The sequence below is a fragment of the Streptomyces sp. NPDC090994 genome, assembly GCF_044768905.1.
Classification (GTDB): Bacteria; Actinomycetota; Actinomycetes; order Streptomycetales; family Streptomycetaceae; genus Streptomyces.
Genome location: NZ_JBIVWS010000023.1, coordinates 54697 through 111373 on the forward strand (window position 1 = coordinate 54697; position 56677 = coordinate 111373).

The 56677-nt window shown below is 73.5% G+C and carries 49 protein-coding genes and 1 pseudogene (2 of these 50 running past the window's edge); 13 read left to right on the top strand and 37 right to left on the bottom strand.

Annotation, left to right across the window (positions count from 1 at the left end; all coding sequences use genetic code 11):
• The 3 genes in view from ACIQR3_RS31985 to ACIQR3_RS31995 are tightly spaced (each overlapping or abutting the next) and all read right to left on the bottom strand, a layout consistent with a single transcriptional unit that may run on beyond the window.
• Window positions 1-400, bottom strand: the beginning of a protein-coding gene (locus tag ACIQR3_RS31985; RefSeq protein WP_403544177.1) for an ABC transporter permease. Its footprint begins 620 nt before the window's first position; 400 of the gene's 1020 nt are visible here — the first part of the coding sequence; it begins with the start codon at window positions 398-400; its stop codon lies off the left edge, out of view.
• Window positions 397-1917, bottom strand: a complete 1521-nt coding sequence (locus ACIQR3_RS31990) for a sugar ABC transporter ATP-binding protein (protein WP_403544180.1) — start codon at window positions 1915-1917, stop codon at window positions 397-399. The genes ACIQR3_RS31985 and ACIQR3_RS31990 overlap by 4 nt, the downstream gene beginning before the upstream one ends.
• Window positions 1914-2477 (bottom strand): carboxymuconolactone decarboxylase family protein, encoded by a 564-nt coding sequence (locus ACIQR3_RS31995; protein WP_403544269.1) that lies wholly within the window; start codon window positions 2475-2477, stop codon window positions 1914-1916. The genes ACIQR3_RS31990 and ACIQR3_RS31995 overlap by 4 nt, the downstream gene beginning before the upstream one ends.
• A 255-nt stretch (window positions 2478-2732) precedes the next feature.
• Between ACIQR3_RS31995 and ACIQR3_RS32000 the strand changes: the two genes are divergently transcribed.
• From ACIQR3_RS32000 to ACIQR3_RS32010, 3 genes are all read left to right on the top strand, one after another.
• On the top strand, window positions 2733-3143 hold the full coding sequence (locus tag ACIQR3_RS32000) for a cupin domain-containing protein (RefSeq protein ID WP_403544182.1): 411 nt from the start codon (window positions 2733-2735) through the stop codon (window positions 3141-3143).
• Window positions 3144-3245: 102 nt separating this feature from the next.
• Window positions 3246-4223, top strand: a complete 978-nt coding sequence (locus tag ACIQR3_RS32005) for a bile acid:sodium symporter family protein (protein ID WP_403544184.1) — start codon at window positions 3246-3248, stop codon at window positions 4221-4223.
• Between the two features lie 101 nt (window positions 4224-4324).
• Complete coding sequence (locus tag ACIQR3_RS32010) at window positions 4325-4657, top strand: hypothetical protein (RefSeq protein ID WP_403544186.1); 333 nt, start codon at window positions 4325-4327, stop codon at window positions 4655-4657.
• 56 nt (window positions 4658-4713) lie between these two features.
• On the opposite strand, the gene ACIQR3_RS32015 is transcribed toward ACIQR3_RS32010, so the two are convergent.
• The 6 genes from ACIQR3_RS32015 to ACIQR3_RS32040 all read right to left on the bottom strand — a co-directional run bounded on the left by ACIQR3_RS32015 (window position 4714) and on the right by ACIQR3_RS32040 (window position 11022).
• Complete coding sequence (locus ACIQR3_RS32015) at window positions 4714-6042, bottom strand: MFS transporter (RefSeq protein WP_403544188.1); 1329 nt, start codon at window positions 6040-6042, stop codon at window positions 4714-4716.
• Between the two features lie 303 nt (window positions 6043-6345).
• Window positions 6346-7296, bottom strand: a complete 951-nt coding sequence (locus ACIQR3_RS32020) for a catechol 2,3-dioxygenase (protein WP_403544190.1) — start codon at window positions 7294-7296, stop codon at window positions 6346-6348.
• Window positions 7277-8374, bottom strand: coding sequence for a 4-oxalomesaconate tautomerase (locus tag ACIQR3_RS32025; RefSeq protein ID WP_403544271.1), 1098 nt, complete (start codon window positions 8372-8374; stop codon window positions 7277-7279). The genes ACIQR3_RS32020 and ACIQR3_RS32025 overlap by 20 nt, the downstream gene beginning before the upstream one ends.
• A 23-nt stretch (window positions 8375-8397) precedes the next feature.
• A complete protein-coding gene (locus ACIQR3_RS32030; RefSeq protein ID WP_403544192.1) occupies window positions 8398-9108 on the bottom strand; it encodes a 4-carboxy-4-hydroxy-2-oxoadipate aldolase/oxaloacetate decarboxylase in 711 nt (236 codons plus the stop codon).
• A gap of 123 nt (window positions 9109-9231) precedes the next feature.
• Window positions 9232-9882, bottom strand: coding sequence for a GntR family transcriptional regulator (locus tag ACIQR3_RS32035; RefSeq protein WP_215171270.1), 651 nt, complete (start codon window positions 9880-9882; stop codon window positions 9232-9234).
• Window positions 9883-10011: 129 nt separating this feature from the next.
• A complete protein-coding gene (locus ACIQR3_RS32040; RefSeq protein ID WP_403544194.1) occupies window positions 10012-11022 on the bottom strand; it encodes a LacI family DNA-binding transcriptional regulator in 1011 nt (336 codons plus the stop codon).
• Between the two features lie 121 nt (window positions 11023-11143).
• Between ACIQR3_RS32040 and ACIQR3_RS32045 the strand changes: the two genes are divergently transcribed.
• Both ACIQR3_RS32045 and ACIQR3_RS32050 read left to right on the top strand, forming a co-directional pair.
• Window positions 11144-12328: a Gfo/Idh/MocA family protein gene (locus ACIQR3_RS32045; protein ID WP_403544196.1), complete on the top strand. Its 1185-nt coding sequence runs from the start codon at window positions 11144-11146 to the stop codon at window positions 12326-12328.
• Between the two features lie 43 nt (window positions 12329-12371).
• The gene (locus ACIQR3_RS32050; protein WP_403544198.1) at window positions 12372-13376 is read left to right on the top strand and encodes a Gfo/Idh/MocA family oxidoreductase; all 1005 of its coding nucleotides are present in this window, start codon (window positions 12372-12374) and stop codon (window positions 13374-13376) included.
• A 9-nt stretch (window positions 13377-13385) separates the two neighbouring features.
• Here the strand turns inward: ACIQR3_RS32050 and ACIQR3_RS32055 are convergent, their stop codons facing one another.
• The 5 genes from ACIQR3_RS32055 to ACIQR3_RS32075 all read right to left on the bottom strand — a co-directional run bounded on the left by ACIQR3_RS32055 (window position 13386) and on the right by ACIQR3_RS32075 (window position 17735).
• Window positions 13386-13799: a VOC family protein gene (locus ACIQR3_RS32055; protein ID WP_403544199.1), complete on the bottom strand. Its 414-nt coding sequence runs from the start codon at window positions 13797-13799 to the stop codon at window positions 13386-13388.
• Between the two features lie 104 nt (window positions 13800-13903).
• On the bottom strand, window positions 13904-14806 hold the full coding sequence (locus ACIQR3_RS32060) for a sugar phosphate isomerase/epimerase family protein (RefSeq protein ID WP_403544201.1): 903 nt from the start codon (window positions 14804-14806) through the stop codon (window positions 13904-13906).
• A 1-nt stretch (window position 14807) separates the two neighbouring features.
• Entirely contained in the window at window positions 14808-15641 is an 834-nt protein-coding gene (locus ACIQR3_RS32065; protein ID WP_403544203.1) for an ATP-binding cassette domain-containing protein, read from the bottom strand.
• 4 nt (window positions 15642-15645) lie between these two features.
• On the bottom strand, window positions 15646-16698 hold the full coding sequence (locus ACIQR3_RS32070; protein WP_403544205.1) for an ABC transporter permease: 1053 nt from the start codon (window positions 16696-16698) through the stop codon (window positions 15646-15648).
• Window positions 16698-17735 carry a substrate-binding domain-containing protein gene (locus ACIQR3_RS32075; RefSeq protein WP_403544207.1) on the bottom strand — a complete coding sequence of 346 codons (1038 nt, stop codon included), beginning with the start codon at window positions 17733-17735 and terminating at the stop codon, window positions 16698-16700. The genes ACIQR3_RS32070 and ACIQR3_RS32075 overlap by 1 nt, the downstream gene beginning before the upstream one ends.
• Before the next feature lie 301 nt (window positions 17736-18036).
• Between ACIQR3_RS32075 and ACIQR3_RS32080 the strand changes: the two genes are divergently transcribed.
• Genes ACIQR3_RS32080 through iolD form a run of 3 tightly spaced genes read left to right on the top strand, consistent with a single transcriptional unit; the run spans window position 18037 to window position 21730 of the window.
• Entirely contained in the window at window positions 18037-18933 is an 897-nt protein-coding gene (locus tag ACIQR3_RS32080; RefSeq protein ID WP_403544208.1) for a deoxyribose-phosphate aldolase, read from the top strand.
• The gene (gene iolB / locus ACIQR3_RS32085; protein WP_403544210.1) at window positions 18930-19835 is read left to right on the top strand and encodes a 5-deoxy-glucuronate isomerase; all 906 of its coding nucleotides are present in this window, start codon (window positions 18930-18932) and stop codon (window positions 19833-19835) included. Before ACIQR3_RS32080 ends, iolB begins: the two co-directional genes overlap by 4 nt.
• On the top strand, window positions 19832-21730 hold the full coding sequence (iolD, locus tag ACIQR3_RS32090) for a 3D-(3,5/4)-trihydroxycyclohexane-1,2-dione acylhydrolase (decyclizing) (RefSeq protein WP_403544212.1): 1899 nt from the start codon (window positions 19832-19834) through the stop codon (window positions 21728-21730). Before iolB ends, iolD begins: the two co-directional genes overlap by 4 nt.
• A gap of 34 nt (window positions 21731-21764) precedes the next feature.
• On the opposite strand, the gene ACIQR3_RS32095 is transcribed toward iolD, so the two are convergent.
• Entirely contained in the window at window positions 21765-22586 is an 822-nt protein-coding gene (locus ACIQR3_RS32095; protein WP_403544214.1) for an IclR family transcriptional regulator, read from the bottom strand.
• 212 nt (window positions 22587-22798) lie between these two features.
• Between ACIQR3_RS32095 and ispH the strand changes: the two genes are divergently transcribed.
• The 4 genes from ispH to ACIQR3_RS32115 all read left to right on the top strand — a co-directional run bounded on the left by ispH (window position 22799) and on the right by ACIQR3_RS32115 (window position 27831).
• Window positions 22799-23797, top strand: a complete 999-nt coding sequence (ispH, locus tag ACIQR3_RS32100) for a 4-hydroxy-3-methylbut-2-enyl diphosphate reductase (RefSeq protein ID WP_403544216.1) — start codon at window positions 22799-22801, stop codon at window positions 23795-23797.
• A 12-nt stretch (window positions 23798-23809) separates the two neighbouring features.
• Window positions 23810-25624, top strand: a complete 1815-nt coding sequence (locus tag ACIQR3_RS32105) for a 1-deoxy-D-xylulose-5-phosphate synthase (protein ID WP_403544217.1) — start codon at window positions 23810-23812, stop codon at window positions 25622-25624.
• Window positions 25621-26772 (top strand): flavodoxin-dependent (E)-4-hydroxy-3-methylbut-2-enyl-diphosphate synthase, encoded by a 1152-nt coding sequence (gene ispG / locus ACIQR3_RS32110; protein ID WP_403544219.1) that lies wholly within the window; start codon window positions 25621-25623, stop codon window positions 26770-26772. Before ACIQR3_RS32105 ends, ispG begins: the two co-directional genes overlap by 4 nt.
• Before the next feature lie 417 nt (window positions 26773-27189).
• Window positions 27190-27831 carry a response regulator transcription factor gene (locus ACIQR3_RS32115; protein WP_251075853.1) on the top strand — a complete coding sequence of 214 codons (642 nt, stop codon included), beginning with the start codon at window positions 27190-27192 and terminating at the stop codon, window positions 27829-27831.
• On the opposite strand, the gene ACIQR3_RS32120 is transcribed toward ACIQR3_RS32115, so the two are convergent.
• From ACIQR3_RS32120 to ACIQR3_RS32165, 10 genes are all read right to left on the bottom strand, one after another.
• Complete coding sequence (locus ACIQR3_RS32120) at window positions 27824-28642, bottom strand: hypothetical protein (RefSeq protein WP_403544220.1); 819 nt, start codon at window positions 28640-28642, stop codon at window positions 27824-27826. The genes ACIQR3_RS32115 and ACIQR3_RS32120 overlap by 8 nt on opposite strands.
• Window positions 28643-28667: 25 nt before the next feature.
• Complete coding sequence (locus ACIQR3_RS32125; RefSeq protein ID WP_403544222.1) at window positions 28668-29861, bottom strand: hypothetical protein; 1194 nt, start codon at window positions 29859-29861, stop codon at window positions 28668-28670.
• 2 nt (window positions 29862-29863) lie between these two features.
• Window positions 29864-30253: a limonene-1,2-epoxide hydrolase family protein gene (locus ACIQR3_RS32130; RefSeq protein WP_403544224.1), complete on the bottom strand. Its 390-nt coding sequence runs from the start codon at window positions 30251-30253 to the stop codon at window positions 29864-29866.
• A gap of 2 nt (window positions 30254-30255) precedes the next feature.
• Window positions 30256-32046: an FAD-dependent monooxygenase gene (locus ACIQR3_RS32135; protein WP_403544225.1), complete on the bottom strand. Its 1791-nt coding sequence runs from the start codon at window positions 32044-32046 to the stop codon at window positions 30256-30258.
• Between the two features lie 39 nt (window positions 32047-32085).
• Window positions 32086-32295, bottom strand: a complete 210-nt coding sequence (locus tag ACIQR3_RS32140; protein ID WP_403544273.1) for a ferredoxin — start codon at window positions 32293-32295, stop codon at window positions 32086-32088.
• Between the two features lie 5 nt (window positions 32296-32300).
• The gene (locus tag ACIQR3_RS32145) at window positions 32301-33470 is read right to left on the bottom strand and encodes a cytochrome P450 (RefSeq protein WP_403544227.1); all 1170 of its coding nucleotides are present in this window, start codon (window positions 33468-33470) and stop codon (window positions 32301-32303) included.
• A gap of 107 nt (window positions 33471-33577) precedes the next feature.
• Window positions 33578-34603: a polyprenyl synthetase family protein gene (locus ACIQR3_RS32150; RefSeq protein WP_403544228.1), complete on the bottom strand. Its 1026-nt coding sequence runs from the start codon at window positions 34601-34603 to the stop codon at window positions 33578-33580.
• Window positions 34604-34751: 148 nt separating this feature from the next.
• Entirely contained in the window at window positions 34752-36761 is a 2010-nt protein-coding gene (locus tag ACIQR3_RS32155; protein WP_403544230.1) for a tryptophan 2,3-dioxygenase family protein, read from the bottom strand.
• 28 nt (window positions 36762-36789) lie between these two features.
• On the bottom strand, window positions 36790-37779 hold the full coding sequence (locus ACIQR3_RS32160) for a polyprenyl synthetase family protein (RefSeq protein ID WP_403544231.1): 990 nt from the start codon (window positions 37777-37779) through the stop codon (window positions 36790-36792).
• A 244-nt stretch (window positions 37780-38023) separates the two neighbouring features.
• Window positions 38024-40759, bottom strand: coding sequence for a LuxR C-terminal-related transcriptional regulator (locus tag ACIQR3_RS32165; protein ID WP_403544233.1), 2736 nt, complete (start codon window positions 40757-40759; stop codon window positions 38024-38026).
• 196 nt (window positions 40760-40955) lie between these two features.
• On the opposite strand from ACIQR3_RS32165, the gene ACIQR3_RS32170 reads away from it, so the two are divergent.
• Window positions 40956-43733, top strand: a complete 2778-nt coding sequence (locus tag ACIQR3_RS32170) for an AAA family ATPase (RefSeq protein WP_403544235.1) — start codon at window positions 40956-40958, stop codon at window positions 43731-43733.
• Window positions 43734-43775: 42 nt separating this feature from the next.
• Here the strand turns inward: ACIQR3_RS32170 and ACIQR3_RS32175 are convergent.
• The 12 genes and pseudogenes from ACIQR3_RS32175 to ACIQR3_RS32230 all read right to left on the bottom strand — a co-directional run.
• A pseudogene (locus tag ACIQR3_RS32175) lies at window positions 43776-43901 on the bottom strand (PPOX class F420-dependent oxidoreductase); the annotation flags it as partial.
• Window positions 43902-44450: 549 nt separating this feature from the next.
• Window positions 44451-45503, bottom strand: a complete 1053-nt coding sequence (locus ACIQR3_RS32180) for a 3-oxoacyl-ACP synthase III family protein (RefSeq protein WP_403544236.1) — start codon at window positions 45501-45503, stop codon at window positions 44451-44453.
• A 142-nt stretch (window positions 45504-45645) separates the two neighbouring features.
• Entirely contained in the window at window positions 45646-46821 is a 1176-nt protein-coding gene (locus ACIQR3_RS32185; RefSeq protein WP_403544238.1) for a hydroxymethylglutaryl-CoA synthase, read from the bottom strand.
• Window positions 46811-47887, bottom strand: a complete 1077-nt coding sequence (locus ACIQR3_RS32190) for a hydroxymethylglutaryl-CoA reductase (RefSeq protein WP_403544240.1) — start codon at window positions 47885-47887, stop codon at window positions 46811-46813. Before ACIQR3_RS32190 ends, ACIQR3_RS32185 begins: the two co-directional genes overlap by 11 nt.
• Complete coding sequence (gene fni, locus ACIQR3_RS32195) at window positions 47884-48963, bottom strand: type 2 isopentenyl-diphosphate Delta-isomerase (protein ID WP_403544242.1); 1080 nt, start codon at window positions 48961-48963, stop codon at window positions 47884-47886. Before fni ends, ACIQR3_RS32190 begins: the two co-directional genes overlap by 4 nt.
• Window positions 48960-50132, bottom strand: coding sequence for a phosphomevalonate kinase (locus ACIQR3_RS32200; RefSeq protein WP_403544244.1), 1173 nt, complete (start codon window positions 50130-50132; stop codon window positions 48960-48962). The genes fni and ACIQR3_RS32200 overlap by 4 nt, the downstream gene beginning before the upstream one ends.
• Complete coding sequence (gene mvaD / locus ACIQR3_RS32205; RefSeq protein ID WP_403544246.1) at window positions 50132-51133, bottom strand: diphosphomevalonate decarboxylase; 1002 nt, start codon at window positions 51131-51133, stop codon at window positions 50132-50134. Before mvaD ends, ACIQR3_RS32200 begins: the two co-directional genes overlap by 1 nt.
• Window positions 51120-52124: a mevalonate kinase gene (gene mvk, locus ACIQR3_RS32210; protein WP_403544248.1), complete on the bottom strand. Its 1005-nt coding sequence runs from the start codon at window positions 52122-52124 to the stop codon at window positions 51120-51122. Before mvk ends, mvaD begins: the two co-directional genes overlap by 14 nt.
• A gap of 121 nt (window positions 52125-52245) precedes the next feature.
• Entirely contained in the window at window positions 52246-53616 is a 1371-nt protein-coding gene (locus ACIQR3_RS32215; protein ID WP_403544250.1) for a protoporphyrinogen/coproporphyrinogen oxidase, read from the bottom strand.
• Entirely contained in the window at window positions 53613-55094 is a 1482-nt protein-coding gene (locus tag ACIQR3_RS32220; RefSeq protein ID WP_403544252.1) for a protoporphyrinogen/coproporphyrinogen oxidase, read from the bottom strand. The genes ACIQR3_RS32215 and ACIQR3_RS32220 overlap by 4 nt, the downstream gene beginning before the upstream one ends.
• Window positions 55091-56116, bottom strand: coding sequence for a terpene synthase family protein (locus ACIQR3_RS32225; RefSeq protein WP_403544253.1), 1026 nt, complete (start codon window positions 56114-56116; stop codon window positions 55091-55093). The genes ACIQR3_RS32220 and ACIQR3_RS32225 overlap by 4 nt, the downstream gene beginning before the upstream one ends.
• 238 nt (window positions 56117-56354) lie before the next feature.
• Window positions 56355-56677 carry the 3' portion of a polyprenyl synthetase family protein gene (locus tag ACIQR3_RS32230; protein ID WP_403544255.1) on the bottom strand. Its footprint extends 751 nt past the window's final position, so 323 of the gene's 1074 nt are visible here — the last part of the coding sequence; its start codon lies beyond the right edge, outside the window; its stop codon occupies window positions 56355-56357.

Sequence of the window (56677 nt, forward strand, 5' to 3'; positions counted from 1 at the left end):
CGAGGCCGTTGACCAGGCCGACGAGTGTGGCCAGGGCGAGACAGACGACGACCACGGCAGGGGTGGACCAGCCGCCGTCCAGCAGCTGGGCGCCCACGCACAGGGTGACGGCCGCGTTGGACCCCATGGAGAAGTCCATGCCGCCGGCCGTCATCAGCAGGGTCAGCCCGGCCGCGATGACGGCGTTGACGCTGACCTGGCGCAGCACGTTGAGCAGGTTCTGCGAGGAGGTGAAGGCGTCCGCCTGCGCGGCGGTGAAGACGCAGACCAGGATCAGTACGAGGATCAGGCCGCCGTGCGGGACGCGCAGCAGGTTCCGGGCGCCGGGGCGGGAGTCCGCCCGGCCGGGCGGGTCGTCGGCCGGCGCGTCCGGGGCGGCGGAGGGGGTCTTGAGGCTCACTGCGGTTGACCTCCGAGTGCGGTCGCGACCAGTTCGTCGCGGGTGATGGCGTGGACGTCGTGCTCGGCGACGGTGCGGCCGGCGCTCACCACGACGACCCGGTCGGCCAGGCGCATGACCTCCTCGGCGGAGGACGAGGCGAGCAGGACGGCCACACCGCGGGCGGCGAGGCCGTCGACGAGGGCGTGGATGTCGGCCATGGCGGCGACGTCCACGCCGTTGGTGGGGTCCTCCAGGAAGCAGGCGACCGGCTCGGTCTCCAGCCACTTGCCGAGCAGCACCTTCTGCTGGTTGCCGCCGGAGAGCGCGCCGACCGGCGGGTTGCCGGAGAGGGCGACGACACCGTAGGCGGTGCGCACGGGCGCGGCCCGGCGGGCGAGGTGGGCGGCGCGGTGCAGCCGGCGGCGGGCGAAGCGGTCGCCGGCCAGCATCAGGTTCTCGTCCACGGTCATGCCCTGGACCAGGCCGAGGGAGCGGCGGTCCCCGGTGACGCACCGCAGGCCGCTGGCGAGGGACGCCTTGACCTTGCCGAAGGGCACGGGGCGGCCGTCGACGCGGACCTCTCCGGCATCGGGGCGGCGACGGCCCGACAGCAGGTCGAACAGGCGGGACTGGGCGTCGCCGGCCGGGCCGAGGACGGCGACGATCTCGCCCTTGCGGACCTCGACGGTGAAGTCGCGCACGGCGCGGCCGTCGGTCAGTCCGCGCACGACCAGCCCGAGGTCGTGCGCGGGCTCCGGGCGCTCGGGGCGGGTGGAGACCACGTCCCGGCCGGCCATGGCCCGCACCAGCGAGGCGGGGTCCAGCTCCGCCGCCGGGGCGCTGCGCACCAGGGCGCCGTCGCGCAGCACGGTGACCCGGTCCGCGATCGACATGACCTCGTCGATGTAGTGCGAGATGTAGACGACGGCGACGCCCTCGTCCCGCAGCCGGCGCACCAGGGCGCGGACCTGCCCGGCGTCCCGGGCGCTGAGGCAGGCGGTCGGCTCGTCCAGGATCAGCACCCTGCCGCCGCGCCGGACCTCGCGGGCGACCTCGACCATGGTCTGCTCGGCGACGGTGAGGGTGCCCGCGACCCGGTCGACGTCGATGTCGATGCCGAGGCCGGTGAGCGCGGCCCGCGCCTGGGCCCGGACCGCCTTCCAGCGCACGGCGCCGGCCCGGGTGGGCAGGTCGCCCAGCATCACGTTCTCGGCGACGGTGAGCCCCATCGCCAGTTCGCGGCGCTGGGGCACCGAGGAGACGCCGAGCCCGCGGGCCTTGCGCACGGTGAGTCCGGCGTGCCGCTCGCCGCCCACCTCGACGGTGCCGCCGTCGGGCCGGTGGACGCCGCTGAGGACCTGGACCAGGGTGGACTTGCCGGCGCCGTTCATGCCCATCAGGGCGTGGATCTCGCCGGCGTACAGGTCGAGGTCGACGCCCTTGAGGGCGGCGGCCCCGCCGAAGCTCTTGGTGACGCCCCGTACCCGCAGCACGGCCCGCACACCGGTGCCCGTCGGGTCCAGTACGGCACTCACGGCCGGGCCCCGTCGCCGTCGGGGGCGACCCGGCCGTAGCCGCGGACGTCGGGGAAGGGCGGCTCCTTGTCGGGCTGGAGGTCCACCTGGAAGGTGTTGAGGCACATGCCGAGCATGGTGAAGTTGCCGAGCGCGCCGATGGTGTCCACCAGGCCTTTGCTGCCGAAGTGTGCCTGGGCCGCGGCGAAGGTGGCGTCGGTGACGAAGTGGTCCTCCAGGACCTCCTTGCAGAACCGGTAGAACGCCTGGTCGGCGTCGTTGCCGAAGACCGCCTCGCGCTTCTCGGCGATGGCCTTGACGGCCGCCTCCGGGACACCGGCCTCGATCGCCTGGTGGACGTGCGCGTTCCAGGAGTACTGCGCGTCCCAGTTGCGGGCCGCCATCAGCAGCGCCAGCTCCCGCAGGTGTTTCGGCAGGCCGCAGTCGAACCGGGCGAACGCGCCGAGCGACTCGGCCCGTTCGCACATCTCCGGGCTGTGCAGCCAGACCCGGAAGGGGCCGCGGACCGCGCCGCGGCGTCCGGCGATCCGCGCGGCCAGCTCCCGCTGCCGCTGGTCCATTTCCTCTTCGGTGAGAACGGGGAGCCTCATCCGGCCGACACCTGCCTTTTCTTTCCGGCTTCTTTCCGGCTTCTTTCCGGCGCGTTTCCCGGGCGGGTCGAAAGGCCCGCGGTGACAGGTGACGGTACAGCCGGGCCGTTGCGGCACACCCCTTGCGGAACGCAACGTAAAACTGCGCGCCCGAGGGCACCGGCAGGCGCCGGCGCGACCTAACGTCGTGCGACGCGAGACACCGGACGGAAGGACATCCCCGCAATGACCACGATCATCAAGGCCGCCTCGGTGCCCCTGCTCGACCGGGGCGGCGCGGTGGTGACCACGCCCTTGATCACCACCTCGTCGGCCGGCGGGGAGAACCGCGTCACCAGTGGCATGAGCGTGTACCCGGTGGGTTCCGGGGCGCCGCTGCACTCGCACAACTGCGACGAGCACGTGACCGTTCTCGACGGGGAGGCGGAGGTGTGGGTCGACGGCGAGGTGACGAAGCTGGAGCGGTTCGACACCACCTACATCCCCTCCCCCGTCCCCCACCTGTTCCGCAACGTCGGCGACACCCCGCTGCGCATCCTGTGGGTGTACTCCTCGGGCCATGTGACCCGTACGTTCACGGAGACCGGCAAGACGGTGGAGCACCTGTCGGACGAGGACCAGATGGGCAAGGACTGACCCACGGGCCGATGCCACCGATGCGGCCGATGCGGCCGATGTGACGAACCACATCGCGAGACACGCTTGCATCATGCACCTGACCAGGCGTTGTCTCGCACGGTGAGTACCGAACGAACCGAACACCACGACACCGCGGCGACCGCGACCACCGCGGCCACCGGTGACCGCTCCGCACGGCGTGCCGTCACCGTCTTCCCCGTGCTGGTCCTCCTCGCCGGCGCCCTCGGGCTGCTGCTCCCGGGCAGCTTCTCCGGCTGGAGCGAGGGGGTGCCCTATCTGCTGGGCGTCGTGATGTTCTGCATGGGCGTCACCATGACCCCGGAGGACTTCCGCGGGGTCGCCAAGCGGCCCTGGGCGGTGGCGCTCGGACTGGTCGCGCACTACGTCATCATGCCGGGACTCGGCTGGGCCATCGCGCACCTGCTCCACCTCTCCCCGCAGCTCGCCGCCGGAGTGATCCTGGTCGGCTGCGCCCCCAGCGGCACGGCCTCCAACGTGGTCACCTACCTGGCGCGCGGCGACGTGGCGCTGTCCGTCTCCGTCGCCACCGTCTCCACGGTGCTGGCGCCGCTGATCACCCCGCCGCTGACACTGCTGCTGGCCGGCGAGTACCTGCCGGTCGACGCCGGTTCGATGGTCACCGACATCCTCAAGACGGTGCTGCTGCCGGTCCTGGCGGGCATCGTGGTCCGGCTGGTCGCGAGCCGGTGGGTGACCCGGGCGCTGCCGGTGCTGCCGTGGCTCTCCGCGCTGACCATCGCCGTGATCGTGGCCGTGGTGGTGGCGGGCAGCGCGGACGCCATCAAGTCGGCCGCCCTGCTGGTGTTCGTCGCCGTGGTGCTGCACAACGGCCTGGGCCTGGCGCTGGGGTACGGCGCGGGCCGGCTGGGCCGGCTCGGCGAAGGCGGCAGCCGCGCCATGGCCTTCGAGGTCGGCATGCAGAACTCCGGGCTCGCCGCCTCGCTGGCCACCGCCCACTTCAGCCCGCTGGCCGCGCTGCCGGCCGCGGTCTTCTCCGTCTGGCACAACATCTCCGGCGCGCTGGCCGCCGCCTGGTTGTCCCGCCGTCCCCGCTGAGGTCACCCCCCTGTACGTCACCGCCCCGGTTCACAGCATGATGTGGGCCGGGGCGGTGTCGTCGTTCCGGCGGCACCGGAAGCCTTGCGAAGGGGGAAGCGTTGACCGTGCCGAACGCCGGCCGGCGCGTCGTCGCCGTCTGGGCCGGGCTGTGTCTGGCCGGCCTCACGGCCACCTGCGTCCTCTCCTCGGACCCGTACGCGGACGGCCCGGAGTTCCCCGCGGAGGAGCCGACGCCGGCCCCCACGGGGAGTCATTCCTACGACTGCGAGGAGATCGCCGACGAGATCGCGCGGGAGCGTGCGGAGACGGCCCGGGAGCAGGCGCTGCCGCCCTCCCCCGGGGCCGTCCCCGTCCAGACGCTGAGGGCGTACGCGGTGCCCGAGGACTGCCGTGACGAGCTGGACGCCCCGCTGGGTGTCAACTCGCCGTGAGGAAACGCCGGCCCCCCGCGTCGTCGCGGGGGGCCGGCGTCGCGCAGCGGTGCCGCTCAGTGGGCCGCGCCCACGAGCTTCTGCCCGGCGCCGTCCCCGGCCGTGCGCTTGCCGGTACGGGCGGCGGCGATGCCGATGAAGACCATGGACGCCACACCGGCCAGCGCGAACGCGGTGAAGCCCCAGTCGCCCTTGTTCGCGGCGAGCAGCTGACCGCCCAGCCACGGGCCGAAGACCGCGCCGAAGCGGCCCATGCCCGAGGTCCAGCCGACGGCCGTGGCGCGGCTGTCGGGCGTGGAGCCGATGGACACCGTCGCGTAGATCATGACCTGGGCGCTGTTGAGGAAGACACCGGTGAGGAAGACGACCACGAAGGTCAGCGCCAGCGGCATGTGGACGCTGAGCAGGAAGACGCCGGCGGCGGTCAGCGCGAACCAGAGGGCGGAGATGCGCGGGGCGCCGAAGCGGTCGGAGGCGCGGCCGGCGATCAGCATGCCGACGATGCCGCCGAGGTTGAACAGGACCACGAAGGTCAGCGCGGAGCCCAGCTCGTAGCCCTCGCTGCGCATCAGGGTGGGCAGCCAGGTGGCGACGCCGTAGACGAGCAGCAGTCCGCCGAAGGAGGCCAGCCAGTACAGCAGCGTCTGGATCCACTCGCGGCCCTGGAAGAGGGCGGCGAGGTTGCCCCAGCGGGCGCCGGCGGCCGTGCCCGTCTTGGGGGCCGGGACGTCGACGTCGTAGCGGGCGGCCAGTTCGGCGGCCTCGTCGCGGCGGCCCTGGGCGACCAGGAAACTCAGCGACTCGGGCAGCCACTTGAGCAGCACCGGGACGAAGAGCAGCGGAACCACGCAGACCCAGAACGCGGCGCGCCAGCCGAGCGGCTCGACGATCCACAGGGCGACGTAGGCGGAGAGGATGCCGCCGGCGTGGTGGGCGGTCATCAGCAGGCCGATGGTGAGGGCCGCGCGGCCCTTGGGGGCGTAGTCGGACACCATGCTGATCGCGGTGGGCAGCAGACCGCCGAGGCCGACGCCGGCCAGGGTCCGGCCCAGGCCGAAGACGGCGACGCTGTCGGCGACGGCGCACAGGCCGGAGGCCAGCGAGAAGAGCGTGACGCAGGACAGCATCAGTTTCTTGCGGCCGATCCGGTCGGCGATCGTACCCGCGGTCAGTGCGCCGACCAGCATGCCGAAGGTGGCGTAGCTGCCCAGGTCTCCCGCCTGGCCGGAGGTGATCCCGAGGGCCTTCTCCTCCAGCATGTGGGGCAGCACCGAGCCGTAGATGAACATGTCCAGGCCGTCGAAGAGCACGGCGACCCAGCACAGGACGACGACCAGCAGGGCCAGTCTGCTGCCCCTTGAGGACAGGGCGGGGGAGGAGGACATCGTTGTTTTCCTCTCGACCAGGACGAGTTCCCTGGAGGGGATCGATGAAGCGGGTCCGCGCGGCTCGTGCGGCTCGACCCGTGGTGTGCGCTAGACGCTAAAGTTCCGGCCATTGAGTGTCAACGGTTTTGTTAACAATCTCAGCAACGATCTGATAGCGCCCGGCCCCTCCCCCTGCGCCACGGGGGTGGGGGGGGGGGCCCCCCGGGGGGGGCCCCCCCCCCCCCCCCCGCCCCCCCCGGGGGGGGGGCCCCCCCCCCCGGGGGGCCCCCCCCCCACCCCCGTGGCCCGTGGCACGGATCGTCAGGCGACCGGCGGGGTGCCGTGGGTGTGGAAGGACTCGATGGTCTTCAGCCCCCAGGCCTGCCCCTTCTTCCGCTCCTCCTCGGTCCAGGTGATCAGCGGCCAGTCCGGCGCCAGCACCAGGCGGGTGAGCGGGTTGCACAGCTCGATGCGGTTGCCGCCGGGCTCGTAGACGTACAGGAAGAACGTCTGCTGGATGGCGTGCTTGTGCGGGCCGGTCTCGATGAACACGCCGGTGTCGATGGCGAGGTCGGCGGCGCGCAGGATGTCCTCGCGGTTCTCGGTCGCAAAGGCGATGTGGTGCAGCCGCCCCTCGGAGCCGGTCCAGTCCTCGGTGTAGACGACGTCGTAGGACTTGTTGGTGAAGGTCAGCCAACGGGCCGCGATCCTGCCGGAGTCCAGCTGGATCTGCTCGGTGGGCCGGGCGCCCAGGAGGTGTTCCTGGAACTCGGCGTTGGCGAGCACGTCGGCGGCGAGGAAGTTGATGTGGTCGAGGCGGCGGACGCCGACTCCCCGGTTGGGCTTGGCCTGCGGCTGGTTCTTCAGCGCGGGCTTCAGCTCGTCGGGGGCCCGGTAGTGCTCGCTCTCCCAGTACAGGGCGTGCTCGTGGCCGTCGGGGTCGGTGGTGAGGTAGAGCCGGCCGATGCCGGGCTCGTCCTCGACCCACGTCCCGCCGCGGCCGGCCTCCTCCAGGGCCTTCACCCGGCGCCGGAGGGCGTCCTCGCTGGAGGTGCGCAGCGCGAGCCGGCCGAGGCCGGGGGTCTCGCGGGCGGTGAGGACCAGGCTGTGGTGCTCGTAGTCGTCGTAGGTGCGCAGGTAGACCGTGTCACCGTCCTGGCCGTTGACCGTCAGGCCCAGGAAGTCGGTGAAGAAGCCGACACTGGCGTCGAGGTCGGGCGTGAACAGCTGGGTGTGACCGATGTGGGCGATGTCACCGAGCGGCGGAGTCATCGTTGCCTCCAGAGGATGGTGCGGGGGTCGGGGCCGTCCCGGCCGACCGGGGGAACACGGTGCCGTCGAAGATCTTCCGTGCGGTGCGCACGACGGCGGTACGGCGGACCACCGGGGGTGTGCCGTCGGCCCCGGGGTCGACGGCGGTCTCGACGTCCAGGAAGCCGGTGGGGTGTTCGACGCGGGTGCGGTCGCCGTCGGACAGCTCGGCGATGCCCTCCCCCACCCCGCCGGGCAGGCGGAGTCCGGCGGCCACGCTCGCGGCGCCCAGGACGCCGATGGAGGTGTGGCAGCGCACGGGGATGAAGGTGCGGGTGGTGACCGCGCCCCCGTCCCGGGGCGGCGCGAGCAGGCTGAGCTTGGGCACGGTGGTGGACCCGACGTCCCCGAGCCCCATCAGCCGGCCCGCCGCCAGCCGGATCTCCCGCAGGCGGCCGGCCAGGGCCGTGTCCTCCTCCAGGTCCCGCGGCTCCTCGTAGCCGGTGACCTTCAGGGCGCCCGCCGGGATCAGCACGACCGGCATGCCGTTGTCGACGCAGGTCACCTCGGTCCCGGCGACGGTGTCGCGGACGTTGCCGGTGGGCAGCAGCGGGGAGCTGCCCTGCGGGAACTCGATGACGACCGCGGCGGCGGTGCCCGGTACGCCCGAGATCTCGGCGTCCCCGGTGTAGTCGACGCGCCCGCCGGGGGTGGGGAAGGTGGCGACCGCCAGTTCCCCGGTGTTGCGCATCCGGACGCGTACGGAGGTCTCGCCGTCCTGGGCAGGGACCAGTCCGCGCTCCACGGCGAACGGGCCCACCCCGGCGAGGATGTTGCCGCAGTTCTGCCGGTCGGTGACCTCGGGGGTGTCCACGTCGACCTGGAGGAACAGGTAGTCGACGTCGGCCTCGGGATCGTCCGACGCCGAGACGACGGCGACCTTGCTGGTCAGCGGGTGGGCGCCGCCCAGCCCGTCGATCTGGCGCGGGTCGGGGCTGCCCATGACCCGCAGCAGCAGGCCGTCGCGGGCGGCGGTGTCGGCGGGGAGGTCCTCGGCCAGGAAGTAGGCGCCCTTGGAGGTGCCGCCGCGCATCAGCATGCAGCGGACCTCGTCGGGTGCGCTCACGAGGCGTCCCCGCCGCGCGTGTACTCCTCGTAGGACTGGTAGGTCACGCCGAGCTGGACCAGTTTCTCGCGCAGCCCGTAGCGGTCCAGGCCCAGCTGGCCCTCCAGGAAGGCGGCGCGGGTCGCGGCCTCCTTCTCCTCGCGGGCCCGGGACGCCTCGGCGGTCTGCCGGGCCTTCTCGCGCGGGACGACGACCACGCCGTCGTCGTCGGCGACGATCACGTCACCGGGGTGGATCACCTGGCCGCCGATGACGACCGGCACGTTGACGCTGCCGCCGGTCGCCTTGACGGTGCCCTGCGCGGACACCGCGGCGGACCAGGCCGGGAAGCCCATCTCGCGCAGCTCGGAGGTGTCCCGGACACCCGTGTTGATGATCAGCCCGCGCACCCCGCGCTGCCGCAGCGCCGTCGCGAACAGCTCGCCGAACAGGCCGTCGGTGGAGGGCGAGGTGGTGGTGACGACCAGGATGTCGCCCTCGCCGCACTGCTCCACGGCGGCGTGGATCATGAGGTTGTCGCCGGGCCAGGACAGCACGGTCACCGCGGTGCCGGCGATCCGGGTGTCCTGCTGGATCGGGCGCAGGTGCGGGCCGAGGAGGCCGGTGCGGCCCATCGCCTCGGACACGGTGGCCACGCCGTACCCGGACAGGGCTTCGACGTCCTTGGCCTCCGCCTTCGGCGGGTCGGTGACGATGACGCCGCTCATGCCTGCTCCTTCGGGGTGTGCGGGTACGCGTACACGGGTTCTCTTCCTCTTCGGGCCGGGGCGCCGGCACGCCCTCGCTCCTCGCTCACCGGGGTGAGCGGATGCGCGTCCGCCCGGTGCGGGTCAGTCGCGCAACGCCTCGATCACGCTGGTGAGGTGGGCGCGGACGGCCGCCTCGGCCGCCTGTGGGTCTCTGGCCTCGATCGCCTCGATCATGGCCAGGTGCTCGTTCAGGGATTGCTGGGGCCGTCCCGGGCGCAGCGCCAACTGGAAGCGATGGCGCACCAGTTGGGCGTTGAGCCGCTCCAGCAGCTCCAGCGCCGTCAACTGCCCGGAGAACTCCCGGATCCTGGTGTGCAGTCGGTGGTTGAGTTCCGAGTAGGTCAGCGGTTCGCCGTCGGCCACGGCCTTGCGCATCGCCGTACCGAGGTCGGTCAGCTCGACGACCTGTTCGTCGGTGACGGCTGCCGCCGCCTTCGCCGCGCAGAGCCCTTCGAGCACCAGCCGGCACTCGGTGATGGCGACCGCTTCCTCCACGGTCACCACCCGCACCCGCGACCCCCGGTTGCGGATGCGCTCAACCAGTCCCTGCGACTCCAGGTCGATCAGTGCGGCCCGGATGCTGGCCCGTGTCACACCGAACTGTTCGGCGAGTTCGTTCTCCACCAGCCGCTGGGCCGGTGCCATGTCGCCGCGCAGAATCGCCTCCCGCAGCTGTCCGAGCGCAAGCTGTTTCGCCTGCTCCCCGGTGCTCGGACCGGCTTGTTTCGGCATGTGCCCTCCCTGAGTGAGTGCTCGTCGAACGTAAATCTATCCAAACAAGATTGTCAACAATTTTGTTCGCCGAATTACGGGGTGTTGTGCGGCGTCTTCGCGGTGCTCATCGGCGGGGCGCGACCGTCGTCATCCCTGGGGCGCGGCCGTGGTCCCCCGGATCTCCAGCGAGGGAGCCGCGAGGTGCAGGCCGCCCGGTCCGCCGGGGGCGCGCAGCCGGTCGAGCAGCAGGCGGGCGGCGCGGCGGCCGACCTCGTGGCCGGCGTTGTCGACCGTGGTGAGCCAGAGGTGGCGCAGCCGGGAGATGCTCGTGTTGTCGTATCCGGCCACGGACAGGTCGTGCGGCACCCGCAGTCCCAGTTCCTCCGCCGCCGACAGGGCGCCGACGCAGGCGACGTCGTTCACGGCGAAGACGGCGGTGGGCCGGTCGGGTCCGCGTCCGCCGAGCAGCCGGACGGTGGCGCGGTAGCCGCCCTCCTCGGTCATGTCGCAGGGCTCGACGGTGGCCCGGCCGGCGAGGCCGTGGTCCCGCATCGCCGACGCGAAGCTGCGCCGCCGCAGCTCGCCGACGGCCCCGTAGCCCGCCAGGTGCGCCACCGCGCGGTGGCCGAGGCCGATGAGGTGCTCGGTGACCAGCCGCGCCCCGCGCTCGTCGTCGCCGGCCACCACGTCCACGCCGGGCGGCACCGGCTCCCGGGCGCCCGCGACCACCACGGGGACGCGCGCGGCGACGTCCTCCAGGGCGGCCGGGCCGGGCAGGGTGCCGACCACGACCAGGCCGTCGACACCGAGGTCGCGCAGGGGGCCCGCGGCGTCGCCGGGTCCCCAGCGGCGGTTGAGGCGGGCGTCGGAGAGCAGCACGTGCAGGTCGTTGTCGCGCAGCACGGCGTTCAGCCCGTCGAGCAGGTCCACGAACCAGGGGTTGCGCAGGTCGTCGAGGAGGACGCCCACGGTGCGGGTGCGCCGCTCGCTCAGGCTGCGGGCCGCCGCGTTGGGCCGGTAGCCGAGTTCCCGCGCGGCCCGCAGCACGGCTTCCCGCCGCTCGGGCCGCACCCCGTCGGCGCCGCGCAGCACCAGGGAGACCAGCGACTTGGAGACCCCGGCCCGCTCGGCCACGTCACGGATGGTCGGCTGCTTCATGGCTGGACCGTTCCACGGGGTGCATCACCTGTCAAAGCCTTGACACCACGGGCCAGGAGTCCTCAGGGTGACAGGGACAGGTGCTGGACCGGTCCAAAGAGGGGCTCGCATGGTTCACCCGGTGGTTCGCCCGACGGTTCGCCCGGAGGGGACGCTCGGCGTCGCCGTCGTCGGTTTCGGCTGGATGGGCCGGGTGCACACCCAGGCCTACGCCCGCGTCCGCCACCACTATCCGCGGCTCGCCGTCCGTCCGGAGCTGGTCGTGGTCGCCGAGGAGGTGCCGGGCCGGGGCGAGGAGGCCGCCGACCGGTTCGGGTTCGCCTCGGCCGTCCGCGACTGGCGCGAGGTGGCCGCCGACCCCCGGGTCCGGGCGGTCAGCGTCACCGCCCCCAACTTCCTGCACCGCGAGATCGGCGTCGCGATGGCCGAGGCGGGCAAGCACCTGTGGATCGAGAAGCCGGTCGGGCTGAACGCCGGGGACGCCCGCGCGGTGGCCGCCGCCGTCGCGAAGGCCGGGGTGCAGGGCGCGGTCGGCTTCAACTACCGCGGCGCGCCCGCCGTCGAGGCGGCCCGCGACCTGATCGCCGCCGGGGACATCGGCGCCGTCACCCATGTCCGCGTCCGGCTGTTCAGCGACTACGCCGCCCATCCCGAGTCGGCCCTGACCTGGCGCTACGAGCGGGAGCGCGGCGGCAGCGGGGTGCTGGGCGACCTGGCCTCGCACGGCGCGGACCTGGCCCGGTTCCTGTGCGGCGACATCGCCTCCGTGACCGCCGACACCGCCGTCTTCGTCCCCGAGCGGGCCCGCCCGGCCGCCGCCACCGCCGGTCACACCCGGGCGACGGGCGGGGAGCCGGGCCCGGTGGAGAACGAGGACTACGTCGGCTGCCTGCTGCGCTTCGCCTCGGGCGCCCGCGGCGTGCTGGAGGCGTGCCGGGTCTCGGTCGGTGAGCAGAACGCCTACGGCTTCGAGGTGCACGGCACGAGGGGCGCGGTGTTCTGGGACTTCCGGCGGATGAACGAGCTGGGCGTCAGCCGCGGCACCGCGTACCAGGACCAGCCGGTCAGCACGGTGTACGTCGGTCCGGGCGACGGCGAGTTCGCCGCGTTCCAGCCGGGCGCGGCCAACGCCATGGGCTATGACGACCTGAAGGTGATCGAGGCGTACCGCTTCCTGCGCTCGGTCGCGGAGGGCACCCCGTACGGCGCCACGCTGACGGACGCGGTGCGCGGCGCGGCCGTGCTGGAGGCGATGGAGCGTTCGGCCGCGAGCGGCGCCTGGGTCACCGTGGACCCGTCGGTGTGACCCCCGCCCCTTCCCTCTCTCAGGATCTCCCAGGAGCACCCCCATGCGTATCGGCATCCTCGGTCTCGGCCGCATCGGCGCCTTCCACGCCGCGACCCTCGCCGGGCTCGGCGCCGTGGAGTCCCTGGTCGTGTGCGATCCGGCGGCCGGCGCCGCGCGGGCCGCCGCCGAGCGGTTCGGCGCGCTGGTCGCGGACTCCCCCGCCGAGCTGCTGGCCGGCGGGGTGGACGGGCTCGTCGTCGCGGCGGCGACCGACGCCCATCCGGCGCTGATCCGGGCCGGGGTGGACGCCGGGGTGCCGGTCTTCTGCGAGAAGCCGGTGGCCCGCACCATGGCCGAGGGCACGGAGGTGCTGAAGGCCGTCGCGGGGCGTGAGGTGCCGGTGCAGATCGGTTTCAACCGGCGGTTCGACGCCGGGTTCGCCGCGGCGCGGGCGGCGGTGCGCTCCGGCGAGCTGGGCCCCCTGCACACCGTACGGTCGACGACGCTGGACCCGGCGCCGCCGCCGGCCGCGTACGTCGCCGCCTCCGGGGGCATCTTCCGGGACTGCGCGGTGCACGACTTCGACATGATCCGCTGGGTGACGGGCCGCGAGGTGACCGAGGTGTACGCGGTCGGCGGCAACCGGGGTGCCGCGTACATCCGGGAGGCGGGCGACGCCGACACCACCGGGGCGGTGCTCACCCTGGACGACGGCACGGTCGCGGTGGTGTCCAACAGCCGGCACAACGGACGCGGTCACGACGTCCGCATGGAGCTGCACGGGTTCGCCGACTCCCTCGCGGTCGGCCTGGAGGACCGGCTGCCGCTGCGCTCGGCGGAGCCGGGCGTGACCTTCCCCTCCGGGACCCCGCACGACTTCTTCATGGACCGGTTCGCCGCCGCCTACCGCGCCGAGCTGACCGCCTTCACGGAGGTGGTCGCCGGGGCGCGGCCGTCGCCGTGCGGGATCGAGGACGCGCTGGAGGCGGGCTGGATCGCAGAGGCGTGCACGCTGTCGCTGCGCGAGCACCGTCCGGTGACGGTGGAGGAGGTACGGCGGGCGTGAGCGGTCCGATCAGGCGGCCGGCTCGCTGATGTTCACCATCCAGGAGACGCCGAACCGGTCCCGGCACATGCCGAAGACGTCGCCCCACATCTGCTTCTCCAGCGCCACGTCGACGGTGCCGCCCGCGGACAGCTTGGTCCAGTAGCCGCGCAGCTCGGTGTCGTCGTCGCCGCTGAGGCTGATCGAGAAGGCGTTGCCGGGGGTGTGCTCGGTGCCGGGCGGGGCGTCGGCGCCCATCAGGGTGAGGCCGCTCGGTGTCTCCAGCATGCCGTGCATGATCTTGTCGGCGTCCGGGCCGGGCGACCCGCCGAAGGACGCGTAGGTGTTCAGCGTCAGCGTGCCGCCGAACACCTCCTCGTAGAACTCCATCGCCTGGCGGGCGTCGCCGTCGAAGCTGAGGTACGGATTGAGCCGCGTGGTCATGACTGCCTCCCGGAACGGGACGAAGGGCCATCGTCATCGACGCTAGCGCGCACCACTGACGACGGCTCCCCGAGCCGGTCCGGGAAGCCCTCTGGAGGCCCTCCTCAGGCCCCGCAGGAGCGCAGGAAGCGGCGGGTGCGGACGGCGATGGGCAGCGGCCGGTCCGGCTCGCAGGGGTACATGTCCTGCTCGACGATGGCGAAGAGGTCCACGCCGAGCCGCTGGGCCGCCGCCAGCACCGGCTCCAGCTCGGGCACACCGCCGGGCGGCTCGCACATCACCCCGCGCCGCACGGCCGGCCCGAACGGCAGCCCGTCCGCCCGCACCCCGGCGAGGATCTCCGGGTCGACCTGCTTGAGGTGCAGGTAGCCGACGCGCTCGCCGTAGGTCTCGATGAGCTTGACGCTGTCGCCGCCGCAGTAGGCGTAGTGGCCGGTGTCCAGGCAGAGGCTGACCAGGCCGGGGTCGGTGGCGTCGAGGAAGCGTTCGACGTGCTCCTCGGTGTCGAGGTGGGTGTCGGCGTGCGGGTGGACGACGATGTCCAGGCCGTAGCTGTCCCGCACCTCGCGGCCGAGGCGTTCCATGCCCCGGGTCAGGTGGGACCACTGCTCGCGGGTCAGCTCCGGGGGTTCCAGGATCTCGGCGGTCTTGTCGTCGCGCCAGAAGGACGGGATGACGACGAGGTGCCCGGCGCCCATCGCCCGGGTGAGGGCGGCGACGCGGCGCACCTGCTCCCAGGTCGCGTCCCACTCGGAGGGGCCGCGGTGCAGGCCGCAGAAGACGGTGCCGGCGGAGACCTTCAGGCCGCGCCGGTCCACCTCGTCGGTGAGGCGGGCCGGGTCGGTGGGGAGGTAGCCGTAGGGGCCCAGTTCGATCCAGGAGTAGCCGGCCTCGGCGACCTCGTCCAGGAAGCGCCGCCAGGGCACCTGGTGGGGGTCGTCGGGGAACCAGACGCCCCAGGAGTCGGGGGCGGAGCCGACCCGGATGCGGTCGAGGACGGGAGCCATGTCAGGTGTTTCCTTCCCTCGGGGCCGCGTCGGGCGGCGCGGCCGTGCCGGCCCCGCCGACCTGCGCCAACTCATGTCTGAGTGCGGCGAGTTCGGCGCCCCCGGCCATGTGGTCGGTCAGCTTCTCCAGGGTGATCTCGTCCCGGGCGGCGGACAGTTCCACGGTGCCCAGGCGCAGCACGGTGAAGTGGTCGCCGACCAGGTAGGCGTGGTGGGGGTTGTGGGTGATGAGGATGACGCCGAGGCCGCGGTCGCGGGCGGCGGCGACGTACTTCAGCACCACGCCGGACTGCTTCACGCCGAGCGCGGCGGTGGGCTCGTCCAGGATGAGGACGCGGGCGCCGAAGTGGACGGCGCGGGCGATGGCGACGCACTGGCGCTGCCCGCCGGAGAGGGTGCCGACGGGCTGCTCCAGGTCGTCCAGGGCGATGCCCATGGCGCGCAGCTCCTCGTCGGCGGTCCGCTTCATGCGGGCGATGTCGAGGCGGCGGACGGGCCAGGGGCCCTTGGTGAGTTCGGAGCCGAGGAAGAAGTTGCGCCACACCGGCATCAGCGGGACGGTGGCCAGGTCCTGGTAGACGGCGGCGATGCCCCGGTCCAGGGCCTCGCGCGGGGTGGTGAAGCGGACGGGTGCGCCGTCGACGAGGAACCGGCCCTCGGTGTGCTGGTGCAGCCCGGAGACGATCTTGATGAGGGTGGACTTGCCGGCGCCGTTGTCGCCGAGCACACAGGTCACCCGGCCGGGGTGGACGGCGAGGTCGACGCCGTGCAGGGCGCGGACGGTGCCGTAGGACTTGCCGGCGCCGCGCAGTTCGACGAGGGGGGTGTCGGTCATGTGCTCACCTCCGGGTCGCCGTGCGGCGGACCCACAGATTGACGAGGACGGCGCCGAGCAGCATCACACCGAGGAACGCCTTGAACCAGTCGGGGTTCCATCCGGCGTACACGATGCCCTGGTTCACCATGCCGAACATGAAGGCGCCGAAGACCGGGCCGATCGCGGAGCCGTGGCCGCCGGTCAGCAGGCAGCCGCCGATGACGGCGGCGGCGATGTAGATCAGCTCCTGGCCGACGCCCTCCCCGGACTGCACGGTGTTGAAGGAGAACAGCTGGTGCATGCCGGTGAACCAGGCGCCGAAGCCGACCAGCATGAACAGGGAGACCTTGGTGAAGGTCACGGGCACGCCGACCGCGCGGGCGCTGTCCTGGTCGCCGCCGACGGCGAAGACCCAGTTGCCGTACTTGGTGCGCAGCAGCACCCAGGTGGCCAGGGCGGCGAAGACCAGCCACCACACCACCGTGATCTTCACCTGGACGCCGCCGATGCCGAAGGAGGAGGCGAAGAGTGCCTCGGCCTGGCCGAAGCCGTCCATGTCGCTGATGTCGTCGGTGGCGACGTTGCCGGTGACGAGTTTGGTGACGGCGAGGTTGACGCCCTGGAGGATCAGGAAGGTGCCGAGGGTGACGAGGAAGCTGGGCAGCCGGGTCCTCACCAGCATCCAGCCGTTGAACGCGCCGACGGCGAGGGAGACCACCAGGGCGACGAGCACGCCGGTCCAGACGTTGACGGTCAGCTGGTAACTGAGCATGCTCGCGGTCAGCGCCGAGGTGACCACGGCGACCCCGGCCGACAGGTCGAACTCGCCGCCGATCATCAGCAGGGCGACCGGCAGCGCCATGATGCCGATGGTGGAGGACTGGTAGAGGACGGTCGCCAGCGAGCCGCCCTGCCGGACCGAGGGCGCCGCGATCAGGAAGAAGACGAGGACGGCGACGGCCCCGAGGAACACCCCGACCTCGGGCCGGGCCAGCAGCCGCAGCACCAGGGGGCGTCCGGTCCGCCGCGTCCCGGCGGCCGGCCGCCCGGTCACCGCCTGTGGGGCGCCGCTCATCACCGGGTGCCCTTCGCGGCGTACTCGGCGACCTGGTCGACGTTGGACTCGTCGACGAAGGCCGGCCCGGTCAGCACCGGCTGCTCACCGCCACCGCTGTAGTTGCCGTTGTTCTCGTAGAGCCACAGTCCGTCGACCGCCAAGTACCCCTGGAGGTAGGGCTGCTGGTCCACGGCGAACTCGATGTCGCCGTTCTGGATCGCGCCGGTCAGCTCCTTGTCGAGGTCGAAGGTGGCCACCTTCGCCCCGCCCCCGCTCTCCGCCGCCGACCGCACCGCGGTCATGGCGAAGGGCGCGCCGAGGGTGACGACGTGGTCGATGGAGCTGTCCTGCTTGAGCTTGGCGGTGATCGTCGACTGCACGGACGGCATGTCGGTGCCGTTGACGTACAGGTTCTCCACCGAGCCCTCGAAGGTCTTCTCGACTCCGTCGCAGCGCTGGGTGAGGCCGACGTTGCCCTGTTCGTGCAGGACGCAGACGGCCTTCTCGGCCCCCACCTCGTTGAGCTTCCTGCCGAACGCCTCGCCGGCCACGCTCTCGTCCTGCCCGAAGAACTCGGTCAGCCCCATCTGCTTCCAGTCGCTCAGCCCGGAGTTGAGTCCGACGACGGGGATGCCGGCCTGCCGGGCCTTGCTCACCACGCTCTTGAGGGCGTCCGGCTTGGCGAGGGTGACCGCGATGCCGTCGACCTTCTGGTCGATGGCGTTCTGCACCAGGTTGGCCTGGTTGCCGGCGTTGGGGTCGTGGGAGTAGACGAGCTTGATGTTGTCCTTGGCGGCGGCGGCCTCGGCGCCCTTGCGGACGATGTCCCAGAAGGTGTCGCCGGCCGCCTGGTGGGTGACCAGGGCGACCGTCATCCGGGGAGTGCCGGCCTTGCCCGCCAAGGCTCCGGACGTCCCTTCCTCGTCGGCCTCCTTGCCCCCGGAGCCGCTGGAGCAGCCGGCGAGGGTCAGGGCCGCCGCCGCGGCGAGCGCCAGGGCGGGGGCGAACCGCCGGGGGCGGTGGCGGGTGGGGCGGGCTGGAGCGGAGCGGTCCATCTTTCCTGCACCTCACTGTAGCGACGGGAGCCGAGAGCCGTAGTGCCGTAGTGCTTGAGTGCCGTAGGGAGAAGGCTTGCGCTGGGACCGGATACAAGACCGGATACAAGTGCGTCGCGCCGCCGATGTCAATGCTTTGTCAAGACATCGCTTCAGCAAGAAGTCCGAATGTCCGTACAAAGTATTGACAGGACGGTATCCGGCGCCCTACACCGGAAAGGGCGTCCCGCATCGGAAAGGGCGACCGATCTCTACCCCCGGCGGCCGGACCTACCCCTGACCCCCCGAACGGAGTCCCGTCGTGCCCCTCACCCTCGCCGACCTCACCACGGTCAGAGCACGGCGCCCCGAGGCGATCGCCGAGGCGGCGGCCCGCCGGGTGCGCCGCCCGCTGATCGGGGAGAGCGGGCGGCTGATGATCGTGGCCGCCGACCATCCGGCGCGCGGCGCCCTCGCCGTCGGGGACCGCCCGCTCGCCATGGCCAACCGGGCGGACCTGCTGGGACGGCTGTGCGCCGCGCTGTCCCGGCCGGGCGTCGACGGCGTGCTGGCCACCGCCGACATCCTGGAGGACCTGCTGCTGCTCGGCGCGCTGGACGGCAAGATAGCGGTGGGCTCGATGAACCGCGGGGGCCTGGCGGGCGCCGCCTTCGAGCTGGACGACCGGTTCACCGGGCACCGCGCCGACGACCTCGCCCGGCTCCGGTTCGACGCGGGCAAGCTGCTGCTGCGCATCGACCTCGACGACCCGGGGTCGCTGGCCACCCTGGAGTCCGCCGCCCGTGCCGTGGACGCGATGGCCGGGCACCGGCTGCCGCTGTTCGTCGAGCCGTTCCTGTGCCGCCGGACCGGGGGGCGGGTCCGTACCGACCTGTCCGCCGGGGCCGTCGTCCGGTCCATCGCCATCGCCTCGGGGCTGGGCGGCACCTCCGCCTACACCTGGCTGAAACTGCCCGTCACCCACGACCCGGACGACATGGCCGAGGTCCTGGCGACCTCCACCCTGCCGGTGGTGCTGCTCGGCGGCGACGCGGGGAACGATCAGGAGGCGGCGTACGCGCGCTGGCGCAAGGCGCTGCGGCTGCCCACCGTCCAGGGCCTGGTGGCGGGCCGCTCGCTGCTCTACCCCGCCGAGGGCAGTGTGGAGCGGGCGGTGGACACGGCGGTCGGGCTGTTGGGAGAGGGAGGCATGCGATGACGTACCACCTGCCCGCGGGCAAGGCCGGCAGCGGCCCCTACGCGGTCGACGTGACCCCGGAGACGGCCGGATGGGGGTACAGCGGCCTGCGGGTCCTCACCCTCCCGCCGGGCGGCTCGCACACCTTCGACGCCGGGGACAGCGAGTGGATCGTGCTGCCGCTGGCCGGCGGCTGCACGGTCACCGCCGACGACACCGCCTTCGCACTGCACGGCCGCCCCGACGTGTTCAGCGCCGTCAGCGACTTCGCCTACGTCCCGCGCGACGCCCGCGCCACCGTCTCGTCCGCCGCCGGCGGCCGGTTCGCACTCGCCGGCGCCCGCTGCGCCCGCCGCCTGCCCGCCCGCTACGGACCGGCCTCCGCCGTCCCGGTGGAACTGCGCGGCACGGGCACCTGCTCGCGCCAGGTCAACAACTTCGGCGCGGCGGCCCGCGCCGGAGGCGCTGATGAACAGGGTTTCGCGTGCGACAAGCTGATCGCCGTCGAGGTGCTCACCCCCGGCGGCAACTGGTCCTCCTTCCCGCCCCACAAGCACGACGAACACCGCCCCGGCCAGGAAGCCGAACTGGAGGAGATCTACTACTTCGAGTTCGCCGCCCACGACGGCGTCCCCGGCCTCGGCTACCACCGGGTCTCGCCCTCCGGCCGGGGCCGCGGCACGGACGTGCTGGCCGAGGTGCGCGACGGCGACGTCGTCCTCGTCCCCGACGGCTGGCACGGACCGTCGATGGCCGTGCCGGGCCACCACATGTACTACCTCAACGTCATGGCGGGCCCCGCCGACGAACGCGCCTGGCTGATCAGCGACCATCCCGGCCACGCCTGGGTCCGCGACACCTGGCCCGAGCAGCCGGCCGACCCCCGGCTCCCCCTGTACACCGCCCCGGAGGGGACCACATGAGCGCGCTCCGGCTGACCACCGCCCAGGCCCTGGTGCGGTTCCTGGCCGCCCAGTACACCGAACGGGACGGCGTACGGCACCGGCTGATCGCCGGGATGTGGGGGATCTTCGGCCACGGCAACGTCGCCGGGATCGGCCAGGCCCTCGTCGAGTACGCCGGCGTGTCCCGTGGGGGGACACCCCCCGCGCGCCCCGTGATGCCGTACCACCAGGGCCGCAACGAACAGGCCATGGTGCACGCGGCGGTGGGCCACGCCCGGCAGCTCAACCGCCTCTCCGCGCAAGCCGTGACGACGTCGATCGGCCCCGGCGCCACCAACCTGGTCACCGGCGCCGCCCTGGCCACCGTCAACCGCCTGCCGGTGCTGCTGCTCCCCGGCGACTACTTCGCCGCCCACCCCGCCGACCCGCTGCTCCAGCAGCTCGAACACCCGTCGGCGGCCGACGTGTCGGTCAACGACACCCTGCGCCCCGTCTCCCGCTTCTTCGACCGGATCACCCGCCCCGAGGCGCTGATCCCCTCCGCGCTGAACGCGATGCGGGTCCTCGCGGACCCCGCCGAGACCGGTGCCGTGACCCTGGCGCTGCCGCAGGACGTGCAGGCGGAGGCGGCCGACTGGCCCGAGGAGTTCTTCGCCGACCGCGTCTGGCGGGTACGGCGCCCCGCGCCCGACCCGGCGGAACTGGCCGACGCCGCGGCGGCGATCCGCTCCGCCGCCCGTCCGCTGATCGTCGCGGGCGGCGGCGTCCACCACAGCGAGGCGGAGGAGGCGTTGCGCGAACTGGCCGACGCCACCGGCATCCCCGTCGCCTCCACCCAGGCCGGCAAGGGTTCACTGCGCCACGACCACCCGGCCGACGTCGGCGGCATCGGACACACCGGCACCGCGGTCGCCGACGCCCTGGCCCGCACCGCCGACCTGGTGATCGGCGTCGGCACCCGCCACAGCGACTTCACCACCGCCTCCGGCACCCTCTTTCAGCACCCGGACGTCCGCTTCGTCAACCTCAACATCACCGCCTTCGACGCCCACAAGCTGGCCGCCCGCACCCTGGTCTGCGACGCGCGCGCCGGCCTGCGGGCGCTCACCGCGGCCCTCGCCGGCCACCGCGTGGACGACGCCTACGCGGCGGAGTACCGCGCCGGCAAGGAACGCTGGGAGCGGGTCGTCGAGGGCGCGCTGCGCGCCGGGGACGACAGCGCGGTGCCGACCCAGACGCAGGTCGTCGGCGCGCTCGACGAGGTCGTCGGCGACACGGACGTGGTGATCAACGCGGCCGGCTCGCTCCCCGGCGACCTGCACAGGCTGTGGCGGGCCCGGTCCCCGCGCCAGTACCACCTGGAGTACGGCTACTCCTGCATGGGCTACGAGATCCCGGCCGCCCTCGGCGTCCAGCAGGCCGCGCCGGGCACCCCGGTGTGGGCGCTGGTCGGCGACGGCACGTACCTGATGAACCCGACGGAGATCGTCACGGCCGTGCAGGAGGACCTGCCCGTCAAGCTGGTGCTGCTGCAGAACCACGGCTACGCCTCCATCGGCGGCCTCTCCGAGTCGGTGGGGGCGGAGCGGTTCGGCACGGCGTACCGCCACCGGGCCGCCGACGGTTCGTTCACCGGCGATCCGCTGCCCGTGGACCTCGCCGCCAACGCGGCCAGCCTCGGGATGGACGTCCTGCGCCCCAAGACCGTGGGCGAGCTGCGCGCGGCCCTGGCCACGGCCCGCGCCGCGTCCCGGCCGACCTGCGTGTACGTCGAGACCGACCCGGCGCCGACCGCTCCCGGGGCGGAGGCGTGGTGGGACGTGCCGGTGGCCGAGGTGTCCGCGCGCCCGGCCGCGGTGGCCGCCCGGGCGGCCTACGACCGGGCGCGCGCGGACCGCCGCCACCACCTGTGACCGCCGTGGCCCGCACCGCGGCGGCAGCAGCGGATCAGCCCCCGTCGGCCAGCTGCTGCTCGATGGCGTCGGCGGTGTCGAGCAGGGTGCGCGCGACGCTGCGCAGGTCCCTGGTGTTCACCGTGTCGCCCAGCACCACCGCGGCGACCGGTCCGGCCTTGCCGAGCCGGACCGGGGCGGCCAGTTCGACCAGGTCGGGGATGGTCTCGCTGCGGGCGTAGGACAGCCCGGTGCGCCGGATGCGCTCGAACTCGCGGCGCATCGCCTCCGTCCGGGCCCGGGTCGTGCCGGTGCCGGCCGTCGCCGTGCCGAAGAGGTCGGCCGGGTTCCGCCGCTCCATCGCGAGCAGGAGCTTGCCCGCCGCCGAGCCGTACGCCGGGACCGGCTGGCGCAGCGCCATCGCGAGCCGGACGTGTTCCTGCCCGTAGAGGGTCCCGACGTGCTGGACCTTCGTCCCCGACAGGGTGCCGAGGCTGACGATCCGGTTGGTGAGCTGGAACAGTTCGAGCAGGAAGGGGGTGACCGGGTAACTGAGGCGTTGCACCCCGGCGGGGCCGCCCGTCGCCGCCAGCCGGGACAGGTAGGTGCCGATCTCGTAGGACTTGGACTCCCGGCGGACGGCGAGACCGATGTCGGTGAGCGCCTGCATCATGCGGTGCAGCGTCGACTTCGGCAGGTTCACCAGCCGGGACAGTTCCGACAGGGTCAGCGGCCGGGACGCCTCGGCCAGTGCCTCCAGTACGGTGAGCGCCTTGCGCAGCGGGCCTCCCACGGAGGCGGGCGCGGCCGTCCGCAGCTCCGTGCCGACGGCCGCCGCCGGGCACGACGCCTGATACGGATGCCGTTCACCGTCCACCCGGATGCTCCCCTCGCCGAGGCACGCACGAACCGGTGTCCATGCCTACCCGCGCGCCGAGGGCGGGCTCAAGGCCGGCCGGGGTTGCTGTCCCCAGGGTGCTCGGGATCGGGCCCTTTTGTCGGCCGGTGGCCCGGCGCGGGAGCAACCACCGTTCCGGAAACTGGAAACGGCCGTAGAACCGCTGCCGTGCCGTCCTTACTGTCCCGATCATGGCTGATGTGAGCTCGTACGAGTACGCGGGGGACGGCGTCGCCCGCCGAGTCCTGCTGGCCGGCCCCCGTTCCTTCTGCGCGGGTGTCGAGAGGGCCATCGAGATCGTGGAGCGGGCTCTGGAGCAGCGGGGCGCCCCGGTCTACGTCCGCAAACAGATCGTGCACAACGTCACCGTCGTCGACGACCTCGCGCGGCGCGGCGCGGTCTTCGTCGAGGAGCTGGACGAGGTGCCCGACGAGGCGACGGTGGTGTTCTCCGCGCACGGGGTCTCCCCCGCCGTGCGCCGGGAGGCGGACCGGCGCGGCCTCGACGTCATCGACGGAACCTGCCCCCTGGTCGCCAAGGTGCACGCCGAGGCGCGCCGGTTCGCGGCCCGCGGCGACACGGTCGTGCTGGTCGGCCATGCCGGGCACGAGGAGGTCGAGGGCACGCTCGGTGAGGCACCGGAGTCGATGGTGCTGGTCTCGACGCCCGACGAGGTCCAGGACCTGCCGCCCGACGTCGGGCAGCTCTCCTACCTGACCCAGACCACGCTCGCGGTCGACGAGACCGCCGAGGTGGTCGGCGCGCTGAAGGACAGGTTCCCGCAGTTGCAGGAACCTCCCACGGACGACATCTGTTACGCCACCACCAACCGGCAGGCCGCGCTCAAGGCGATCGTCGCGGAGTCCGACCTCGTCCTGGTCGTCGGTTCGGAGAACTCCTCCAACTCGGTGCGGCTGGTGGAACTCGCGCGCCGCGAGGGCACCCGCGCCGAGCTGATCGACCGGGCCGACGACATCCGGCCGCAGTGGCTGACGGACGTGCGCACCGTCGGGCTCACGGCCGGCGCCTCGGCGCCGCCCGCCCTGGTCACCGAGGTCGTGGACCGGCTGGGCACCTTCGGTCCGGTCCAGGTCGAGGAGCGCGAGATCGCCCGCGAGACGGTGAGTTTCGACCTGCCCTCGCCGGTCCGCCGCACCACGCGGCGGACGGCGGACGGGCGTTCCAGCTGAGCGAGGAGAGACGTGTCATCGAGTGTGCTCGGCCGGATCACCGGTCCGCGGGAACTGAAGGAACTGCCTCCCGAGCAGTTGCCCGAACTGGCGCGTGAGATCAGGGAGTTCCTGGTCGACAAGGTCTGCGCCACCGGAGGACACCTCGGTCCCAACCTCGGCGTGGTGGAGCTGACCATCGCGCTGCACCGGGTCTTCGACTCGCCGGCGGACCGCATCGTCTTCGACACCGGCCACCAGTCCTACGTCCACAAGATCCTGACCGGCCGGCAGGCCGCCTTCGACACGCTCCGCGCGACGGGCGGACTGTCCGGCTATCCGCTGCGCGCGGAGTCCCCGCACGACCTGGTGGAGAACTCGCACGCCTCCACGGCCCTGTCCTACGCCGACGGCCTGGCCAAGGCGCAGCGGCTGCGCGGCGAGGAGCACCGCCGGGTGGTCGCGGTCATCGGGGACGGCGCGCTGACCGGCGGCATGGCCTGGGAGGCCATGAACAACCTCGGCAGCGGCAAGCGGCCGGTGGTGGTGGTCCTCAACGACAACGGCCGCTCCTACGACCCCACGGTCGGCGGACTGGCCGAGCACCTGGCGGAGCTGCGCGGCGGCAGGCCCCCGAGCCCGACCCTGTTCGAGACGCTCGGCTTCGCCTATCTCGGCCCGGTGGACGGGCACGACATCGGCGCCCTCGAACTGGCCTGCCGGCTGGCCAAGAACCTGGACCAGCCCGTCGTCGTGCACTGCGTCACCGACAAGGGCCGCGGTTACGCCCCGGCCGAGAACGACGAGGCCGACCGCATGCACGGCATCGGTGTCCTCGACCCGGCCACGGGCCGGCCGCGGGGCGGTTCGTCGCCCAGCTGGACCGGCGCGTTCGGCGCGGAGCTGGAGCGGATCGCCGCCGAGCGGCCCGACGTCGTCGCGCTGACGGCCGCGATGCTGCGCCCGGTCGGTCTGCACGGGTTCGCCCGGCGGTTCCCGGACCGGGTGTTCGACGTGGGCATCGCCGAGCAGCACGCGGTCACCAGCGCCGCGGGGCTGGCGATGGGCGGCCTGCACCCGGTGGTCTGCCTCTACGCCACCTTCCTCAACCGCGCCCTCGACCAGATCATGATGGACGTGGCCCTGCACCGCCTGCCGGTGACGTTCGTGCTGGACCGGGCGGGGGTCACCGGCCCCGACGGGCCGAGCCACCACGGCATGTGGGACCTCGCCCTGCTGGGCGCGGTGCCGGGGATGCGGGTGGCGGCGCCGCGGGACACCGTCCGGCTCGCCGAACTGCTGGGCGAGGCGCTGGCCGTCGACGACGGCCCCACCGCGCTGCGGTTCCCCAAGGGCGGTGCCGGTCCGGAGATCCCCGCGCTGACCCGGATGGAGGGCGTGGACATCCTGCACCGCACCCGGTCCCGGCCGCTCGACGTCCTGCTGGTCTCCACCGGCGTCCTCGCCGCCCCCGCGCTGGAGGCGGCGGAGCTGCTGGCCGAGGAGGGCGTCGGGGTGACCGTCGTCGACCCGCGCTGGGTGCTGCCGGCCAATCCCGCCCTGACCCATCTGGTGTCCCGGCACCGGATCGCGCTCTGTGTCGAGGACGGGGTGCGCGCCGGCGGCGTGGGCGCCGCGCTGGCCCAGGCCTGCGCCGACGCCCGGGTCGGCACCCCGGTGCACGCCCTGGGACTGCCCCGGGAGTTCCTCGACCACGGTGAACGGCCGGCCGTCCTCGCCGCACACGGCCTCACCGCGCGCTCCGTCGCCGAGACGGCGCTCGCCCTGCACGGCGCCGTCGCGGCGACGCACCCCTCAGCACCCCTTTCGGAAAGGACACCGCGGTGACCCAGGTCGCGCTCGGTATGCCCGCTCTGCCGCCTGCCACCCTCGCCGACCGCAGGCCCACCCGTCAGCTGCGGGTGGGCTCGGTCGGGGTGGGCAGTGACCACCCCATCTCCGTGCAGTCGATGACCACGACCGTGACGGCCGACGTCAACGCCACCCTCCAGCAGATCGCCGAACTCACCGCCGCCGGCTGCGACATCGTCCGCGTCGCCTGCCCGAGCGCCGACGACGCCGAGGCGCTGCCCGCGATCGCCGCCAAGTCCAAGATCCCGGTCATCGCCGACATCCACTTCCAGCCGAAGTACGTCTTCGCGGCCATCGAGGCCGGGTGCGCCGCGGTGCGGGTGAACCCGGGCAACATCAAGAAGTTCGACGACAAGGTGGGCGAGATCGCCCGCGCGGCCCGGGACCACGGCACCCCGATCCGGATCGGGGTGAACGCGGGGTCGCTGGACGCGCGCCTGATGCGCAAGTACGGCAAGGCCACGCCGGAGGCGCTGGCCGAGTCGGCGCTGTGGGAGGCCTCGCTCTTCGCCGAGCACGGCTTCCACGACCTGAAGATCTCGGTCAAGCACAACGACCCCGTGATCATGATCCGCGCCTACGAGATCCTCGCCGAGAGCTGCGACTACCCGCTGCACCTGGGGGTCACCGAGGCGGGACCGGCGTTCCAGGGCACCATCAAGTCCGCCGTGGCGTTCGGCGCGCTGCTGCGCCAGGGCATCGGCGACACCATCCGGGTGTCCCTGTCCGCCCCGCCGGTGGAGGAGGCGAAGGTCGGCGGGCAGATCCTGCAGTCGCTGAACCTGCGGCCCCGCAAACTGGAGATCGTCTCCTGCCCGTCCTGCGGCCGGGCCCAGGTGGACGTCTACAAGCTGGCCGAGGAGGTCACCGCGGGGCTGGAGGGCATGGAGGTGCCGTTGCGGGTCGCCGTGATGGGGTGCGTGGTCAACGGCCCCGGGGAGGCGCGCGAGGCCGACCTCGGTGTGGCGTCCGGCAACGGCAAGGGGCAGATCTTCGTCAAGGGGAAGGTCATCAAGACCGTGCCCGAGCACCGGATCGTGGAGACCCTCATCGAGGAGGCCCTGGTCCTCGCCGAGACGATGGAACCGGTCGACGGGGGCTCGGTCTCGGTCGTCGCCGGCTGAATGAGGGATTCCCCCTGAAGGAACAGGAACACCGCGCCCCACCGGCTCCCCGAGGTCGGCCTCAGTATCGTTCTTGACATCGTTTTCCGACTGTCTCGGACCACATCAGGCCACTCTCGGGGAGCTTTGACGTGTTGGCACAGTACGGCCCCAAGCCGGACACGCACGAAACACCGGCTGTGCGGCGAATACCGGCGATTCAGCGCCAGGACCTCGTCCACGACCCAGGGATGCGCAGCAGGACCACCTGCCCGGACCCGTCCCGCGGCCGGCTCACCCGGTCGCGTCGGCCTTTCCGGACGTGTTGAGCGGACGACACCGCGAACAACGCGAAACGGCTCAGGAAGTACCACTTCGACGCCTGGCATTCCGACCGGATGTCCCGGCGAACACGCTGCCTTTCCTGGAGGATCCACCATGACCGCCAACACCACGGTACGTTCGATAAAAGCCCTGGTGCGTGCTCCGGACCCGCTCACGCAATCGGCGGTGAGCGGTCATCTCGATTCCGCGCCGAACATCGAGGTGGTGTCGCCGGAACGCCCCGATCCGGTGGATGTCGCCGTGATCGTCGCCGAGCGGATGACCGTGGAGGTGACGTCGCTGCTGCGCAAGATCAAGGACACCCTCCGCGTGCCGGTGGTGCTGATCCCGTCCGAGATCGACCGGACCGACCTGTTCACCGCGGTGGAGTGCAACGTGGTGGCGGTACTGCCGCGGGTCGCCGCCACCAGCAACCGCATCCAGGAGACGGTGCTGACCGCGGCGGCCGGCGGCGGCGTCTACCCCACCCAGTTGCTCGGGGAACTGCTGCGGCAGATCGAGCGGATGCAGCGCGAGGTGCTGTCACCGCACGGCCTGCACACCTCCGGACTGACCCCCCGGGAGATCGATGTGCTGCGGCTGATGTCGGAGGGCCTGGACACCGCCGAGATCGCCGACCGGATGTGTCTGTCGGAACGGGCTGTCAAACGCGTCGTCTTCGGGGTCACCCGGCGCCTGAACCTGCGCAACCGGCCGCACGCGGTGGCCTACGCGCTGCGCAGCGGCGTCATCTGACCGGGCTGCGGTGCTCCTGGGCGCGCCCGGCACCGGCTTCCGCCGCGTCGGCACCGGCTTCGGCCGGGCCGGCGCCGGCGGAGGCGCCGGGGACGGCCGCGGGCGCGCGCCACGCCCACAGCGGCCGTCCCTCCCTGCGCATCGTCCGGCGCAGCAGCACCACGTAGGCGATGTCGAGGGCGACGTAGGTGGGCACCAGCACCTGGAGCAGGTGGTGGGACGGGTAGACGACGAAGGCGGTCAGGCCGGCGAAGAGGGAGCCCACGAGTTTGGCGACGGCGAGCTGCATGGACTGCCCCGTGCTGGACCCGCGCCGCTTGAGCAGCAGCAGGAACGAGGCGCTCAGCGGCACCTGGATGATCATCCCGGTGTACATGCCGTCCCGGTCGTGGAACTCGTTGGCCCCCACGACGACCATCACCGCCGCCCACAGCAGCACCCCGGCGAAGCTCCACCGGAAAAGCCGCGGGGTGAGCCCGGGGTAGTCGCGCGGTCCGTACCGCAGCGCCTGGTAGAGCAGGACGGCGTTGAACATCACCCACAGGACGTTGATCTGGCGCTGGGTGGGGGTCTGTTCCAGCACGAAGGTCAGGCTGAACTCCCAGGCGAAGTTCACCGCCACCAGGTAGGCGGGGATGCCCACCCGCCGGTCCGTGAACGCCTGCCGGATGGCCAGGACGTAGGTCAGCAGCCAGCCGGCCGCGGTCGGCCCGGCGAGGGCCCAGAAGAGCGCGTCCGGTACGTCGGCCGGCCCCTGGGTGACCGGTGCGACCTGCGACATCGGGATGAGGACGGGAGGCAACCAGACCATGGTGATCCTTGGGTCGATGGGTGAGTCAGAGACTGGGCACGACGAGGTCCAGGCCGAAGAACGAACCGCCGTACAGTTCCCGCCCGATGCGGGGGTTGAGCAGGGCGTGGCGGGCCGCGGTGTTGGCGTCGCGCCAGTACTGCTGCAGCGGGTTGGACTCGGCGAAGGCGGCGGCGCCGTGGGCCCACATCAGCTCGTCGAGGGCGAGGGTGACGAGGTTGACCGCCTGGCCGACGTCCCCGCGGATGCGCCGCAGTTCGCTCTCCGGGAGGTCCACGGCCGCGCGGGCGGCGTCGTCGATGACGTCGGCGGCCCGGTTGACGTGCAGTTCGGCGGCGTCGATCGTCAGGGCGGTCTGGCCGAGCGCGGAGACGAAGGTCTGGGAACCGGGCTGGCTGGTGTACGTGCTGGGCGCGATGGACCGGCCGGGCGCCCGGTCGACGACGAGGGCGAGCGCGGCCTGGCCGACGCCGACCACCACGGAGGCGCAGACGACGCCCATGGCCGCGATCGCGGCCGTCCGGAACAGCGGGGGCAGGGTGGTGTCGGTGGCGTTCTCCCGTCCCCGCTGCCGCTCGGCCGGGATCACCCGGTGCTCGGGCACGAACGCGTCCCGGAGCACGACGGTGTGGCTGCCGGTGCCGCGCATGCCGACGGTGTGCCAGGTGTCCTCGATCGTCAGGTCGGCGGCGGGCACCAGCAGGGAGAGCCCGCCCACCGGCCGGCCGTCCCCGTCGACCTCCTTGGCGACCAGGATCGCCCAGTCGTCGTGCAGGATGCCGGTGGCGTACGGCCAGTTCCCGGTGAGCAGGAAGCCCCCGTCGGTGCGGACCGCGGTGCCCGTGGCCGCGAAGACCGAGGCCAGCTTGGCGCCGGGGTCGCTCCCGAACACCTCGTCGCGGGCGGCCCGCGGGAACTTCGCGGCGAGCAGGTTCGACCCGTTGATGTTGTTGACCACCCACGAGGTGGACGGGCAGTGGTGGGAGAGGGCCTTGGCGACCTCGCTCATGGTGCGGACGTCGGTCTCCAGGCCGCCGTAGGCGCGCGCGGTCCACAGCCGGCTCACCTGTGACTCGTCGATCGCGCGCACCGTGGCCTCGGGCAGCCGCCGCTCCCGCTCCCCCTCGGCGACGCCCTCCGCGAAGACCGGGCCGAACTTGTGGACCCGGCTCACCAGGTCGGCCCGGAGGTTCAGCAGTTCCGTTCGGTCGTTCGTCATGGTCACCAGTCCGGGCGCTCGGAGATGAGGTGGGTGTGGTCGTAGTAGTCCCGCCAGGCGCTGATCCGGCCGTCGCGCAGCTCGAACGCGGCCATCACCCTCAGGTTCAGCGCGATCGGGGTGCCGTCGGTGCGGAGCATGTTCTCGATCCGCTCGGCCAGGACGGTGTGCCCGGTGGTGGCCAGGTGCCGGAACCGGACCTCCAGCCGGGCGAAGTCGGCCGGCAGCAGTGCGAGGATCTCCGCCTTGCCCCGGCACACCGGGGCCCCCGGGTTCTCCCACACGCAGTCGTCGGTCAGGAAACCGTCCATGGTCTTCCTGACGTCGTCCGGGGTCGGCCCCATCCGGGTCAGGAAGTCCTGGACGACGCGTTCGGCGTCGGTGACGGGCATGGTCAGCTCCCGGTGCCGGTCGCGTCGGCACGCCCGAGGATCCGGCGGAGCGCGGCGCCGAGTTCCTGGTCGACGCGCGGGCCCGCCTGCGCGCTGCGCCAGGCTATGTGCTGGTCCGGCCGGACCAGGACGGCGCCGTCGTCGCCGGTCCCGCGCACCGCGGTCCAGGTGCCGTCGGCGTCCCAGTAGTCGGCCGCGCCGGCCCGGCCCCCGACGGAGACCACGGTGAGCGGCACCCCGAGGGTGTCCTCGGCCTTCTTCGCCGCGACCGCCCAGCACTCGCTCAGCGGTCCGGTGATCAGTACGAAGCCGGCCCGGCCGTCGACCAGGTCGTGGGTCGACACCCGGGTGTCGCCGTGCCGCAGCCACGCGTGCGGCAGCCGGTGCCCCGGCCGGGTCACCGGGTGGTACGTCGCGCCCGTGGGGTCCCGGGGCGGCGGCGGGGTGCCGTCGGGGACGACCGCGCCGGCCGGGTAGGAGTGGCCGAGTTCGATGTCGTGCGCCTGGTACTCGATGCGCTGCGTGCCGAACACCTCGCGCACCACGGTCCGCCGGGTCTGCCCCAGGGGGGTGTCGGCGAGGAGTTCGGCGAAGTTGGCCCGGGTGGCCTCGGGCCGGCCGTGGACCACGCCGAGGCTCGCGAAGAGCACACCGTAGTTGAGCAGGCAGTTCATCGCCCAGCCCACGTTGCGCCGGGCGACGGGCAGCCGTTCCGCCTCGTAGGAGTCGAGGAGCGCCTCGCCGGCGCGGCCGTCGAGCACGGCCCCGAGCTTCCAGGCGAGGTTGTGCGCGTCCTGGACGGCGGTGTTCAGGCCGCCCCCGGCGGCGGGCGGCTGCCGGTGCGCGGCGTCCCCGGCGAGGAAGACCCGGCCGGCCCGGAAGGAGCGGGCCACCACGGCCTCCGGCCGGTACTCGCTGACGTGGTGGACCCGTACGTCCAAGTCGCCCGGCAGCTTGAGCAGTTCACGCACCCGTACGGCGATCGCCGCCGTGCCGAGGTCCGCCTCGGCGCCCGGCGGCACCCGGAAGTGCAGCGCCCACTCGTCGGAGGCCAGGCCCCAGCGGGGCCCGGTCGCCACCACCACGGAGACCTCGCCCTCGGGGCTGATGATGTGGGTCATCAGCACCTTGTCGCCGGGCCACCAGCGCGACAGGTCGGCGCTGAAGTGGACGGAGATGATGGTGAAGCCGCCTCCGGCGCCGTCCATGGCCACGTCGAGCGCCTTGCCGACGCTCCGGCCGCCGTCGGCGCCCAGCAGGTAGCGGGCGCGTACGGTGCTCACCTCGCCGGTGGTCCGGTCGGTCACCCGCGCCGTGACGCCGTGCTCGTCCTGGGTGAAGCCGGTCATCTCGTGGTGGAAGAGCAGGCTGTCCGGGGCCCGTCGTTCCGCGTGCCGGCGCAGCAGCGGTTCGAGCCGGTGCTGCGGCAGGTTGGTCGACGGGCCCGTGCTGTCGACCGCGTACGCTCCGGTCGGGCTGCCGCCGCCGAAGGACTCCATCCGGTGCAGCTCCCGGGCGTCCACCGGGCCGTCGCCGGCCAGCGAGGTGCTCCAGACGACCTCGCTCATGTTCTCCGGCGGGCAGCTGATCCCGTAGACGTCGTCGGCGATGCCGTACTGCCGGAAGATCTCCATGGTGCGCTGGTTCAGGTAGTGCGCCCGGGGCAGTACGGATGTCGACTCGCGCCGCTCCACCAGCAGGTGGCGCACGCCCGCTTCGGACAGGAAGACCGACGCGGCGAGTCCGCAGCCGCCGCCACCGACGACGAGAACGGGCACCTCTGTGTCACGCATTGCTTTCCCCTGGTCTCTTTCCCCTGGGTCGTGGGTCGTTCATGGCCGGCCGGTGGGTGTGCGCAGGGTGATGACGGCGGCCGGGCACCGCTCGGCCGCCTCCCGCACCGAGGCGTGCGCGTGCTCGGGCGGGGCCGCGTCCAGCAGAACGACCGTGCCGTCCTCGTCGCTCTGGTCGAAGACCTCCGGTGCGAGCAGGGCGCAGTTGCCGACCGCGAAGCACCGGCTCTCGTCGGTCTCGACGCGCAGGCCGCTCACCAGGCGACCGGCAGGCTGTTCACCCCGAAGACCAGGGCGTTGGTGCGGTAGTCCAGCTCCTCCTGCGGGACCGCCAGCCGCAGGGTGGGGAACCGGGTGAGCAGCGCCGGCAGGGCGACCCGCAGCTCCATGCGCGCCAGTTGCTGGCCCAGGCACTGGTGCGGGCCGAAGCCGAAGGTGAGGTGGCGCTGCACGGGACGGCGTACGTCCAGCCGGTCCAGGTCCTGGTCGGCCGTGCCGAGGTCCCGGTTGGCGGCCAGGACGGACGCCACGACCCGCTCGCCCTCCTCGATCCGCTGGTCGCGCACGCAGATGGGGCCGGCCGCCTGGCGCGGCAGGATCGTGGCCGGGGCGCAGTACCGCAGCAGTTCCTCGACCGCCCCGTCGACCGCCTCGGGGTCGTCGCGGACCACCGCGAGCTGGTCGGGGTGCTGGAGCAGCAGGGCGACGGACGCCGACAGGGTGTTGGCGATCGTCTCGTGCCCGGCGATGAGCAGCATGTTGCCGATGCCGGCCAGTTCGCTGTCGGTGAGCTGGTCGCCGTACTCGCGCACCACCCGGCCCAGGACGTTGTCCCCGGGCTCCTCGCGGTGGCGGGCCACCAGCCCGGCCATGTAGGCCTCCATCTCGGCGGCCTTCTGCATCTGTGTCTCACGGCTGGAGTTGAAGTCCAGCGCGACCACGGTGCGCTGCTGGAACTCCTCGCGGTCGGCGTAGGGCACGCCCAGCAGTTCGCAGATGACGAGCGTCGGGATGGGGGTGCAGAAGAGCTGCACCAGGTCCGCGCCGTGGCCGGCCTCCTCCACCGCGTCCAGCGCGGAGTCGACGACCCCCTGGATCTGCGGCCGCAGCTCCCGGGCCCGCTTGGTGGTGAAGGAGCCGGTGAGCATGCGGCGCAGCCGGGTGTGCTCGGGTCCGTCGTAGCTCAGCAGGTTGCCCGCCTGGTACGGCATGGACCCGCCCATGCGCAGCTGGTCGTCGGCGAGCACGGCCTTGACGTCCTCGTACCGGGTGACGACGACCGCGTCGAAGGAGCCCAGCATCGGGCTGGGCACCTGGACCCGGCGCAGTTCCTCGTCCTTCTGCGCGTCGTACAGCTCCTGGACGGGAGCGAACGGGCAGCCGTCGGCCCGGCCTCCGATGGGGATCGCCGTGGACTCGGTCATGGGTCGGCCTTTCTGTTCAACGGAAAACGGAAGGAAGACATCAAGAGGAAGTCAGCAAGAGGGGGACAGCGGGAGGGGACAGCGGGAGGGGGACATCGAGAGGGGTGTCAGAGCTGGCGGCCGAGGATGAACCCGGCGACCTCCAGGAACTCGTCGCGCACGTCGTCGGGGATCCCGGCGGTGGCCAGGCACGTCTCCGCCGCGGCGACCTGCCGGGCCGCCTCGTCCTGCGCCCAGTCCCGTCCCCCGGCCCGCTCCACGAGGTCGGCGACGCGCTCGACGGCGCGCTCGGTCAGCGGCTCGGGGCTCAGATAGAGGGCGCGCAGCTCCTCCGTACCGGGCGCGTTGAGGGCCGCGACCACGGGCAGGGACTTCTTGCGGACCCGCAGGTCGGCCCCGATCTGTTTGCCGGCCCGGTCCGCATCGCCCCAGATGCCCAGCAGGTCGTCGACGAGCTGGAAGGCGAGGCCGATGTGTTCGCCGAAGGCGGCGAGCCGTTCGACCAGGGCCGGTTCGCCGCCCACCAGGTCGGCGCCGAGCGCGCAGGCGCAGCCGAGCAGCGCGCCCGTCTTGTCGCCGGCCATGCGCAGGCACTCGGCCAGGGTCACGTCGTCGCGCCGTTCGAACGCGACGTCGGAGGCCTGGCCGTCGATCATCCGCTGGGTGGCGGCCATCAGGGACACGGTGGCGGAGCGGGCCCCCGCGCCCGGCGCGGTCAGCAGCACGGAGGTGGCCGCGGTGGCCAGCGCGTCACCGGCCAGGATGGCGTCGGGCGCCCCGAAGACCGTCCAGGCGGTGGCCCGGCCCCGGCGGGTGCGGTCGCCGTCCATGATGTCGTCGTGCAGCAGGGAGAAGTTGTGCACCAGCTCCACGGCGAGCGCGGCGGGCAGCCCGTCCGCGGCGGACGCGCCCGCCGCCCGCGCCGACAGCAGGGCCAGGGTGGGCCGGACCATCTTCCCGCCCCAGCTGCCGGTGGGCCGGCCCTCGGCGTCGGTCCAGCCGAAGTGGTACTGGGCGATCCGGCTCATCTCCGGCCCCAGGTGGGCGCGGACGGCGTCGCGCAGGGCGGGGCCGAGCATCGTACGGCCGGTGTCGAGCACCGGGGACTCGCTGCGGACCGGGGTCGTCGTCATGAGCCCCACCGGCCACCCGCGAGGCGGACCGGGAGCCGGGCCGGGAGCTGGACCGGGAGGTGGGGAACCGTCCGGGACCGGTCCGCGCGGGGACGGTCCGGGGGTGTACTGGTCTGTCGCATGCTGCACCTTCGTCGGCTGGAGGTGGTCACGGCGTGGGCAGGTCACGGGAGGTGGGCCGGGCGGTGCCCAGCAGGGCCCGCCGCAGCACCCGCGGGTCGGTGAGCAGGGTGTGGGGCGGGGTCAGCAGGAAGAGGACGTCGCGGTTGGCGGCGCACACCACCGGGTCGCTCGGCACGTGGTCGCGCACCCGGCGGAGGTAGCGGTCGAGCAGCCGGGCGAGCGGGCCGGTGCGCACCGCGTTGCCGGTGGCGCCCGGCATGGGGCTGTCCGCGCCCGTCGCCACCTCCCAGGCGGAGCGGGAGGAGCGCAGCACCGCCCGTTGCAGGGCGTGCGCCGAGGGGGCGAGCGGGCCGGCCAGTTCGTTCCTGAGGGCGACCGCGTTCAGGGCCGCCGCGGACAGTCCCTGTCCGTAGACGGGGTTGAGCGCGCACGCCGCGTCCCCGACGACGAGCAGTCCGGTGCTCTCCCGGCCCAGCCGGTCGTAGCGGCGGCGCCGGTTGGCGGTGTGCCGGTAGCCCACGGGCCGGGCGAGCGGGCGTGCGGTGCTCAGCCACTTGTGGACGGCGGGGTGCGGCAGCAGGCCGGCGTAGTCGACGAAGCCCTCGGGGTCGGTGGGCGGCGTCCGGTCGCGCGGTCCGGAGAGGGTGACCATCCAGCGGTCGTCCTCGGCGGGCAGGACGATCGCGCCGAACGGCTGTCCGGCGTCGGGCACGATGTAGAAGCCCTTGAGGTCCGCGTCCGGGTCGTCGGCGTGGAAGACGCAGGTGGCGTACGCCCGTCCGGTCTCCACCACCTCTTCGGCGGGGGCCCGGCCGCCCAGGCCGGTCAGCCACTGGGGGGTGCGGCTGGCCCGTCCGGTGGCGTCCACCACGAGGTCGGCCGCCAGCTCCCGCCGGGAGTGGTGGTCGCCGCCGCGGTCCCGGACGGTGACGCCGGTGATGTGTCCCGGGCGGCCGAGCAGGCCCGTCGCCTCCACTCCCGTCCGCACCTCGATGCGGGGGTCGGACACGATCCGGTCGCGGACGCGGTGTTCCAGGAGGGGGCGGGACGGGGTCATGATCGGCTGCGACGGGTTGCGGCGGGATATCCACTGCTCCGCCTGCCACACCCCGAGGTCCCCCGGCACCGCGAGCCGTGGCGCGCCCGCCTCGGTCAGCTCGGGCAGCAGCCCGGGCAGCAGTTCGTCCAGGGCGCGCATGCCGCTGGTGAGCAGGACATGGGTGTGACGAGACTGGGGCACCCCCGCGCGGGGTGCGGGGCCGGCCTCGTAGTGGTCGCGTTCGAGCACGGTCACCCGTTCCGCGTGGTCCGCGAGGACGTGCGCGGTGAGCAGCCCCGCCACACTGCCGCCCATGACGACCACGTGCCCCAGCGAGGGACGGGCGGACGAGGCGGACGGCGTGGGCAGCGGCCGGGGGTGGGGGGTGTCCTCGGAGGCCGGGCGGGTCTGCGGTGCGGCGGGCCGCTCGGGCTGCGGTGCGCCGTCCAGCCGGGCGGCCAGGAAGCCGGCGCCGGAGGTCTGGCCCGTGCCGGGCAGTTCGCCGAGCATGTGGCTGACCATCTCCAGGTGGGTGGTCCGCCACCGCCGTACGGCGTCGTCCAGTTCGCCGAGCAGCCGGGCCTCCTGGGGCGTACGGTCCTCACCGCCGTTCTTCGTCAGCCGCCTGACCCGGGTGAACAGCTCCCTGAACTGCTCCGAGTCCAGCCCGCTCGCCGTGCCGAACCGGTCCCGGAACCGCAGGAAGTCCTCCCGGCGCAGCGCGTGGCGCAGCAGCGTCAACTGCCCCGTCAGGGCGTCCATCAGCCGGATCACGCGCTCCAGCCGGTCGGCGAGGCACTGCGGTCCGCACGGGGCGGGCTCGATGTGTCTGAGGTCGACGAGTGCCTGGCTGAGCAGGGTCTCGGACGCCTGGTGGACGACGATGAAGAGCCGTTCGCTGTCGCTCAGGTCCCGCTGTTCCGCCGGGGTGAGCGGCTGCTGGAGCGAGAGCAGTTCGTCGAGACGCAGGTACGACGCGTAGGTCGGGGAGGACATCGGGCCAACTCCTCGGGGTGATTCCGCGTTACACCAGACGGCCGGGCACGGTGAGGTCCATCAGCGCGTCCCGGTGCACGCCGGGCGGCAGGGCCTGGAGCGCCGCCGCGGCCACCCGCACATGACGGTGCGACACCTCGCGGGCCGCCGCCGTGCCGTCGTAGGCGTGGACCAGTTCCGCCATGGCCTCGTAGCGCTCGTCGACGGGTACGGAGACATCGGCGAGCAGCCGCTCGATCCGCCGCTGCTGTTCGGCGGTGGCCCGTTCGTGGGCGAGCAGCACCGGCAGGGTGGGCCTGCCGTTGCGGACGTCGGAGATGTTCGGCTTGCCCGCGCGCGTCCCGTCGTAGGCCATCAGGTCGTCGCGTATCTGGTACGCGATGCCCAGCTGGTCGCTGTACTCGCTGAACGCCTTCAGGGCCGTGTCGTCGGCTCCGCCGAGGGTGGCGCCGACGCCGCAGGCCATCCACAGCAGGGCGCCGCTCTTGTCCGCGATCATGTCGAGGTAGGTGTCGACGGAGCAGATGCCCCGGCTCATCCGGATCTCCCGCAGGGCCGCGTCCCCGATCCGCAGTCCGGCCCTGGCCAGCACGGTCAGCGCCCGGGCGACCCGTGCCGGGGAGGCGCCGGCCTCCTGGCAGTCGGCGAGGGCGGCGAAGCCGTGGAAGAACAGTCCGTCCCCGCCGACGATCGCCGCCGACGGCCCGAACACCGTGTGCGCGGCCGGCTTGCTGCGCCGTTCCCCGTCGCTGTCGATGATGTCGTCGTGCATCATCGCGCCGACCTGCACGCACTCCACGCCCACCGCCGCGGGGAGGACGGTGGCGATGTCACCTCCCACCGCGAGACTGGACCGGATGGCCAGCCAGGGGCCCATCATCTTGCCGAAGGGCATCAGCCCGTACCGCACCAGTTCGTCGAGTCCCGAAACGTCGTGCGGCCACCGGTTCTCGACCTCGGCCCGCACGATGTGCGCCACCTCGGGATCAGCGACCTGAGGCACATCGATGTCGGTCATGAACACGACGTTAGGCAGGCCGTACCAGGGCTGTCGTCACCGGCGGCCGGCCTCGGCCCGAGTGGTCCCCGGGGATGGCATCTTTGACCCGGACCCCGGTCCGGACCTGACCTGACCGGGGCCGGAGGGGCCGGAAGCAGGGGCCGGAGGGGGCCGGAACCGAGGCCAGAAGGAGACCGGGGCCGGAACCGAGGCCAGAAGGAGACCGGGACCGGAACCCGGCCCCGGCACCCGGCCCCCGCGCTCAGGGCGCCGTCTGCGTCAGCCTCCCCGCCAGGCTGGCCGCGGCCAGTTCGACACGGGACCGGCAGCCGGTGCGGGCGAACAGACGGGTCAGATGGTTCTCCACGGTCTTCTCGCTGACCTCCAGGCGCAGCGCGATCTGACGGTTGGTCAGGCCCTCGCCGATCAGCTCGATGACGCGCCGTTCGGTGACCGCCAGCGCCTCCCGCCGGCCGGGGGCGCGCGGTGCGGGAACCCCTCGTTCGCGGGTCACCGCGCGGACGCGTTCCAGCACCGTGGACGCGCCGCACCGGGTGGCCAGCGTGTGGGCCTCGCGCAGCCAGGGCCGCGGATCCTCGGCGAACCGCGCGACGACCACGCACGACGCCAGCAGCGACGGCAGGTCGCCCCGCTCCCGGGTCAGGTCGGTGGCCGGCCGGACCCGGCGCTCGTCGCGGTGCACCAGGCCGCGCGCCAGCAGGAGGGCCTCCCGCGCCACCGTGTCGGCCTCGCCGGGCAGCAGCTCCATCTCCTGGAGCAGGTCCGCCGCGCCGTCCCGGTCGTCGGCGAACACGGCGATCCGGACCGCCCGGGTCAGCAGGAGGTGCAGGCCCTCGGGCAGTCCGGCCAGGCGCAGCCGCCGGCTCACCCGCAGGGCGAGCCGGACCGCCCGCCGGTCGTCACCGGCGCGGCTGAGCACACCGAGCCGCACCCAGGCACGCAGTACGGCGATGCCCGGGACCGGCGCCACGTCGGCCAGCCACTGGGCCGCCTGCCGCGACTCGCCGCGGGCGCCGTACATCTCGGCGGCCAGCAGCCGGGCCGCGTGGTGCACCAACGTGTCCTCCGTGTCCGACAGTTCGAGTTCCCGGACGGCGGACATGGCCCGTGTCCAGTCGGCACCCGCGTAGCCGTGCACCACCCGCTGGTACACGGCGAGCACACCGGTCAGGGGGGCGCGGTGGTGGGCGCTGAGGACCAGATGCGTCACCGTGCCGACATCGATCGTCGGCCCCGTGCGGTCCGGGCGGCCCGGCCCCGGGGCTGACCCCGCCCGGCCGGAGCGGCGCCAGGTCCGCTCGTAGGCGCCGGGATCACCGCTCATCGCGGTGCTCAGCAGGGCCATGCGTTCGGCCGGGTCGTACGGGTCCGCCGCCGTTTCGGCCGTTCCGCACGGCACGGGCTCCCGGCCGGGCGCCGTCGGACGGCCGAACCACCACAGCCCGAATCCGGCCCGCTCCCGGCCGGTGGCCCCGGAGTCCAGCAGCGACCGCACCGCGCCCTCGGCGGGCGGGCGGCCGGAGTGCAGGGAGACCAGGACCGCGGCGAGGTGGATCCGGGCCAGGGTGCCCGGGGCACAGCCCTGTTCCGCGTACTGGGTGAGCACGTCGCCCAGCAGCTCGTACCGGCCCGTCCGGGCGACCAGTCGCATCAGCCTGTTCAGCGTACGGGAGTGCTCCGGTTCGTCCGGGGCCATGCGGCGCAGCGCGGCCACGCACCACCGGGCGGCGTGCTCCGGCTGTTCCTGCTCGGCGTCGGCGGCCCGGTCCAGCAGCCAGCCGACCATCCGCGGTTCGAGCACGACGGCCGCTCCGCCGCGGGCGATGTGGTCGGCGAGCACCGCGGGGTCGACCTTGTCGCCCCGCCGGTGCCGGGACAGCAGCCGCTCGGCGACCGCCGCGTGCAGGGCGGCGCCGCCGTCACCGCCCGCGGGGCCGACGGCCCAGGCCGCCAGGGCGGGACACCGGCAGCTCAGCCGGCCCGCCGGGTCGGCGACCAGCACCTGCGCGTCGATGAGCCGGTCGAGCAGGCGACCGCAGTCGTCGAGCCGGGCGCCGGTCACTTCGGCGAGCAGCGGCAGATCGTCGACGCGCATGCCGTCCCACACGGCGACCGCGTACAGCAGCCGCGCCGCCGGGTCGCCCAGGGCAGTGACCCGGCGCACCAGGTGGTGGCCGGCGGGCAGTTGGACCGGTTCGGCCGGCCTGCTAAGGCAGAGCCGGCCGCGGAAGAGGGTCAGGCGGCCGCGCCGGCGCAGATCGGCGAGGGTGCCCAGCAGGGTGCCGGGGTTGCCGAACAGCGGTCCCAGTGCCGTGCGCAGGAGGTCCGGCACGGACTCGTCGAGGCGTGCCCCGTGGGCGCGGCGCGCCAGGGACTCCGCGACGTCGTCGGCCAGCGGTCCGAGCGTCACCACCTGGTCGGCGGCGGCCAGCAGTTCGGCGGTCCCCGGGGCGTGCTCGGCGCTCTCGTCACAGGTGGCCAGCACCAGGCAGCCGGCCCGGCGGGCCGCGGTGAGCACGGGAGCGGGTTCGGCGAACGCGTGCGCGTCGTCGACGAGCAGCGCGGTACGGCCCCGGCCGCCGATCCGGTCGAAGAGGTTGCCCAGCGCGGTGACGACGGCCGGGGTCCATCCGCCGGTGCCCTGTTTCGCCGCGTCGCTCAGCCGGGCCACCGTGCCGAGCGCGTCGCCGTGCCCGGCCTCCGGGAACCGCTCGAACCGGTCGCGCAGGGCGCGCACCAGCGGCGCGAGGGCGAACGCGTCGTCGCCGCGGCCGTCCGGGCCGGCGCCCGGGCGCACCGGCAGGACGCGCACCCCGGCCGCGCGCAGTAACCGCTCCGCCTCGTCCAGCAGCGCGGTCCTGCCGATGCCGGCCGGTCCCCCGATGACGACCAGGCCGCCGCCGTCGGCCGCCGACGCCGCGCGCAACACCGCCAGTTCCTGGTCCCTGCCCCGGATCACGGCACGTGCTCGGGCCACCGCGGGCCTCCTCTCGTGACACCTGTGACGCCGTGTGCCGCCATGTGCGGCGCGGGCTCCCCGGGCCACCGCCCTTCGGAGGTCAGGTGTCCGGGAGGCGTCCGAGACGGCTCGTCCCGCAGTCAACTGCCCGTCGAGGACGCGATTGTAACGTTCGGAAGTGCTACCGGTCCGGCGCGCTGGGCATACTGTTTCGGTGATCAACTACTGGCGCGGCGCGGCCTGTTCGGACCGGTCGGCGCAGCCGCTGTTCGGCCGTGGCACCTCCATCGCGCGCATCGTCTCCCTCGCGACCTCACCCGACGCCGCCTCACTGGTTCTGGTCACGGGCCCGACCGGGATCGGGCGCGGCGCGGTGCTGACCGCCGTCCGGGACGAGCTGACCGCCCGGGACGTCACCACCCTGACCCTGCGGGTGGCGCGCGCCGAGCGCGACCGCCCGTTCTCCCTGGCGTCCCGGCTGGCCGCCGAACTCGCCGCGGCGCACCCGGGCGGCGACGTCAGACGTCCGGCGAAGGGCGCCGCCCCGGGGCCGGGCCGGGACGCCGGGCGCAGGCTGGCCGCCGAGCTGCGGGCGGCCGTCACCGCCTGCGACAAGCTCACCGTCCTCGTCGACGACGCCCAGTGGACCGACCCCGACTCCCGTGCCGTGCTGCTGCCGCTGGTCCGCGCGCTGGCGGGGGGACCGGTCACGTTCGTCTGCGCGCTCCGCCCCTCACCGGCCGACCCGGCGGGCGAGCGGGCCGCGCTGGACCAGCTGTGCGCCGCCGGTCTGGCCGAGGTGGTGCCGCTGCGTCCGCTGCGCGAGTCCGAGGTCCGCGCCCTGGTCACCCAGCACCTGCAGGCCAAGCCGTCGGCGTCGTTGCTCGGGTACCTGGGCCGGGAGTGCCGCGGCAGGCCCGCCGCCGTACTCACCGCCCTGGCGGGGCACCGCAGGAGCGGCTCGCTGCGCGTCTTCGACCGGCACGCCTACCTCACGGCGTCGGACCAGCCGCCCTCGCTGCCGTCCGACCTGCCCCCGGTGGAGTACCTGAAGCAACTGGGCGGGCAGGTCTGGCCGGTGGCCAAGGCGATGGCCGTACTGCATCCGCTGGGCTCCGCCGCGATCGGGCTGGCCGGCGAGGCCGTGGGCGTGACGGAGGACGAGGTCCGCGCGGCCCTGGCCGAGCTGTACGCCGAGGGTGCGCTGCGGCACGGGCCCGGGCCGGACCACTGGAGGTTCCGGGTGCCGCTGCTCGCGTCCGCGCTGATCACCTGTCTGGGGCCGTACGAGCGGCGCAGGCTCGCCCAGCTGGCGGTCACCGCGGTCTGGGCGGGCGCCGCCGTCGCGGACGACCGGTACCTCGCGGAGCAACTGGTCGCCGCCGGCCGGTTCGTGGACTCCGGGCGGGCCTCCGTCGAACTGCTCGCCAAGGGCACCGCCGCCATGCTGGACGACGGATACCACGCGGAGCGCTGGCTGCGCACCGCCCTCGACCTGATCACCGAGCCGGAGCGGCGCGCCCAGGCACTGGTCATGCACGCCTCGACCTGTCTGATCCATCTGCGGTACGGCGAGGCGCTGGGGAGCGCGTCGACGGTCATGTCCGAGTACGCCGACCTGGTCTCCCCCGAGACCCTGCTCGAGATGGAGCTGGTCTACGTGGCCTCGCTCGGCGGGACCTCGGACATGGCGGCACTCGCCGAGATCTGTGACGGCGGCTGGCGCTCGCTGCCGGGCAGAGAGGGGCACCGGGTCCTCACCCGCTGCATCGCGCTGTGCCATCTCGACCGCTGGCGGGAGGCGGACGAGCATCTGGAGGCCCAGCGGCACACCTGGAGCCGTGACAACGATGTCTTAACCGCATTGGGGCTGCTGTTCAGCGAGTGCGTCCAGGCGATCCTCGGTCGGACCGAGCTGTTCGAGCGGGCCGTCGCCGCGCCGACCCGGTGGCCCTTGTGGACGCAAGGGGTGCGGCACCGCTTCGAGCGGCTGTCGCAACTGGCCCGGGTACTGATGCTGCTCGGTGATCCGGACCGGGCGGAGGAGGTGCTGGCGGTGCACGAACTGCCGTCCGCCTACCGGCCCGTTCCCGACCGGGTGGTCGCGGACAGCCAGAGCGGGCACTGGGACCGGGCGCTCGGTCTGGCCCGGGAGAGTCTGGCCGTCGGGCTGTCGATCGGCGACCTGCCCACCCACACCCTGATGTGCCGGGAGACGAGCGTCATCCTCGGTGCGCGCGGCCGGCTGGCCGGGGCGCGCGAGGTGATCGAGCGGGCGCGGACCGTGCAGCCCGTGATGCTCCATCTGCTGGCCGTGCCGGAGTCGTACCTGGAACGCGCCCTGGGCGCCACCGACCGGGCCGATCAGGTCGTCGGCGACGCGCTCGCCGTGGCCGTCGAACGCGGTCTGGTGGCCGGCACGGACGACCTGTGGCTGCTGAAGGCCGAGTCGGACATGGCGACGGGCGACCTGGCGGCGGCGGGGCGGTGCGCGGACGAGGCGCACAAGGTCGCCGAACTGCTCGGCACCGGCCGGTCCCGGCTGTCCCACCTGCTCACCGCCGCCGTGGTGCACCACGACCGTGAGTCCGCGACCGCCGCGGTACGGCTCGCGCGGAGACGCGCACAGCCGCTGGAGCAGGCCGACACGCTCGCCGCGGTGGTCCGGTACGGGCTGGCCGACCCGTCGCTGCTGCACGAGGCGTACGCCCTGTACGGCGACCTGGACGCGCTGCTGCGCCGGGCACAGCTGCGGAATCTGATGCGCGCCCACAAGGTCGCCGTGCCGGGCCGGAGCCTCACCATCGCGGAGAACGAGCGGCTGCTGGCCACCCTGGTCACCGAGGGGCTGACCAACCGCGAACTGGCGGTCGCGCTCGGGTGCAGTGAGAAGAGCGTGGAGAGCCGGCTAGGCAGGCTCTTCAAACGCACCGGATTCCGTTCGCGGGTCGAACTCGCCTCCGCGATGCTGACCGGTGAGTACGCCGCCTGACACGGTTTCCCGGGGCCCCTGTCCTCCCGTCCGGCCGTCTCGTCACACCTGGCCGCCGACGTCCGGGGCCGTCCCGTACAGCCGCTCCGCCCTCAGCCGGACGACGACCCCGCGCTCGGCGACCAGCCGTTCGGGGAACGCGTCCTCGTCCTGTGGCCGCGCGGCCGTCGAGACCATCGCGAGCACACGCAGCGCCGCGCTGGTCGCGCCGCAGGTGCTTGACCTCGGCGCACCCTCCGGGCGGGGTCCCCGGTGACCGGGCCGGCCGTGCTCACCGCGCCTCCGCCGCCGGCGACGCAGGCCGTCAGCCGCGCGAGTTCGCCCGGGGAGACACGCACGTGGTTCACCACGGCCCGGAACGGACCGCCCACCGCCGCCGGACCCGCGGCCAGGTCAAGCGGACCGACGTCCCGGTGCGCGCCGTGCCCCCGCAGGCGGCCGGCATGGCGGGGCGCGGCCACCGCGGGCACCCGCGCCCCACGCCGCCCCGGCCCCGTCGACCGGAACGGGCCGGCCGGACCGCACCTCGCCGAGCTGGAGGACCGTCTGCCGGGCCGCCAGGCCGGTACCCCCCGGTCGTCCGCCCGGAAGCGCCCCCAGGGCCACGGGCCCCCGGCCGCCGGGCACGGTGATCGTCGGGCCGGCGCGGGGACCGCCGGGGGTCCGTCCGGGCCGCCGGTCAGGAAGACGGAGCGGCGGGGTCGTGATTCCCTTCGGTCAGCCCCCGGTCGACCGTGCCGGGCGGAGGTTTCGGGGCCCCCATTCGAGGAGGGCGAGTCCGGCGGCCATGCCCCCGCCGAACCCGGCCAGCAGAACGAGATCGCCCGGTGCCAGACGGCTCGCCGCATGATCGAGGGTCACGGGCACGGACGCCGCACCGGTGTTGCCGTACTTCCGGACGGTCGCATGGGCGCGCTCCGGCGGGAAGCCGAGATCGGCCGCCAGCTTCTCGATCATGCGGCCGTTCGCCTGGTGGGGCACAAAGTGGACACGGGGTGCCCCCGCGCCGGACGCCGGAGCACCGTGCTCCTGGAGGAAGCCGTCGATCATCGGTGCGACGTGGTCCTCGACGAAGGCGCGCACGGCCCGGCCGTCCATCGTGAAGTAGTGCAGGCCCTCCGCGAGGGATTCGGGCGAGGCGGGGATGTGGCTGCCGCCGGCCGGGACGCGGATCAGGTCACGGTGGTCGGGGAACGACGCCAGGTGGGTGGCGATGACGCCCCTGCCGCGGGTGGGGCCGAGGACGACGGCCCCCGCGCCGTCACCGAACAGGACCGCGGTGCGGCGGTCGGCCGGGTCGAGGATGCGGGAGTAGATGTCGGCACCGATGACCAGGGCGTGCCCCGCGGTGCCGTGCAGCATCCGTTCGACCGTGGCCAGGGCGAAGACGAAGCCGCTGCACACGGCGTTCATGTCGTAGGCGGGTGTGCCGGGTGGGGCACCGAGCCGGGCGGCGACCGCGGTGGCGGTCGGGGGTTGCGGGGAGTCCGGAGTGGAGGTCGCGACCACGATCAGGGAGAGGTCCCCGACCCGGACGCCGGCCGAGGCCAGCGCGGTGCGGGCGGCGGTCGCCGCGAGGTCGGAGGTGACGTCGTCGGGCTTGGCCCGGCGGCGCTCCCGGATGCCCGTGCGCTGCTCGATCCACTCCGGTGTCACCCCGGCCGGCGTACCCACCTCCTCGTTGGTGACGATGTCTCCGGGCAGGCAGGAACCGGTGCCGAGCACACCGACGGCTCCCGCGGCGGGGACAGCGGCTGAAGGACTGCTCATGTCGACTCGTCTCCGATAAGTCCGGGTGAGGGGTTGGGGGGCGGGCCGCTCCGCCGCGCGTCGAGCGCCCGGTGCCGTTCCCGGAGCCGCGCCGCCGTGCCGGCAACCGCTGCCGGTCGGGCGGCCGTGCGGATGCCGCCGGTCAGGCCGCCTCGTAGATGCGCTGGTGGTCGCGGAGGGCCGCCAGCCGGAACGGGCCACGGGTCTGGTGGGGCAACTCGTACCAGCTGCCGTCGGTGGGCAGGTTCTGCAGGCGCAGCCCGCGGTACGTCTCGTAGTCGATGGCCTGCCGGGCGCTGACGGCCTCCCTGTGCGCGTCACCACGCAGGTGCGACCGGTAGCCGGGGCGCACCCGGGTGGCGAAGAACTCGGCGACGCTGCCTGAGCCGTAGCTGAACAGGCCCAGCGTCCGGCCGTCCAGATCGGGGCAGTTCTCCAGGGCCGCGGTGAGGGCCAGGTACACGGAGGCCGTGTAGCTGTTGCCCACGGTCTCGTTGTAGCCGGTGGTGGGTGCCACGGCGTGCCGCAGTGCTTCCTCGTCCGGGTCGGCCCCGCACGTTTCCAGGAGCGCCCGATGGGCTTTGAAGGCCAGCCGGGTGTAGGGCTGGTGGTAGCAGAAGGCACGGAAGTCCTCCAGCGGCAGGCCGCCGCGGTCCTGGTAGTCACGCCAGGCGCCCTCGACCGCGTCGAGGTAGGCCGTGACCGACTCCTTGCCGTTGACCAGGGCCGTGGCGCGGTAGTTGGGGCGCCAGAAATCCATCACGTCGGCGGTGAACAGGCCGGAGGGGCCGGTCAGTTCGAGCAGGGCGGGGTCGGCCGAGACGAGCATGGCCGCGGCCGCCGCGCCCTGAGTGGCCTCGCCGGGGCTGTCGAGGTCGTAGCGGGAGATGTCGCTGGCGATGACGAGTACCTGCTGATCGGGGTCGCGGTGGACCAGCCCTGCCGCGAACTGCAGTGCGGCGGTGGCTCCGTAGCAGGCCTGCTTGACCTCGACGACGCGGGCGTGCGGCGGCAGTCCCAGCAGCGAGTGGACGTACACGCCGGCGGCCTTCGACTGGTCGATGGAGCTCTCGGTGGCGAAGACGACGGTGCGTACGCGGTCGGGGCCGTGCCGCTGCACCAGGGGCAGCGCGGCGGCGGCCGCCATGGTGACGATGTCCTCGTCCGTGGTGGGGATGCTCATCGCCCGCTGCCCCAGGCCCTTGTGGTACTTGGCGATGTCGGTGCCGTTGGAGCGGGCCAGTTCGGTGTGGGGCAGGACGAGGCTGGTGGTGCGGAAGGACAGGTCGTGGATGCCGATGGCGGTCTCAGCGGACATGTGCGTCTCCCGTGGCGCGTTCGAATCGGTTGTGGGCCTTCATCAGTTCGCCGGGGTTGGTCTGCGCGGCGAGCAGGGACAGTTCGCCGCACAGGACGGTGGCGGCGGCGAGGACGGCGAGCCGTCGGGCGTTCTCGCCGGCGGGCCGGTCCTCGCGGCAGCCGAGCCGGGTGAGGTGGGCGTCGACGAAGCCGAGGCCCTTGCCGTTGCCGACCGTGCCGAGGATCAGGTTGGGCAGGGTGCAGGAGAAGTAGAGGTCTCCGTCCCGGTCCTGGGTGTAGGTCACGCCCTGGGAGCCCTCCACGATGTTCGCCGCGTCCTGGCCGGTGGCCAGGTAGAAGGCGAGGAGCATGTTGGCGTAGTGGGCGTTGGCGGAACGGATGCCGCCGGCCAGCAGGGTGCCCACGAGGTTTTTGTTGATGTTGAGGGCGGTGATCCGGTCGGCGGTCGTGCGCAGGTGCGACTCCACGACGTGCCGGGGCACCAGGACTTCGGCGACGACGTTCTTCCCGCGGCCGAGGATGCCGTTGACGGCGGTGGCCTTCTTGTCGGTGCAGTAGTTCGCGGAGATGGAGCCGTACCGGACGCCGGGCACGGTGGCGAGGAGGTGGGCGAGCAGGGCGTCGGAGGCGAGGGTGGCCATGTTGTGGCCGGAGGCGTCGCCGGTGGCGAACTCGAAGCGGATGAAGAGCAGCGGCCCGGTGATCTCGTGGCGGACCTCGAGGAGCCGGGCGTAGCGGCTGCTCGCCCGGGTGATCTCCCGCAGCCGCGGGAGGTCGTCCTGGACCGCGCGGGCCGCGGCGTGGGCGGTGGCCGCGTCGTCGGCCTCCACCAGGACCGACCGTGTCATCCGCTCGTCGACGAGGGTGGCGCGGATGCCGCCCTCGACCAGCCGGGAGATCTTGGCGCCGCGGCCGACGGAGGGCCACAGCGGGGATTCGTAGGTGGCCAGGGGCACCTCGGTCTCGGTGGTGGCGACGTTGCCGCTGAGGCGTACGGGGCCCACCCAGCGCAGCGGGACGCCCGCCGCCGTGAGGCTCGCCGACGGTTCTGCCGTGAGGGTCATGCGGTGACTCCTTTCCGCGCGGCCGTCGTCAGGCCGCGGTCGATGACGAAGGCGCGCAGCGATCCGGTGAGCAGGACGTCGCAGTCGGCGAGAGCGTCCGGGGTATGCGCGCCGAGCAGGGTCATGAGGGCGGTGAGATGGTCCAGCCAGGTGGTGATGTGCCGTACGAGGGCGTCGACACCGCCGTCCAGGAGCGTGGTGAGGAAGGGGCCCGAGGCGCCGACGGCGCGGGCTCCGAGAGCCAGCGCGCGGGCGACGTCCAGGGGGGTGCGGACGCCGCCGGAGGCAAGGAGCGGCAGCCCGCAGTCACGGGCGTCGAGGAGCGCGGCCGGGGTGCTCAGGCCCCAGCCCTCCAGGTAGGCGTAGTCGGGCCGCTTCCGGCGGCCGTTCTCGATGCGGGCGAAGTCGGTTCCGCCACTGCCGGCCACGTCGGCGGCGCGCACCCCCAGCGAAGCCAGCTCGCGCACGGTCCGTCCGCTCAGTCCGAAGCCGACCTCCTTGACGACGACGGGTACATCGACGGCGGCGGCTATGCGTTCGATGCCGGTGGCCCAGTGCGCGAAGGACCGGTCGCCCTCGGGCATGACGGTCTCCTGCACGGTGTTGAGGTGGATCTGCAGGGCGTCGGCCTCCAGCAGGCCCACGGCCCGGCGAGCCTGTTCGGGGGTGGCGTCGGCGTTGAGGTTGGCCAGGACGAAGCCGTCCGGGTGCCGGCGGCGCACGACGGTGAAGGTGGACGCCGTGTCGGGGTCCTTGAGGTAAGGGCTCATGGAGCCGGTGGCGATGGGCAGTCCGGTCTCACGGGCGGCGACGGCCAGGTCCCGGTTGATCTCGCCGGTGCGCGCACTGCCGCCGGTCATGGCGTTGATGTACAGCGGGACCGGCCACTCGATCCCGGCGAAGCGGGTCGTCAGCGAGACCTTCTCGCGGTCGGTGCCGGCCAGGGCGTGGTGCACGAAGCGCACCTCGTCGAACTGGCTCGGCCGCGCAGGCCCCGCGGGCAGTGGCGGCTCGTTTCCGGCGGTGTGCTGGGCGTGGGCGAGCCGGACGTGGTCGTCCTTGCGGTGTGCGGTCATCGGATGTGTCCTCGCGGGTATGGGGCGGCGTCGGGGGCGGTCCGGTCCTCGGGACCGGGGTCCGCGCCGGCGCCGGCGGTCACGCCGAGCGGCAGGGGGGTGATGCCGGCCGCCGTCCAGCGCAGGCGCAGCAGCGTCGCGGAGCGGTGGGCCGGGAGCAGGGCGATGCCGCAGTCGCCGCCGCCCGCGCCGGAGGGTTTGGCGCCGGCGCCGCAGGACTCGGCCACCTCGCAGAGGCGCTGCAGGTCAGCGGTGACGATGCCGAGGGAGGTCTCGGCATCGAGCCGGTGCAGCAGACCGCGGGCGGTGCGCACGGCGTCCAGGAGGGCGGCCGGCTCGTCCCGCAGCAGGGCCCGTTCGGCGGCTGACACGCACTGTTCGCTGTCGTCGAGAAAGCGGGACCGTACCGCCCTCTGCCACTCCCGCCGGGTGGCGAGGTCGGCGACGAGGGCGGTGGTGGAGGCCGGGCGGCCGCTCCAGCCCACGTGCAGGGCGAGACGGGTGGGGGGCGGCAGCTGCCGGACGGTGAAACCGCTCCAGGGCCGCCCCAGGGTGTGCGCGACGCCGTGCCGCCGCAGGCCGGCCAGCAGGGCCTGCCGGTCGGGCGACCGGTAGAACACCCACCCCCGCCACGTCGCGGCCGCGAGGTCGGCCCCCGAAGGACCCGCGTCGATCCGGACGCCGGCCAGCAGGGCGAGCCGGAAGACGTCTTCACGGGACAGCCGCATGCCGTAGTGGTCCGCCAGCGCCCGGACCGCCGCGACGGTGACCGCCGCGCTGGATCCCAGCCCGGTCTTGACGCCCCCGCGGTGCAGGTCGCTGCGGACCGAGAGCCGGACCGGCGTCAGGCCGAGCCGCCGCTCCGTCCGCAGCTGCTCGACCGTCTCCACGACCGACACGATGTGCGCCGGCGCACCGCGCGCCGACGCCGGATCCCGTCCCGGCAGCACCTGGAGACCCTCTCGGCCGCGACGCAGCCGCACCTCGTGGGCCAGCAGATCGGAGTCGATGACGACGTCGGCGCCCTCGGCGTCCTCGGCGGCCGTGACCGTGACGGTGACGTACCGGTCGACCGCCACGACGACGGCGGGCCGTCCCGGTTCGAGGACGGCGTACTCGCCTGTCACCATGAGTTTTCCGGGTGCGCGGCGGGTGGTCCGGGCCGCCATCAGGTGGTCACCTGCCGGAGCCTGGCACCAGGGCCGCCGCGTGCCACCACCACCCGGGCGTCGGTGACCTCGCGCATCCGGGCGGCGACCCGTTCCGCGTCCGCGGACGCGCACAGCACCTTGACGTTGGGGCCGGCGTCCATCGTCGCCCAGGCACCCAGGCCTTCCGCGCGCAGCCGGCGGACGTGGCCGAGTACCGCGTCCGTGGCGGCGGTGCGGTAGCGGACGGCGGGCCGCGCGGCCTCCATGGTGGCGTGCATGCCCAGGGCGTTGCGCTCGCTGATCGCGCCGACCGTCGCCATGTCGCCGGCGCGCAGCGCAGCGCGCATGCGGGCCAGGTCGGTGCGGCTGTCCGCCACCCAGTCCCGGTAGAGCGGGGAGGTGGCGACCGTACGCCGCATGGCCTCCCTGCTCGAAACGGGTTTGGGCCCCTCGTCCAGGACGACGGCGACCAGCGCGGCGTCCAGACGGGCGTCGGTGACCGGCTGGGCGTAGGAGGCACGGTCGGGGTCGGGGGCGCCGGGATCGCCGGCGTGCCAGACGACGAAGCCGCCGAAGACGGACCGGGCGGCCGAGCCGGATCCGCGGCGGGCCAGCCGGGACAGCTCCTCGGCGTTGCCGGGCAGACCGTAGGCGTGAGCGGCTGCCAGGGCCAGGGCGGCGAACCCACTGGCCGAGGAGGCGAGGCCGGCTCCCACGGGCACGCTGTTGCGGGTGTCGACCACGGCCCGTTCCCGGCGCCCGGCGCGCTCGCGCACCAGGTGCAGGAAGGCGGTGACGCGGCGCAGTGCCTCGCCCTGTGCGAGGACGCCGTCCATGACGACGTGGTCCGCCGCGGCACCCGGGTCGAGCCGGACCGTGGTCGTCGTGGGGAACACGTCGAGCGTCATCGACAGGCTGTCGGTGACGGGCAGGACCAACCGCTCGTCGCGTTTGCCCCAGTACTTGATCAGGGCGATGTTGGGATGGGCGACGGCCACCGCCGTCTCACCGGCCGTCATGTCCGGCCCCCTCCGGGACGGCGGCCGTCCACGTGCGGGCGCCCGTTCGCCCGGCGAGTGCCGTGGACACCGACTCGGCGTGGGCCGCACTCGTGGCCAGGGCCACGACGCAGCCGCCGAGTCCGCCGCCGCTCATCTTGGCTCCGAGCGCCCCCGCGTCCAGGGCGGTGCGGGCCAGCGCGTCGGTACCGTCGGTGGTCAGGCCGAGGCCGGCCAGCATCCGGTGGCAGTCGGTGAGGCGCCGGCCCAGGGAGGGGAGGCGGCCGGCCGCGAGGTCGTCGAGCGCGGCCCGGGCGAACCCGGTCGAGCGGTGGATGAACCGCGTGCGGAGGTCGGGGTCTCGCGCGAAGGCGTCCCGCAGCATCCCGACGGCTTCCCTGGTGCTGCCGCCGCTGCCGCTGTCGGCCACGACGACGTGGAATCCGGCGCCCACCGACGGGGTACGGGCCCGGCCGTCCGCGAGGAGCACCGGCCGCTCGCTCCCTGTGGCCAGTGCGTCGATGCCGCTGGCTCTGCTGTGCGCGGACCGCTCGGCCACCTGGACCAGGTCGAAGGCCTCCTGTTCGGCCAGGCCGGTCCCGCAGAGCGCGTCGAGCGCCCGGACCAGCGCGCGGGCGTTCGCCGCGCTGGATCCCAGCCCGCGGGACGGCGGGATGCGGCTGTCGAGGTGTATCTCCAGGGCGGGGGGCGTCTTGAGGCCCGCTCGTTCGGCGAAGGCCAGCAGGAGGAGAGCGAGTTCCTCGGGTACGTCTCCCGCCGTCTCCCTCGGGGTGCCGTGCGCTCCCGGGGCGACCATGCGCAGGCGGGAGCCACCGGAGCCGGGCCCCGTCACGGGGCGCACGGTGGCCCGGCAGGTCAGCTCCGGCAGCGGGAGCGCGAGTGCCGGGGCGCCGTAGACCACCGCGTGTTCACCGAACAGGATGGCCTTGCCGTGCGCCTCGCCCGTCGCGATCCGCTGCTCCTCGGTGGTGGACGTGCAGTGCGTGGACATGATCTGCGTTCCTCTCTTGCGGCGGACGGCCGGGGAGGCGGCCCGGCCTCTCGCACGGGGCGGTCGGCCGGGTACAGCCGAGACGTTCGTTCCGCTCGCCCCGGGGGCGCCAGGGCGTCGTCTAACGGCGGCCGGCGGCGACCGCGCCGGTGGTGACGACCTCGTGCACCCGCTCGGCGGCCCGCTCCCCCGTGACGAGGCTGGAGTTGGTCGCGCTGAAGGCGAGGTAGTCCCCGGCGAGCTGGATGCGCGAGCGGGGGTCGAGTCCGCGGTTGAAGTCGCGCAGGCGCGCGTAGTCGCCGGGCTTGCGCAGGATGACCGCGTTCTTCCAGCGCTGCACGTAGGCCATGTCCTGGTGGGCCTCGATGTGCCGGGCCATCTCCGGCCAGGCCTGCCGGTGCACCTCGTGGGTCAGCGCCTCGATCTTCTGGTCGTCGGCGTCCCAGTGCCGCATCGCCCACGGATAGCGGTAGTAGCTGGTCAGCAGGGCGTGGCCCTGCGGGGCCCGGCCGGGTGCGAAGTTGTGGTTGAAGGTGATGACGCCCAGGTCGGGGTGCTCGCGCTGCGGGAAGAGCACACAGGTGGCCGTCTCGTCCGGAACACGGTCGACGCCGAAGTAGACGTGGATGTCGGGCACGTAGGGCACGTTCGCCAGGTAATCCCGGGACGGCGGGGCCAGGCCCGGGCAGAGCCGGGCGGCCACCGGGCCCGGCAGGGCGACCACCGCGGCGGCGGCCTCCTCGGTGTGCTCGGGCTCGCCCTCCCGCCGCCAGTGCACCCGGACGCCGTCCGAGGTCTCCTCGACCTGGGTGACCTCGGCGCGGGTCTCCACGTCGAGCCGGGAGGCGAGTGTCGTGGTGAGGGTGTCCACCCGGTCGTGGAAGTTGAACCAGGTGGAGTTCACGGCCGGCATGGAGAACAGGAAGTTGACCACCGACAGGTCGGGGGGCGAGTTGAAGAACATGGCGCTCATCGGGTCCACGACCCAGTCGCGGAACTGCGTGTCGAGCCGGCGCTCCGCGTAGGCGGCGGCGGTCTCGGTGTCGAGGGCGGCGGCCTCGCCCAGGTCGCTGTCCCAGCGCAGCCGGTTCGCGTACTTCTTGAGGTCCGACTGCAGCCGCGCCATGGCGGGCAGCGAGGTCCAGGGAAGCAGACCCGAGCGCTTGAGGTCGGTGGGCCGGTTCGCCCGCAGCCGGTGGACGCGGCCCTCGCGGCGGATCCCGACCTGGTTGTTGGTACGCAGGGTGGTGTCCTCGATGCCGAGGTCGCGGACGAGGTCGCGCATCTGCGTGTAGTTCTCGATCAGCAGGATCGCGGCCAGGTCCATGTGGTAGCCGCGGCGCTCCACTGTGCGCATCCGGCCGCCGGCGCGGTCCTCGGCCTCCAGGACGCGGACCGGGTGCCCGGCCTGCTGGAGGCGGAAGGCCGCGGTCATGCCGGCGATGCCGGCCCCCACGACGATGATCGGTTCCTTGGTGCCCGTGGTGTTCACTGTGTTCCTTTCGTCCGAGCGGAGACGGCCGGGAGCGGGTACGGCCGGGCCGGTGGGGGTGACGCCTCCAGCCGCTCCCAGAGCCGGTGGGCCACCCGCACCGCCGAACAGATGCTGTGGTGCGTGCTGGACTGGGTGAAGAAGTCACCGCCGGCGAGCCGGACCCGCGAGGCGGCGGGCCAGGCCGGGGCGAGCCTGGCGATCTCGCGGTAGTCGCCGGGCCGGCGGAAGACCACGCAGCGCCCGGGACGCATCACGTGGGTCATGACGGTGTGGTCGTCGGTCTCCGGCGTCAGTCCCACGGTCCGCAGAGCGGACCGTGCGTGGTCGACGAGCTGTTCCTCGGGCAGGTCGCGGTGGCGGTCCGACCAGGAGCCCCGGAAGTGTGCCATGACCAGCCCCCGCCCCTGCGGCACCCGGCCGGGAGCGGTGTTGTGCGGCAGGATCACCCCCACGAGTGCGGGGTGTTCGGAACGCGGGACGTTGACCATCACGGCCTTCTCGGCGGTGGGCCGGTCCAGACCGAAGGCCACGTGGACGCTGCCGGTGTACTCGACGTGCCGGAAGAAATCGCTGAACCGCCGCGGCATCTGGCCGTACAGGTCCGGGGCCAGGGAGGCGGGCACGGCCAGCACACAGGCGTCGGCCCGCTCCGTGCGTTCTCCCGTCCCGTCCTGCGCCTGCCAGGTGACCGCGACCCCGGTGGCGCTCTCCTCGACCTGACGCACCGTGGCGTGGTAGGTGACGGGCAGTTGGGCGGCGAGGAGCCGCGGCAGCAGACCGACCCCGTCCCGGAAGGTGAACAGGCCGCCGCCCCCCAGCAGGGAGTTGAGCAGCATGAACGGCGCGACGGACGAGGTGCGTTCGACGTCCTGGAGCGAGGCGAGCATGCACAGGGGGTCCAGCAGGTGGTCGACGGTGCCCGGCCGCAGGCCGCGGCGGACCGCGTATCCGGCGACGGACTCGCCGTCGTGCCGGGCCGCCGCGGACATGTCGTACCAGTCCAGCGAGCGCCGGACCCGCAGGTGGTCCAGCATCAGCTTGGGCAGGTCGGACGGGAACGGCGCGAACCGCAGCAACCCGGTGGCCATGCGTGGCAGGGAACCGACCCGTACGTGGTGCACCCGCCGGTCGCGCATCAGCCCGACGACGTCGGAGGAGGGCAGCAGCCGGTCGCCGACCCCGGCCAGCTCGGCGAGCCGCAGCATCGCGTGGTAGCGCCGCGACAGCAGGGAGGCGCCGGTGTCGATGAAGAACCCGCCGCGCTGCACGGAGCTCATCCGGCCGCCGACGTACTCCGGCCCGGAGCTTTCCAGGACGGTGACCCGGCAGCCGCGGCGCTGGAGAAGGAAGGCGCTGGTGAGGCCGGCGATGCCCGCGCCGACCACGACGACGTGCGGCCGTCCGTGCGGTGGTGGACCGGCTTCGCGCGACGCCGCGGGGGCCGCGTTCCCCGGGACGGTTCGGCCGCCGTTCACGCGGGGACCTCCGAGCGGGGCTCGTCCCGGTCGTAGCGCCCGTGCCGCAGGTACCACTCGACGTGGCTCTGGAAGCTGAGCAGTCCGTCGGCCCAGGTCCTCAGGGCTGCCTTCTCACCGACGGTGTAGGGACCGCCCGTGCCGGTGGGGCCCGCGGCCTGCCGCAACGCCTGTTTCAGCACCGTCACCCGCTGCTCGATGCGGTTCAGGGTCTCGCCGGCGGCGTCCTGGAGCGACATGCCCTCCAGGCGGTGCAGCAGGACCACGAGGTTGTAGGCGTCCGGGCGGTCCAGTTCCTTCGACACCGAGCACAGGTCGTTGATCCAGGAGGCGATGTCGGCCGCGCAGCCGATCATCTCGGTGTACTCGGGGGTGCCGTAGAAGCGCGCCGGCAGCCGCACCGACTCGGCCTGCTCCACGAAGTCCAGCAGCGGCAGCACCGGCCCGGTGTCACGGCGCAGCGCGATGTAGGAGTCGACGCCGGGCAGGACCCCGCGCGCCCGGTAGTCGGACTCCACGACCAGGGAGGTGAAGTAGTCGTCCAGGTGCGCGAGGAGTTCGCCGAACTGCACCGGCGCCATGTGCTGCGCGGTCCGCTCCAGCAGGTCTGCCAGCGCGCGCTGGAGGGGGTCCTCGGGGGCGGGCAGCGGCTCGCGGTGCCTGGCGGCGTCCACCAGCCGCCTGAGCGGGGCCGCCGCCCGGTCGGCGGCGACGGCGCTGGCGCCCGCGGCTCCGTCCTCGAAGTGGTCGTCGAGGTTGAAGTACCACATCGTCCACTGAGTGATCAGTACGCGGATCCCGGTGTCCGCGCGCGGATAGCCGTGGCTGACCAGCTCACCCGCGCACAGGCGGCGCAGCGGGTGCCGGGGGTCGCCGGAGTCGATCAGGCCCAGGCGCCTCGCCCACTCCGCCCCGCCGGTTTCGACGGTGGCGATGTCGCCGGGGTCGCGTACGGGTGCGGCGGGGAAGGGCCATCGGGGCAGGACGGAGTCGAGGACCGGATCGGAGACCGGGCTGTGCACGATGTCTCTCCTTTCCCGGCCGTGGGCCGGGTGGACGCCGGCCCACGGCCGGGCGCGGCAGGGACGGAAGGAGCGGCCTGGACGTCCACCGGCCGGGGTGGAGGGCGGAACCGGATCGGCCGGGCGGGTCGGCGGGCCGCTCGCAGGCGGAGGGGCGCACTGGGGCGCGGTGGTGTGACGGTCCGCGGGTGCGGCGTGCCGGCGGTGCGTCGGCGGGTGTTCCGCCGCGGCGCCGCTGTCAGTGGTCACGGAGGGCCAGCCACGCGGCGAGCGCGCGCAGCGGACGGGTGTCGGAGGCGGGCAGACCGGTGGCGTCGAGGTGGTCCAGCGCTTCGGCCAGGTACCGGCGTGCCAGGCCGTCGGCCCGCTGCCGGCCTCCGGCACGCTCGACGAGGGAGGCGGCCCGCCGGAGCATGCCGGCGTCGTCCGCGGCGGGGTCCCGGGCGTAGAGTCCGGCCAGCTCGGCGGCTTCCGGCGTGTCCGATTCCAGGGCGGCCACCACCGGCAGGCTCTTCTTGCGGGCGTGGAGGTCGGCGCCGGCCGGTTTTCCCGTCGCCCGGG

Coding starts and splice junctions, on each gene's coding strand:
- ACIQR3_RS32000 (WP_403544182.1), top strand. CDS start 2,733: ATGACCACGATCATCAAGGCCGCCTCGGTGCCCCTGCTCGACCGGGGC.
- ACIQR3_RS32030 (WP_403544192.1), bottom strand. CDS start 9,108: ATGAGCGGCGTCATCGTCACCGACCCGCCGAAGGCGGAGGCCAAGGAC.
- ACIQR3_RS32160 (WP_403544231.1), bottom strand. CDS start 37,779: ATGACCGACATCGATGTGCCTCAGGTCGCTGATCCCGAGGTGGCGCAC.
- ACIQR3_RS32180 (WP_403544236.1), bottom strand. CDS start 45,503: ATGAGCAGTCCTTCAGCCGCTGTCCCCGCCGCGGGAGCCGTCGGTGTG.
- ACIQR3_RS32135 (WP_403544225.1), bottom strand. CDS start 32,046: ATGCGTGACACAGAGGTGCCCGTTCTCGTCGTCGGTGGCGGCGGCTGC.
- ACIQR3_RS32145 (WP_403544227.1), bottom strand. CDS start 33,470: ATGACCGAGTCCACGGCGATCCCCATCGGAGGCCGGGCCGACGGCTGC.
- iolB (WP_403544210.1), top strand. CDS start 18,930: ATGACGTACCACCTGCCCGCGGGCAAGGCCGGCAGCGGCCCCTACGCG.
- ACIQR3_RS32130 (WP_403544224.1), bottom strand. CDS start 30,253: ATGCCCGTCACCGACGCCGAACGCGTCGTCCAGGACTTCCTGACCCGG.
- mvk (WP_403544248.1), bottom strand. CDS start 52,124: ATGTCCACGCACTGCACGTCCACCACCGAGGAGCAGCGGATCGCGACG.
- ACIQR3_RS32185 (WP_403544238.1), bottom strand. CDS start 46,821: ATGTCCGCTGAGACCGCCATCGGCATCCACGACCTGTCCTTCCGCACC.
- ACIQR3_RS32150 (WP_403544228.1), bottom strand. CDS start 34,603: ATGACGACGACCCCGGTCCGCAGCGAGTCCCCGGTGCTCGACACCGGC.
- ACIQR3_RS32155 (WP_403544230.1), bottom strand. CDS start 36,761: ATGTCCTCCCCGACCTACGCGTCGTACCTGCGTCTCGACGAACTGCTC.
- ispH (WP_403544216.1), top strand. CDS start 22,799: ATGGCTGATGTGAGCTCGTACGAGTACGCGGGGGACGGCGTCGCCCGC.
- ACIQR3_RS32070 (WP_403544205.1), bottom strand. CDS start 16,698: ATGAGCGGCGCCCCACAGGCGGTGACCGGGCGGCCGGCCGCCGGGACG.
- ACIQR3_RS32035 (WP_215171270.1), bottom strand. CDS start 9,882: ATGCCGAAACAAGCCGGTCCGAGCACCGGGGAGCAGGCGAAACAGCTT.
- ACIQR3_RS32200 (WP_403544244.1), bottom strand. CDS start 50,132: ATGGCGGCCCGGACCACCCGCCGCGCACCCGGAAAACTCATGGTGACA.
- ACIQR3_RS31995 (WP_403544269.1), bottom strand. CDS start 2,477: ATGGACCAGCGGCAGCGGGAGCTGGCCGCGCGGATCGCCGGACGCCGC.
- ACIQR3_RS32040 (WP_403544194.1), bottom strand. CDS start 11,022: ATGAAGCAGCCGACCATCCGTGACGTGGCCGAGCGGGCCGGGGTCTCC.
- ACIQR3_RS32190 (WP_403544240.1), bottom strand. CDS start 47,887: ATGACCCTCACGGCAGAACCGTCGGCGAGCCTCACGGCGGCGGGCGTC.
- ACIQR3_RS32120 (WP_403544220.1), bottom strand. CDS start 28,642: ATGGTCTGGTTGCCTCCCGTCCTCATCCCGATGTCGCAGGTCGCACCG.
- fni (WP_403544242.1), bottom strand. CDS start 48,963: ATGACCGCACACCGCAAGGACGACCACGTCCGGCTCGCCCACGCCCAG.
- ACIQR3_RS32065 (WP_403544203.1), bottom strand. CDS start 15,641: ATGACCGACACCCCCCTCGTCGAACTGCGCGGCGCCGGCAAGTCCTAC.
- ACIQR3_RS32025 (WP_403544271.1), bottom strand. CDS start 8,374: ATGCTGATGCGCGGCGGCACCTCCAAGGGCGCCTACTTCCTGGCCGAG.
- ACIQR3_RS32020 (WP_403544190.1), bottom strand. CDS start 7,296: ATGACTCCGCCGCTCGGTGACATCGCCCACATCGGTCACACCCAGCTG.
- ACIQR3_RS32055 (WP_403544199.1), bottom strand. CDS start 13,799: ATGACCACGCGGCTCAATCCGTACCTCAGCTTCGACGGCGACGCCCGC.
- mvaD (WP_403544246.1), bottom strand. CDS start 51,133: ATGACGGCCGGTGAGACGGCGGTGGCCGTCGCCCATCCCAACATCGCC.
- ACIQR3_RS32075 (WP_403544207.1), bottom strand. CDS start 17,735: ATGGACCGCTCCGCTCCAGCCCGCCCCACCCGCCACCGCCCCCGGCGG.
- ACIQR3_RS32050 (WP_403544198.1), top strand. CDS start 12,372: ATGCGTATCGGCATCCTCGGTCTCGGCCGCATCGGCGCCTTCCACGCC.
- ACIQR3_RS32125 (WP_403544222.1), bottom strand. CDS start 29,861: ATGACGAACGACCGAACGGAACTGCTGAACCTCCGGGCCGACCTGGTG.
- iolD (WP_403544212.1), top strand. CDS start 19,832: ATGAGCGCGCTCCGGCTGACCACCGCCCAGGCCCTGGTGCGGTTCCTG.
- ACIQR3_RS32115 (WP_251075853.1), top strand. CDS start 27,190: ATGACCGCCAACACCACGGTACGTTCGATAAAAGCCCTGGTGCGTGCT.
- ACIQR3_RS32015 (WP_403544188.1), bottom strand. CDS start 6,042: ATGTCCTCCTCCCCCGCCCTGTCCTCAAGGGGCAGCAGACTGGCCCTG.
- ACIQR3_RS32060 (WP_403544201.1), bottom strand. CDS start 14,806: ATGGCTCCCGTCCTCGACCGCATCCGGGTCGGCTCCGCCCCCGACTCC.